Here is a 57,671-nt window from a genome sequence, read left to right as displayed (position 1 = left end):
AAAAAGGTTATGGCGATCTGATCGTTGCAAACCTGACTATCACTTCCTATCGCTCAAAACATATCGATTTTAGCATTCCAGTTTTACAAGGCGTCAGTGAGCTGCTCGTCACTCGTAGTTCCACCCCACCAATTACTGACTTGATTCAACTCAGTGGTAAAGAGATTTGGGTTCGAGCCAGCTCCAGTTACTTCGAAAGCTTACAAAAAGTGAATCAATTGCTCGATGAGCATGACTTGCAACCCGTCACAATTCGCTTTGTAGAAGAAACGCTACAAGATATTGAAATTATTGAATTGGTTAATCAAGGCCACATCGATGCCACAGTTTTGGACAGCCACAAAACTGAGCTTTGGCTGAAGGTAATGGAAAACATTGAGGTGCACGACCAAGCTCCTCTCAGAGTTGATGGCAAGATTGCTTGGGCGATGCGCAAAAATAGCCCCGATTTACAGTCGTTCGTTAACCAGTATCTAAAGAAAACCCGTTCAGGCACCTTGTTAGGTAACGTCATTTACGGCAAATATCTTGATAAAACAGGCTGGCTGAAGCGTATTCTAAACCCTGATCATATTACTCGCCTAGACTCGTTATCAGGCATCTTCGCCAACTACTCCGAACAATATGACTTTGACCCATTGATGATCTCAGCCCAAGGGTTTCAGGAGTCCGGTTTAGATCAGAGTAAGGTGTCACACAAAGGCGCAGTAGGCGTCATGCAGGTATTACCCAGCACTGCTAGGGATCCTAATGTCGCCATTCCCGACATCTATCAAGTTGATAACAATATCCATGCTGGCGTGAAATACATGCGCTTTCTCAAAGATCGCTATTTTAGTGATGATGACATCACGCCCGATAATCAGGTTTATTTTTCCTTGGCAGCATACAACGCTGGGCCTGCCAATATTCGTAAGATGCGCAGTTTGGCCAAGCAGAATGGATATGATCCCAATCGATGGTTCCGGCATGTGGAGATCATGGCGAGACGGAATATTGGCCGTGAACCGGTTCACTATGTATCCAACATCAATCGCTATTTTGTCATTTACAAGCAGCTCAATGCCCTAAAAGAGCAGCGTCAACACCAATCTAGCAGTGCAGGCACACCAGATCTCTTCGTTCCTAATATCGATCAGTAGCGCTGACCGGGAAAGTACATCAAGAAGAGGTTCGGGAAACTACAGAAGAGAATGCGAAGAGAGTCACGTTGGTAGTTGAGCAACAATTAACCAGCCATTTTTATCAGGTCGAATTAGAGCCCTAAAAAGCGGATGATTTTTAGTATGTTACCTTCTCCAATCTAGCGATATTTTTTTGGGGTACAAGCTTTTTCAACGTCAAACAAACCAAGTATTTGAGATAGATCACGTTTAATTTCAATCTAAAAACACACCAACAAAAAGGTGACTTGAGTCACATTATTTTAAGCTTAGGCGAGTAATCTGAAGTTAACCCATAAGGGATGCTACAGAGGAAAACATCTATGAAAGTAAACATCACTGGTAAAAACATCGAAACCACCTCTGCAATCCGAGCTCATATCGAGAGCAAATTTAAAAAGCTGGAAAAATGGCAAGTAGACATCATCGGATGTCAGGCAAGCTTCAGTGAGGAGCCGAATAAACAGAAGAAATTTGAAGCTGTCATTACCGTCCCCAAAGGCCAGCTTGTTGCGTCTGCAACCAACGAAGATCTGTACGTTGCTATCAATGAGGTAGAACAAAAACTGGAACGTCAGCTCAACAAACTTCGTCACAAGCCTGAAGCACGACGCGCAGAGAAACCAGAGCTTGAAGAGATAGAAAGCGAATAATTGTTAACTCATATTGATGAGTTACGGAGGATTTAAAAAATAGCGCCGAAAGGCGCTATTTTTTTGCTTGACGCTCACTAAGCGGTTGCTTATTGTGTTGGCAGCATCACAACAAAAGTAATAATTTATGACTCACAACAACCTGTTCTTTTTTGACTTCTTTTTTCTCCACTAAGCTTGGAGGCTCTCTCGTTTTCGAAAGAAAAGTCAAAAACGAACAGGAAGCCTCCCAAACGGGAGGCTTTTTTTATGAAGGAATGTAGGATGACCGAACAAAAATACTCACTCGATGAAATTCGCTTACGTTTAAATGAGCTGGATGACGAACTGTTGAAGCTCTTATCTGAACGAAGAAAGATGAGCATTGAGGTGGCTAAGAGTAAAGTTCAGACATCCAAACCGGTTCGTGACGCAAGCCGAGAACAGCAGCTGTTGGTGAAACTGATCAACGCAGGTCGTGACAAGTACGAACTTGATGCTCAGTACATTACTAAGCTGTTCCACACCATCATTGAAGACTCCGTTTTACTGCAACAATCTTACCTGCAGAATCTAGCCAACCCTGAATTGAGCCGTAAGCCGCTGGCTCGTGTGGCGTTTCTTGGCTCTAAAGGCTCATATTCCCATCTTGCTAGCCGTGAGTATTTCAGCCGTAAAAATACAGAACTGATCGAGCTCAATTGTGAGCACTTCAAAGAAGTGACACAGACGGTTGAATCTGGTCATGCCGATTATGGCGTACTGCCGATTGAAAACACCAGTTCTGGTTCCATTAATGAAGTTTACGACCTGCTGCAACATACAACGCTGTATATCGTTGGTGAAATGACCCTGCCGATTGAACATTGCCTAGTAGCAACATCGGACATTCGTTTAGAAGAGATAAAAACACTCTACTCACACCCACAGCCTCATCAACAATGCAGTGAGTTCCTGAGCCGAATGAAAGGTGTCACGTTGGAGTCTTGTGCTAGCACAGCTGATGCGATGCAGAAGGTTAAAGAAATGGGCCGCAGCGATGTTGCCGCTATTGGTAATGCTTCGAGTGGCAAGCTCTACGGCCTACAACCGATCCAAGGCAACATTGCCAACCAAACAGAGAATCACACCCGTTTCATTATAGTGGCACGTAAACCTGTCGAAGTGTCCAGTCAGATACCAGCAAAAACGACACTCATCATGTCAACCTCCCAAGACGCCGGTTCATTGGTCGCGACCTTGCTGGTACTACAAAAGTACGGAATCAACATGAACAAATTGGAGTCACGTCCAATTATGGGGAACCCTTGGGAAGAGATGTTTTATGTTGATCTCGAATCTCACCTTGAATCCGAAGAGATGCAGCAAGCCCTGAATGAGCTAACGCAGCTGACTAAACATTTAAAAGTTTTGGGTTGTTACCCAAGTGAGAATGTCAAGCCAACGACAGTGAAACTTCAGTAATTAAACAATGCAGATCAAATAAATTACTTACAAGGACTGACACTATTCATAAATGAACCTAATATTCCGCTTCTTAGTTGCATATTAGGTGTGTGTCAGTCCTTTCAACATATCACTCTGATAGGCGTTATCCATTCATGGGTCAGAAGGCCACTTCCTAGCTGATATGAGATCACTATTTCTACTTACCGTCGCACTTTCCGTGCCCAGTTTTTCTACTCACGCAAACTCTCCACTCAACGTCTACATGTGGGAAGATACGCTCTCACCGAATGTCATCGAAAGCTGGCAATCGAGCACAGGCACACCGCTGAAGCTGTCCCATTTTGATAATGATGATGAACGTAGCCTGTTGATGATGAAAGGTATTCAGCTACCTTTTGATCTCGTGGTTTTGGATAATGTTTCGGCTCAAATATATGGGCGTTTAGGATCGTTTGAAGATCTTACCCAACTGAAAAATCGTCACCATAACGACGACAAATGGCTTCAAGCCTGTGGTAAATACGCTGTTCCTTACTTTTGGGGAACAGTGGGAATAGCTTATCGAAAAGACATAGTGAAAAAGCCTCCAACCAGCTGGCAAGAATTTGTCCATCCACCGAAGGCTCTAGAGGGGCGGATTGGCATGATCAATGACAGCGTCGAAAGCTTTCTACCAGTATTTTACAGCTTGGGGATCTCTCCAACAGAAGAACAAGAATCGCTCTTCCAGCAAGCCTACCCCGAATTGCAATCTTTCAGCGATAAAGTCCTCACCTACGAATACATTCTCAGCTACATCCGTAGTAATAGAAATGCTGCAAAGCTGGCAATGGCTCTGGCTTACAGTGGTGACCAATACTCATTAAATCGCTACTACACTGGTAATCAGTGGGATTTCATCGTTCCTGAAGGTGAGTTGTTTTTGTGGGTTGACTGTTTGGCCGTCAGTAGCCATTCAACCAATAAGGAGAAGGCTAAAGCCTTCCTTGAGTACCTTATGGATCCCACTATTGCTGCAACAAATGCAACAGACATCAAAGCTGCAACGCCAAACTTAACGGCGTTAAAACAGATGCCGGATTGGTATCTAGATGATGCATCATTGTTTCCAGAACAACAGCGAGTCGAGCAAGGGCGCGTAGATAGCGAACTCTCGGCATCAAATATCAGCTTACGAGCAAAAATAATAAATCGCATTCTGAAACGTCATGAAGCTCAGTACTAGAGTTCTGTTGCTAGTTTCCCCAGTCATCCTAATCAGTGCTGCGTTTTCTAGCTACGGCATATACAACAACCAAAAAGATGCGTTAATTAAACGCGAAAACAGTTATCTCCAGTTAACGATGGAAAAGCTCGCAGGTCACTTTCGCCAATCAGTGGCACTGCTGAACAGCTATTCCCTCACCTTAACCAAGAGTGACATTATCCGTCATTACTTTGGTCAGCAGGACAACCCATATCGGGAGATGGAGCTGATCGATAACCTGCAGACAACGATAGAGAATCTGCAGGCCAACAAGCAGAACGATATTGCCGTCGCGATTCTAAATCATAATCGCGCCCCGCAGTTCTATGCAGATAATCAGTCCGATCCTTTTTCTAAACTGGACCAGAATGTGTTCCGCTTTGTGGATCGAACATACCGCCGCACGGGTAACACGTCCTACACCGGTTTCACGCAAAACCACCAAGGGCAGAGCATTTTAGTACGCTACGATGTCCTTGATACCAATACGCTGATTTCTCCGCTTAGTTACAATACCGATCAGGTATTTTTTATCGTTGTTTATCTGTCTTTGGATAAGTTTGACCAACTAAAACACATCATCGAATTTGATAATGACAGCAGCATATTTTTCGCTGACCAACCAATCATAAAATCAGGGTTAACTCAGTCGGTCGAGCTCAAGCCCAGCCTCTATGCGGTGTTGGATCCTGCGCAATATCTGCTGGCTGAAAAGCTCCATAAGATCGAACAAAGGCTGCTGTTGTTCTTTGGCGCCTCCACTGCGGCAACGATCCTGATCCTACTGTTTCTGCTCCATCGCCGCGTCATCAGTCCAATTACCCGTCTTGAACACCAACTTCAAGAAGTCGAACAACGTAAGCGCCATAACATTGAACGGCTCAGCAGCGACGATGAAATCGGCCGTTTGTCGGTTCGTTTTTATGATATGTACAAAGAGCTCAATTCAAGTTACCAGAAAACCAAAGCAATGGCGGAGAACGACCACCTGACACAACTGGCCAATCGCTACCAGTTTCAAGTCTATGTCGAGCGTACAATTGCCAACAAACTGCTCCACACCCACGCTTGGATTCTGTATATCGACTTGGACAACTTTAAGTACGTCAATGACAAATACGGGCATCATTTGGGTGATTCGTTGCTGGTGAACTTTGCCGACCATATTCGTGAAATCTGTCATCAGTATGAACTGTCTTATGGCGTGAAGTGTATCGCTTCAAGGTTATCTGGTGACGAGTTTGCCATTTTCATCGCTTCTGCACACGAGAACAGTTACCCAGATAAGGTAGCCCAAGCGGTTTTAGAGCCGATTCAAAACCCTCAGAGCTCGCCTCTAGGTAGCTTTCCTATTACCGCTAGTATCGGGGTTGCGAGCTACCCTCAAGACGGTCAGGATTTAGCAAAGCTGCTGTCTAATGCAGACACCGCGATGTATCAGGCCAAACGTGCGGGGAAAAACCAGGTTGCACGTTACTCAGAAGAGCTGGATCAGATTGTTCGTCGCCGTACTCAGATTGAGCGCGCCTTGAGAAACGGTGAATTCGATGATGAGTTTCATCTGATGTATCAGCCTTATTTTGATCGCTCGGGTAAGACCATTGTTGGCGTGGAGGCTCTATTGCGTTGGGAGTCACCCAAAATGGGCAAGGTCAATCCGGGCGAGTTTATCCCTATCTCAGAGAAAACGGGGTTATTTGGTAAGATTGATCGCTGGGTCATACTTCAGGCGTTTAAAGACTTTGTCGCCCTGCAAAACTGTTTTGATCATCCGATTCAACTGTCAATCAATCTCTCTTCTGCAGAACTGGACTCTTTGCAATTGGCGCGAGACATACAGCACGCCGCTAAGCAATATCACGTAATTCCCGGCTTGGTGGATTTTGAAATCACAGAAACTTTTGCCACAGATTCCCAGAGCTACTCTCTGCTACATGAACTGTCATTGATGGGCTTTAAGTTAGCAATTGATGATTTTGGTTCCGGCTATACATCTATCACTCAGCTTGTAGAATACCCGGTACAGAAAATTAAGCTCGACCGTGAATTTCTCACCGCTCTGATCAAAACCAATAATCAGAAAGTGGTGAAGCCACTGGTGGATTTGTGCCATTCACAGTCAATGATAGTGACCGCTGAAGGCATCGAATCGCAGGAAATGCACCAATGGCTGGCGGAGAATCAATGTGACTACATGCAAGGGTATTTCCTTTCTCCTCCTGTTTCATTGTCTGAGCTGAAATTCCTCGACTCATCCACACAAGGAAACCAGCATGTCGGTGAAGAAAGTTATTGTCGCTTCGCTTAACCCAGCCAAAATTAACGCGGTCAAAAGCGCATTTCAGGCAGCTTTTGACTCACAAACGTTCGAGTTTGTCGGTGTGAGTGTCGCTAGTGAAGTGGCCGATCAACCAATGAGCAATGAAGAAACGCACACAGGTGCGCTCAACCGAGTCCGCAACGCTAAAATGTCTCAACCCAATGGCGACTATTATGTTGGCCTCGAGGCTGGTATTGAAGGTAATGTGACCTTTGCTTGGATGGTGATTGAGTCAGAAACACATCGTGGTGAGTCTCGCTCTGCTAGCTTGATGCTACCACCGGTTGTGATTGAAAAACTGGCTAAGGCTAATGAGCTGGGTGATGTAATGGACGAAGTGTTTGGCACTGACAACATTAAACAGAAAGGTGGCGCCATTAGCCTACTGACGCAAGACCAGTTGACGCGTAGCAGTGTGTATCATCAGGCGTTGATATTGGCATTAATTCCATTTACCAATCCAGAGCACTTCCCCGCTAATCTCTAGGGTCTGTTGACCTTTTGCGGTTAAATTTTGTTCGAGATAAAAGCGTTTTAGTCGCGGCGAGAGGTTTGTCGCCTAGTGACCTAAGCAAAACACCTCTCAACAAAGAGTAAAACGCTTTTAGCCGAACCCTCTGGGCAGCGTTTGTGGTTCCTTTCTACTGCGTTATCGGCTTATCAGGTAGGGCAACTACGTTTCAAATCCTCTGCCTTGTATAAAGAACCCACAAACTGCTGCAAAAATCAGCTCAAAAGGTCAACAGACCCTAATAAAAACAAAGGTGCCGATGGCACCTTTATTTGGGTTCAAGTAAGGCTGAGATTTCAGCCTTTTCTGCTTCGCTCTTCGACTTCAGCTCATTGGAGCCGCGAGTAATGGTGGCGACACCTACCCCTAGCATCTGACTGATTTGGCGCTGAGACAATTCACCTTTAAGCAATTCGCGACATATATTGACCCTTGCGATTAAAGATTCGCGCTCATCGGGTGTGAGCAGCATGGTCAGCAACATCTCGTGTTGGTCGGATTCGCTGCTCGTTTTAATCAAATCTAAGATCTGTTGCCAGTCGGTGTACTCAGGTTGTGTTGCCATTTGCTCTCGCTGCCTAGGACGTCATAAAACTAGTATCTGGTATCAATCTCATTCTGATTGAGAAACGCCCCATCGACCCCTAACAGGTTACGGTAGTATGTTTCAAACATCAGAATGTTCTGCACATAACCACGGGTTTCCTTAAATGGAATGGCTTCAATAAATGCGTAAGCATCCAGTTTGCCTTGGGTACGTTCACGCCAGGTTTTCACTCGGTGTGGTCCAGCATTATACGCAGCAAGCGCGAAAATTCGATTATTATCGTATCGCTCGAGTAAGCCTTTCAGGTAGTGGCTGCCTATCTCTATGTTTTTGCCAACCTCATATAAGTCATTGCTACTGCGATACGACAGCTGATATTTACGCGCAGTGTACTTAGCCGTTGATGGCATAATTTGCATGATACCGCGCGCACCAACAGGAGAACGCGCTTCAACATCCAAACCACTCTCTTGTCTCGCCAATGACATCAGAGTGATTGGATCAATGCTGTGCTTTTCGCCATAGAAGTTAAACCACCAGCGATGAGCCACCGGGAAACGCAGCTCTAGGTTGTCCCACATTTTGGCTTTGATACTCGCCGTAACGGTCAAATGAGACCAGTCTTTATAGGAGGCGTACGCCGCTAGCATCTCTTTTTGCTCAGCATTAGCTCGATTGAGCAACCAACGCCATTCGCTTTTCGCTGCGGCAATTTTATCCCGTTCAATCAGCTCTTCGATGCGCACTAAGGCTGTCATAAACGGTTTGACCGCTTGCCGCTCAAAAGAGATGGTGGAAACTGGGTAATTGATCGATCGCTTGATCTCTTTCGCGGCCGCAACGCTATAGAAGTTTCGCTGACCCACCAGATTTTCAAGACGCTGGCTGCCTTTGGTGATATCCCCCAACGCGACTTCACTGCGTCCTAACCAATATTGCCAGCGCAGGCTTTGCTGCTTTTTATCTGGCAGGTGTCCTATCCAATCTTCCACACCATGCCAGTCTGCTTCTTGAATCGCTAAGCGAACCCTGCGCTCAATCAAATCATTATTACTGGACGTTTCTATCTTTTTATCGCGCCATTGCGCCAAAGACTCGGAATCGGTGTTAATCAATCGGAAGGCAATATAATCAGCCAGCTTCTGCGCCTCGTCTAAAGGCATTTTCTGCGCAGAGGTGGCTTGATCAAACGCTTGCTGCGCCATTCTAACGTCTTTTCGCGCCAGCTTTTTCAACGCAAGCCCTGTCTGAGAACGGTTGAAATCACTATCGCTGTGCTGGCGAGCAAAGTTAACGACATTTTCTGGTCGATTAAACAACGCCTTCATATCAGAGGCTTGCTTACGTGCTTTGTCAGAGTTGAGCTGCTTTTTGAGGTAGTTCATTAGCGAGCCATTACGTGCTTCAAACGCTAGCAGCATACGCTCAAGAATTTGCTGATCGGTTCTTAACCCCGCTTTGTCCCAAACCTCAAACAGCGGGTCACAAGCATCAGCAATACTCTGCCCGGAGTGCCAAAGTTTCTCTGCACCTTCAAAAGCTTGGTCCTTATGACCTGTTCGATAAAGCGCATGATAGTAGTGACATTGATACGTTTCACCGCGTGGTTCTACGGTCTGAAATTCTGCCAGCTTTTGCCATTGTTTTTGTCTGGCAAGACTGTCGATGTATGGAGCTCGAATGCGAGCTGAAAATGGTAACGTACTATAAGTATCAATAAACGCTTCTACTTCCGCCGGTGAGTGTTGCCCGATATCAACTAAAAAAGCACGGTAATCCGTATAAGGTGTTAGAGGGTAATCTTTGATTTTATTACGGATTTCTTGATATTGAGTTACCTGATTATTGTCGAGGTATTCTTGCGCCTGGTCATAAATTTTCCGTTGTTGCTGGAGATCACTTGCCATTGCTGAAGTGGCTAAGCTTGCGCTGCAAACCATCGAGACCCAGGTCAGAATCGATGAAGGAATGCGATGCAGCGACTTTGAAAACGTCAGCATCATAAATTCTCGTCCTGTTGAGAATAATTAGTGTGTTTATTAATTTATGCTTATTGTAAGCAGCCATGTAAAGCGTATAGATGTAAATAATAATAAATTCACACAACTGTGACATAAGTGGCATCGCTATAAATGAATTGTTCACTTATCCATCAATAAGGCCGATTAGTTCCTCATCATCCTCATTTCGAAGGTAACAAAGCCCCCCATCTTGGTATAAAATGCCTCTCTACGTGAATTGAAATTTTAGGAACGATCGGCAATGGCTGAATACGTATATACCATGTCGCGGGTGAGCAAAATCGTGCCACCTAAGCGTCAAATTCTGAAAGACATCTCGCTAAGCTTTTTCCCTGGTGCCAAGATCGGTGTTCTTGGTCTGAACGGTGCGGGTAAATCGACCCTACTGCGTATCATGGCGGGTATTGACACTGATATCGATGGTGAAGCTCGTCCACAACCAGGTCTGAATGTCGGTTACCTACCGCAGGAGCCTGTATTAGACGAGTCTAAGACCGTACGTGAAATCGTTGAAGAAGCGGTATCCGATGTTGCGGGTGCAATGAAGCGTCTTGACGAAGTATACGCTGCGTACGCAGAACCAGATGCTGATTTCGATGCGCTTGCAAAAGAACAAGGCGAGCTGGAAGCACTGATTCAAGCTAAAGATGGCCACAACCTAGATAACGCGCTTGAGCGTGCGGCAGATGCACTGCGTCTTCCTGAGTGGGATCAAAAGATCGAGCACCTGTCTGGTGGTGAGCGTCGCCGTGTGGCTATCTGTCGTCTGCTACTTGAGAAGCCAGATATGTTGCTTCTCGACGAGCCAACCAACCACTTGGATGCGGAATCAGTCGCTTGGCTTGAGCGATTCCTGGTTGACTATACTGGTACTGTCGTTGCTATCACGCACGACCGTTACTTCCTAGACAATGCTGCAGGTTGGATTCTAGAGCTTGACCGTGGTGAAGGTATCCCATGGCAAGGTAACTACACCTCATGGCTAGAGCAAAAAGACGCGCGTCTACAACAAGAAGCGTCTCAGGAAAAAGCTCGTCAGAAAACCATTGAGAAAGAACTGGAATGGGTTCGTCAGAATCCGAAAGGTCGTCAGGCGAAATCAAAAGCACGTATGGCACGTTTTGAAGAACTTCAAAGCGGTGATCACCAGAAACGTAATGAGACTAACGAGCTGTTCATTCCGCCAGGTGAGCGTCTAGGCGATAAGGTTATTGAAGTGAATAACCTGACTAAATCGTTCGACGGCCGTGTTCTTATTGATGATCTTTCATTCAGTATGCCAAAAGGCGCCATCGTCGGTATCATTGGTGCCAACGGTGCAGGTAAATCTACCCTCTTCAAGATGCTGAGTGGCACAGAACAGCCAGATTCGGGCTCCATTGAGATGGGTGATACGGTCAAACTGGCGTCTGTCGACCAGTTCCGTGACAGCATGGATGACAGCAAGACTGTCTTCCAGGAAATCTCTGAAGGCGCAGATATCATCAAGATCAACAACTTTGAAATTCCTGCACGTGCATACTGTTCTCGCTTTAACTTCAAAGGCTCAGACCAGCAAAAGATCATCGGTGAACTATCAGGTGGTGAACGCAACCGTGTGCACCTTGCTAAACTGCTTAAAGCGGGCGGCAACGTACTGCTACTCGATGAACCAACCAACGACCTTGATGTTGAAACGTTGCGTGCACTAGAAGAAGCACTACTGGAGTTCCCTGGTTGTGCCATGGTTATCTCGCACGACCGTTGGTTCCTAGACCGTATCGCAACGCACATCATCGACTACCGTGATGAAGGTCAGGTGAACTTCTACGAAGGTAACTATACTGAGTATATGGAGTGGCTGAAGAAGACCTTAGGTCCAGAAGCAGCGGAACCGCACCGAATCAAATACAAGCGTATTACTAAGTAATCTTGCTTGAAATTTGTGCAAAGGCCGCTAATATTAGCGGCCTTTATTGTATATTGGTTCACAATAATTATGGTTGTTACCGTGTTTTGAATCAATAATGCGAACCGACACGTATAGCAGTCACTTCTGATTTGATAGCCTTACTGGATACCATTAAGAGAGACAACTATGATCGAACGCCGTCGCTTTTCGCGCATTGTTTACCAGACACAAGCGTTGCTATCTCAAGAAAACAAAGTGGTGAAATCCTCTTTGTGTGATTTATCCCTGCATGGACTGCTGCTGACGTCAGATGACGCAGACTCGCTTGATGTCGACAGTATGGTAGATGTAGAGTTTTCGCTTCAAGACAGCGATATCACGATTGAGCTGGTCGGCAAAATTGTGGGCCTCAATAACAATGTGATCCGTCTGAGTATTGATCATATTGACATTGAAAGTATCGGACATCTGAAGCGGTTAATTGAATTGAATGTCGGTGACGATGAACTCCTACACAGAGACATTGAGCACCTGTCAGATTTAGGTGAATACACCTAACTAAGCAGTATGTCCAAAAAGATAATAATCTCTATCCCCTCTTCATCTGGGGAGCAACACTTTCACGTTTCAAGAAAAGCCCTTCTTCTGACTATTGCTGGTTCAATCAGTGCGATTGCCTTCAGCGCGACTGTCGCTTATTACAGCTGGCAGCAGCAGAATTCTTCTCAATCTCAAGTCGTTCAACTGCGCAACCAACTTGAGCAAGCCGAGCAACAATACCAACAGCAGGTCAATGAAACTCATACTTTGTCTCAAGAACTGGAAGAAAAGCGCGATCAAATCCATACCCTAGGCAAGCGAGTTTATGATGTGGAGTCAGTTCTTGGCCTTGCTGACGATACGCAGGCTGAAGAGTACGACTTGGCGAATCGTATTGACGCTGCAGCAGTGGACTCTGCCGTACGTGCCACCATGTTTCGCATGATCCCGAACGATACACCGATGGACTATCTGCGCATCTCTTCATCTTATGGTCGACGCATTAATCCAATCACGGGCAAACGTCATACCCATACGGGAATCGATCTGACCTGTAAGCGTGGCGAGGCGATCTACGCTCCAGCCGATGGCGTTGTGGAAACAGTTCGCCCAAGCTCAAAAGGCTTTGGAAATTTCCTTACTCTGAGGCACTCATTTGGTTTTATGAGCTCCTACGCCCACCTTGCAAAATTTAAAGTACGCAGTGGTCAGTTTGTGAGCAAGGGAGAATTAATTGCGACGTGTGGCAATTCAGGAAACTCGACCGGCCCTCACCTTCACTATGAGATTCGATTTCTTGGCCGAGCACTGAACCCTCAATACACTATGGATTGGACTCCAGAAAACTTTAACTATCTGTTTGAAAAAGAGAAGAAAGTGAAATGGGCACCGCTGGTTGAATTGATAGACAACACGGTCAGATTACAGGTCAACCTGACTAACCATCCTTATCAGGATGACCCGGTAAATACGGTAAAGCGTGACGAAAACCCAGCCAATACTCTCACCATACAATAAAAAAGAGCTGCCTAGGGCAGCTCTTACGGTATCTGGTTAGGAGTTATAGGTTAACCACGATGAATGGAATCATTCGCTTGCTTCAGTAGATTCTGGCTCTCATGCATAAACTGCTGAGAGTAATCACCAAACCACTCGCTTACTTTATTGAAGCTTGTCACAAACGCCTGCTTATCTTTGCCATCCAACACTTTCAGTGCTTCACCAAAGCATTGATGGAAACGTTTGATCATCTCGATGTTTTCGTCTGAAGAAAGGATAATATCGCCGTATAGGTTTGGATCCTGACCGAAAAGACGCCCAACCATCGCCAGCTCTAAGCGGTAGATTGGTGAGCTTAGCTTCAACAGCTTATCAATGTTCGGGTTTTCACGGCTCAAGTGCAGACCGTAAGCAAAAGACGTAAAGTGACGCAATGCCTGAATTAGAGTCATACCGTGATCGTGCTCTGAGGCATCAATCTGACATAAACTCGCTCCCCAAATAGAGAACTGCTTCAGTAGCCACTGGTAATGCTCTTCACCACGGCCATCACAGTACACAATAACCTGCTTAGCTAAACTCGGTACATCAGGACCAAACATTGGGTGCAATCCAACAACAGGACCTTGATGCACATTGAGCATACCTTGCAGCGGTTTAGACTTGATCGAGGTTAAGTCACACAAGATGCAATCTTTTGGCAGTTTTCCTAGCTTCTCAATCACGCCTTGGGTCAGATGAATTGGTACAGTAACTACCACTAGGCCAGCGTCCACCAGCATTTCATCCGCTTTGTCCCAGTCTTTGCTACCAAGTATTTTGACATCATAACCAGACAGCTTGAACATACGACCAAACAGACCACCCAGTTGGCCATTACCACCAACAATCACCACGGAGCGCAATTCTGGATTCAAACACTTAAAACCAGAATCTTTCTCACTCGCGTAAGACTCACGCATGGTACGGCGAAGAATGTCTTCAATCAGCTGAGGCGGTACGCCTTTCTTTTCCGCTTCTTCGCGACGTGAAGCTAACATGGCCGCTTCACGGTCTGGTGCATAAATCGGCAGACCGTGTTCGCTTTTCACTTCACCGACTTTCTCCACCAGAGACAGTCGCTGTGCCAATAAATCCAGAATTTGTTTGTCTACTGCGTCAATTTGATCACGCAATTCATTCAATTCAACGGCCATGATGTTCCTTGTTATTCTTCTCTTAACCTTTCAGACGATCTTCCAAGAATGGGACCAGTTCTGTATGTGCATGACGCAATAGTGCCTCAGTTGTATCCCAATTGATACAGGCATCGGTAATTGAAACGCCATATTGCATTTCGTTGAGAGGAATATCGGATGACTGATTACCTTCATTAATATGACTCTCAATCATCAGGCCAATAATCGATTTGTTACCTTCACGAATTTGGTGAATCACATCTTCTGCAACCAAAGGCTGGCGACGGAAATCTTTACGCGAGTTAGCATGGCTACAATCGACCATCAGAGAGGCATCCAGACCAGCTTTCGACATATCCTGCTCACACTCGGTGACTGACACTGAATCGTAGTTGGTTTGTTTACCACCACGCAGAATCACGTGACCATTTGGATTACCTTGAGTTGTCAGTAACGCAACCTGACCTTCACGGCTAATCCCCATGAAGCGGTGGCTTGAAGACGCAGCCTGCATCGCATTGATGGCTGTTGCTAAGCTACCATCAGTACCGTTCTTGAAGCCGATTGGCATAGATAGACCACTCGCCATCTCACGGTGAGTCTGAGATTCAGTCGTACGTGCGCCAATTGCTGCCCAGCTGAATGTGTCCGCGAGGTATTGAGGGCTGATCGGATCCAGCGCTTCGGTCGCCAGTGGAATCTCCATCTCTGCTAGATCAACCAGCAGTTTGCGCCCTACGTGCAGACCGTGCTCGATATCGAAAGTACCGTCTAGATGCGGGTCGTTGATCAAACCTTTCCAACCCACTGTGGTACGTGGTTTCTCGAAGTAGACGCGCATAACAATGTAAAGCTGGTCGCTGAGCTGCTCAGACAATGCTTTAAGACGCTTAGCGTATTCTTTCGCAGCGTCCAGATCGTGAATTGAACAAGGGCCACAAACCACTAGTAGTCGATGATCTTTCTTATGAATAATGTTAGCGATAGTCTGACGAGACTCCTGAATAAAGCGACGAGCGTTATCACTCAGTGGTATCTTGGCTTTCAGCTCTTCAGGTGTAATCAGAACTTGTTCTTCACTAATATTAATGTTGCTCAATTCACTTTTTTGCATAATTCAAACCTGTATATATTTTTTTACACCCAATTTAAAGCATCTCTATTGGGCTGGATTAAGCATAAAATAACAGCCTAAAAACAAATTTCAAGGTGTACATATAAAAAAACACAATGTAAATATTTATTTACACAACTGTAATTTGAGCTAGTTAGTTGAAAAACTTCGACTCATGCATGTTTTCTTCAACTTATCTTTTCTAAAATAAGCCTATAGCCCAGCATATTACTTCACTCATGGATCTCATTCTTTCCTTACTTCAGCAGATGTGTGTCTACTTAGTCCTTGCTTATATGCTAAGTAAGACCCCCATTTTCCTGCCATTGCTGAGTATCTCTAACCGCCTGACACACAAACTCAGCGTCTATGTACTGTTCTCTCTGTTTTGTGTCATGGGGACGTACTTTGGTTTGCAGATCAATGATGCGATTGCCAACACGCGTGCGATCGGAGCCGTGATGGGTGGTTTATTTGGTGGGCCTGTGGTTGGCTTCTTTGTCGGGTTAACTGGCGGTTTGCATCGTTACTCGCTTGGCGGGTTTACCGACCTTGCTTGTGCTATCTCGACCACCGCGGAAGGTTTGATTGGTGGCTTGTTACACACCTACCTGCTCAGGCGGGGCAAAGGTGCCCAACTGTTTAACCCAAGCGTGGTGTTTGCGGTCACCTTAGTGGCAGAGATCGCCCAAATGGCGATCATTTTGATCGTCGCTAAACCATTTGATCAGGCATATTCATTAGTCTCTGCGATTGCCGCCCCAATGATCATCGCAAACTCAGTCGGCGCAGCGCTATTTATGAGCATACTGCAGGATCGAAAAACTATCTTTGAAGAGTACTCCGCCACCTTCTCGCGCCGGGCATTGAATATCGCCGAACGGTCGGTTGGTATTCTCGCTTCTGGTTTCAACACGAAAAATGCGGAAAAGATTGCTCGAATCGTTTACGAAGAAACCAATGTGGGCGCCGTGTCGATCACTGACAATGAGAAGATCCTCGCGTTTGTGGGCATTGGTGACGATCACCATAAACCAGAAACGCCGATCTCTTCGCAAAGTACACTCGATGCAATCTCACGTAACGACATCATCTACCTCGATGGCAAAGACAAGCCATATCAGTGTTCAATCTCTAAAAGTTGCAAACTGGGCTCTGCGCTGATTATTCCTCTGCACTCAGGAGATAAAGTAATTGGCACCATTAAGCTGTACGAGCCGAAACGTAAGCTGTTTTCGACCATCAATATGTCGATGGCCGAAGGGATAGCACAGTTGCTTTCCAGTCAGATCCTATTTGGTGACTACCAACAGAAACGCACTTTACTCTCTCAAGCAGAGATAAAATTGCTCCATGCGCAAGTAAACCCACACTTTCTGTTTAACGCGCTAAACACCATCAGTGCCGTCATTCGTCGCGACCCTCCTAAAGCTCGTGAGTTGATTCAGCACTTGTCACATTTCTTCCGGAGTAACCTCAAACAAGATGTAGAAACGGTTACTCTTAAAGAAGAATTGGCGCACGTTAACGCTTATCTCACCGTCGAAAAAGCGCGTTTTACCGACCGATTAGAAGTGGATATTGATATTGATTCCGCATTGCTGGAGCGCAAACTGCCGACCTTTACCCTACAACCTTTAGTCGAGAACGCCATTAAGCACGGCATATCAAACCTACTGGAAGGAGGAAAGATCCGCATTTACAGCCAAAAACTTGCGCAGGGTTATCAGCTGTGTGTGGAAGACAATGCAGGCAGTTACACACCACCAGCCGACAATCATCAGGGGCTGGGGATGCAAATCGTCGATAAGCGTTTGACCAACAAGTTTGGTCAGGCGGCATCACTCAATATTGATGTGACGCCAGACCAACTGACGAGAATGAGCTTCCTCATTCCCGAAAAGAAAATGAATTAGGACACGGATATGCTTTCTGCTTTAGTCATAGATGACGAACTGTTTGCGCGTGAAGAGCTGACTGAGCTGCTTGAAGAGTCGGGCCAAATCACTGTCATAGATCAGGCCAGTAATGCGATTGAAGGTCTGAAAAAGATTAACCAGCTTAAACCCGATGTGGTCTTTCTCGATATTCAGATGCCGCAAATCACAGGCATTGAGCTACTTGGGATGCTTGATCCTGAAACCATGCCAAAAGTTGTGTTTGTCACCGCCTACGATGAGTTCGCTATTCAGGCGTTTGAAGACAATGCGTTCGATTACTTATTGAAACCGGTAGATACCTGTCGGTTGGACAAAACCATTAAACGCCTTCTTAGGTCAGTCAGCAGTAATACTCAGGAACAAGTCTCAGCGATCACCCCATCTAGCCTAGATCAGGTGCCTTGTATTGGCCTGAATCGGATTGTCATCATTCCGACTCAAGATGTGGAGTTTGCTTACAGTGATATCAGCGGCGTTCATGTCCAGACAGAAGAACAAAAAGCCACTTCACAGCTGACGCTCAAAGTGCTCGAAGAAAAAACGCCTCTGGTACGCTGTCATCGGCAGTTTCTGGTTAACATCAAAGCGATCAAAGAAATCAAATTGTTAGAGAACGGATTGGCAGAGATCATCACTGTCAGTGATCACCCGATTCCCGTCAGCCGTCGCTACCTGAAAACGTTAAAAGAAATGCTCGGCTTCCACTAAAAAGAGCCGCTATTGCGGCTCTAGTTCTCTCGTTACTTTTAACTTATCCAATAACGCGTTTCATGGCTTCGGAAGCCTGCTTCCACTCATTACTGCTACGCAGCTCAGACAAAGTGAAAGATTGTTTCTTCAATAGCTCAGTTGCTTGTGGCGTTTCCATCACAGGCAGATTGTCCAACACTTCAATCTGCGCATCACGCTTATTGCACACCAACACCATGTCGCAGCCCGATGCCAGAGACTGATGAGCACGCTCAGCTGGGCCACCCATTACAGATGCGCCTTCCATCGTCAGATCATCAGAGAAAATAATGCCATTGAAGCCCAATTGTTTTCTCAGCACATTCTTGAGCCAGAACTCAGAGCCACTGGCAGGCTGGTCGTCATAATGAGGGAACACCACATGCGCAGGCATCATCGCATCCAATAGCCCCGCCTCAATCTGAGCTTTAAAAATCGCCATATCCTGTTCGAGAATGGTATCTCGCTGATCATAAGGGGTTTCCAGATGCGAGTCCGCAATCACACCGCCGTGGCCGGGAAAGTGTTTGCCTGTCGTTGCCATACCCACCGCTTTCATGCCGCGCATGTAAGCATTGCTGTGGCGGATGATGGTATCGACATCTTCACCAAATGAGCGGCTACCAATCGCCTTACACTCATGACCTTTATCCAGTACCGGAGCAAAGCTTAGATCGATGTCATGAGCAATCAGTTCTGCCGCCATTAACCAACCGCCTTGTTCAGCCAGCTTTTCGCCATTCGCTTGCTTGGCATAGGATTCCGCCGCAGGGATAAGGGAAAAGCCTTCCTTGAAACGTTGAACTCGGCCGCCTTCCTGATCGACGCCAATAAGAATCGGACGTTTCGCAGCCTGACGAATCGACTTGTTCAGGGCCAGCAACTGCTCATTATCGTGATAGTTGCGGGCAAACAGAATGACGCCACCGACGGTTGGGTGCTCAAGAATTTCTCTGTCTTCTGCGGTCAGTTCGCAACCTTCTACATCAACCCATAAAGGTCCCATAATCATTCCTTACTGTTTTAAAACCGCAACAGCGGATTTACTTTGTTCAATTAATTGGTCAGCGCTCTCTTCCTGCTGAGTTAACGCAATGAAGAGTAAGTCTGTCATCAGCAGCTGACTGTCTCGTGCTGTAATGGAAGAGCTTCTTATCTGCTCCTCATCTGCCGCCGTCATCAGTTTGATGTCGGCGTATCTATCCAATGGTGTCGGAGCCAGCTGACTGATGATGATCACCTTAGCGCCTTTACTGCGTGCCAGTTGAGCAATGCTCAGCACCTCTCGACTTCGCCCGGAATACGACAACGCAACCAGCACATCGTTCTCACTCAGCGCTGCGGCATTGGCTATCTGAATATGTGCATCGTACTCGCAGTGCACCGCATGGCCAATTTTGGTCAGCTTGTAGCTCAAATCTTTGGCGACCAGCGAAGAAGCGCCAACGCCCGCAATCTGAATTTTTCCGGCTAAGTGCAGGTAGCCTGCCGCTTGCTGAATCGTGTCTGCATCATTGAGTGCTACAGTTCGGTCAAGTGACTGCTGTTTACTCGATAATAACTTAGCCATCACCAGAGCCATGTTATCGCTGCGTGAGATGGTGCCGTGAATCGCTTTCTTTGAACTGGGTTGATACGCCAATTCACTCTCATATAAGCGAATTTTCAAATCGGAGAAGCCACTGTAGCCGATCTTCTGACTAAATTTCACAATTGTCGATTGGCTGACACCGATGGCTTTTGCCAGCTCAGGAGAAGAGAACTGTTTTACCTGTTGAGGGTATTCGAGTAAATATCGAGCTATCTTGTTATCTGCTGGTGAAAGCTGAGGTAACAGTGCACGAATTCGAGCTAAAACTTTCATCTTCCCCTCCTCTATTTGATTTTCAGTGTACTCAGCCGCGTTAAACTGGGGAATAGTTATTCCAGTCCAAACAGAAATTTGGAATAAACTAACGCGTGAACTGAGAACAGGATCATAGAATCAAAGCGGTCATTATTCCATCAAAGAATAGACTTAGGAATGAACTATTCATATCAGCATACTGCTAAAAAACGATAAATAGATTCCCTACATGATTCAGGCTATGGAGCTGCGATGAATTCTTTATTTACCTCTCTCGACTGGGCTGTGTTCGCCTTATACTTTGCGATCATTGCCTATACTGGCTGGCATTTCAGCCGAGTCAAAATTACTTCCACTAAGGATTACTTCCTTGGTGGGAATAGTATGCCAATGTGGGTAGTGGCCGTTTCCGTTCTGGCAACATCTCAGTCAGCGGCAACATTTCTGGGCGGCCCAGATTCCAGTTACCGTGGTGACTTAACTTACCTAGCCACCAATATAGGCGGTATTCTCGGCGCTCTGTTCGTTGCTTGGATTCTGATCCCACGCTTCTACCAGAATAAAGTGTCGACTGTTTATGAATTACTCAAAGTACGTTTTGGCGAGAAAACCAAACAGCGTGCCGGGCTGATGTATCTGGTTGGACGCGTTTTTGCTTCTGGCTCACGACTGTATATGGCAGCGATTGCGGTCTCGATGATTCTGTTTACCAACATCAACCCAACCAGCGTTATCGCTTCGGTTGTTATTTTGGTCGTTGTTGGCCTTGCTTACACTTACATGGGTGGGATTCGCTCTGTAATCTGGAGTGACCTGATCCAGTTAATTGTTTACGTCGGCGCGGCGCTGGCTGTAATTATTTACCTGCTGGGTCAAATTCCAGCAGACTTTAGCCAAATCATGCACGTGTTAGAGAACCCAGGGCCAGAACAAGACTCAAAGCTTACCTTGCTCGACTTTAGCCTTGATTTCTCACCAGCAGGAACCTTTAGCTTCTGGGCTTGTATCACTGGCTTCGTGCTACTGAATATCGGTGCGTTTGGCCTCGATCAAGATATGACTCAACGCGTTTTAACCTGTAAGACCGCCAAACAAGGCTCACAGGCAATGGTTAATTCAATTATCTTTTCACTGCCGATTGTTCTGATTTTTATGACCATTGGCTTGCTATTGTATGTGTTCTACCAGCGTCCTGATCTGATGGGAGTCGAAGGGCAAGATGTCGTACAAAGCTTCAATGGCGAAAATGTCACTATCTTTATGTACTACGTGCTGAACGAAATGCCAGCAGGCTTACGTGGCCTCGTGACGGTGGGGGTTGTCGCTGCGGCGCTATCGACGCTGAACTCTGGTCTTAACTCAATGTCTTCCGTGGCCACTCAAGACTTGTACAAGCCATGGAAAGAAGCTCGTGATGGCCAGCAAGATGACGTCCACTATGTCAAAGTCGGTCGATTTGGAATGGCAATTGCGGCAGTTGCACTGGGTAGCATGGGAATCTTGTGTTTCTACTGGCAGCAATACACGGACATGCCACTGCTCGCGTTCGCACTCAGTGTGATGGTATTTGCCTACACGGGTCTCCTTGGTGTCTATTTCACCGCTCTGTTTACGGACCGAGGCAGTGAGCGTTCGGTTGCGATGGCACTGGTCGCTGGCTTCCTGACCACACTGTTGCTGCAGGCTTACGTTTGGGACAACACGCTCGGGCTCATCAATCCAGATTGGGCAGGGCTGAGCTTAGCGTTCCCTTATCAGCTTTGTATCGGTACCTTAGTTTCATTTGGTGTCTGCTTGTGTGGTAAAACACAGCCACAAGAGCAGTTGCAAACGGCTCGACTATGATTACGCATTTACTTGCAATCGACGGAGGCGGAACCAAAACCGCCTTACGTCTGACAGCTTTAGACTCGCTAGCGACTAACCCGGCTTTCATCTTGACTGTGGGCCCGTCTTCTCTAACTCAACAAAAAGAGCAAGCGCATCATCAAATACGGGAGGCAATTGAAACTTGCCTAGCACAAGTAAAACTGACGCCTCAGCAGGTATTCATTGTCATTGGCGTTGCCGGCGCTGGCAACGTCAATGCAAGACAAGCACTTGAGCAGTCGCTACTCAAATACCCTAACCGCTTAGTTACAACCGATGCTCATATTTCTTTATTGGGTGTCAATCAAGGTCAAGCCGTGAACTGCCTCGCCATTGGTACAGGCAGTGTCGCTACCCGGCTAGAGACCGATGGCTCAACTCACATGTATGGCGGTTGGGGCTTTCCAATTGGCGATCAAGGTGGTGGCGCTTGGCTAGGGCAACAGGCCGTACAGGCATTAATTGAAGCCATTGAACAGCAAACTACTAGCCCGTTGACCGACTATCTATCTCAGCATCTGGGAAGCCAGCGCGGTGATATTTTGCAATGGCTGACCACAGCGAATGCTTCACGCTTTGCGCAATTGGTCCCTGCCCTTTTGGACCACGCGCATCAAGGCTGCCCAGTAAGCCATGTGATTCTTAGACGTGGGCAGAATCATATTGATGAGCTTGTGACAAAGTGCTGTGAAAATAATGAGTTAGATATCGCTTTTTTAGGAAGTTTGGGCGCATACTATCAGCAACATATCAGTGATGAATGGCGCTCACGCCTAATCACTTCAATAGGAGATGCGCTTGATGGTGCAACTCTGTTAGCCAGACAACAGGTGGAAATTCGTAATGGATAAAGAGCTTTATATTGGCATCATGTCTGGCACCAGTCTGGATGGTATTGATGTCGCACTGGTAGAAGTAAGTGACGGACACATCCAGTTAATCGACCATGCCGATTACCCAATACCTTTGGCGGTCAAAGAGCAAGTGCTCGATATCTGTCTCGGCCAACAAACCAATTTAAAACAGGTAGGCACGCTGGATCACCAACTAGGCCATTTGTATGCCGATGCAGTGTTAGCTTTACTTGAAAAAACAGGTCACAGTAAAGAGCAAATTACCGCGATCGGTAACCACGGTCAGACGGTTTTCCACCAGCCAACAGGTGACGCGCCGTTTACGACTCAGATCGGTGATGCCAATATCATTGCAACACGAACCGGCATTACAACAATTGCCGATTTCAGGCGTAAAGACATGGCTCTGGGTGGGCAAGGCGCACCACTGGTTCCAGCCTTCCATCAGTCGCTGTTTCAATCAAATACATCGAGCATAGTAGTGCTCAATATTGGCGGGATTGCCAACATCTCTGTGCTTCGCCCTGATCACCCTGTCATCGGTTACGATACCGGGCCGGGCAATATGTTGATGGACGCTTGGTGTCACCAGCACCAAGGCCAGCCTTACGACAAAGACGCATTATTCGCACAACAAGGCCATGTAGATACAACACTGCTCAACACCCTACTTCAAGAACCGTATCTTGCGCAAAAAGCACCCAAGAGCACGGGGCGAGAGCTGTTTAATTTACCTTGGTTAGAGGCTATTCTGAGCAACCATAACTGCTCCGCTGAAGATGTTCAGCGAACATTGTGCGAATACACCGCGCGAACCATTAGCTCCGAGGTAGAAAAGTTCTCGTTGGGTGAGACGCCACAACTATTGATTTGTGGCGGTGGCGCCTGTAATCCACTGTTGATGAATCGACTGAAAGCACTACTACCTGCTTGGTCTGTTGACTCTACAGACTCACAAGGTGTCGACAGTCAGAATATGGAAGCGATGGCATTTGCTTGGCTTGCCTATCGCCGCATTCACAACCTGCCAAGCAATTTGCCAGAAGTCACCGGAGCGAGCCATCCTGCTTCTCTTGGTGTGATGTACTTTGCCGATTAAATAAGGACGATTATGACCAACGATGCACTAATCGCAGCGCTTTCCCATTTGGTTTCTGAAGGTCGTAACCCAGAAACGATGGATATTGACCTGCTGCCTTCTCTGGAAATCGTTAAAAGAATTAACCAGCAAGATAAACTCGTTCCACTCGCGGTAGAAAAAGTGCTGCCTGAAATTGCTCAGGCGGTGGACAAAATCACCCAAGCATTCAAATCGGGTGGCCGATTAGTATATATGGGCGCTGGTACCAGCGGACGTTTGGGGATCCTTGATGCCTCGGAGTGTCCTCCTACGTTTGGCGTCTCCGATCAAATGGTCATCGGCCTGATTGCAGGCGGCCCGGATGCTATCCTCAAAGCCAAAGAAGGCGCGGAAGATTCGCCAGAGCTTGGCGTTGATGATTTGAAGTCGATTGAGTTCAGCGACAAAGACGTTGTAGTAGGAATTGCCGCTAGCGGTCGAACGCCTTACGTTATTGGTGCGCTGGAATACGCCAACGACCTTGGGGCGACTACAGTGGCTCTATCATGTAACCCGGATTCCATCATTGCAGAAGTCGCACAAATCGCGATTAGCCCAGTAGTAGGCCCTGAAGCGTTAACAGGTTCAACACGATTAAAGTCGGGAACGGCGCAGAAGCTGGTTCTCAACATGCTGACTACAGCCAGTATGATTCGACTGGGCAAAAGCTATCAAAACTTGATGGTTGATGTGAAAGCGACCAACAAGAAGCTGGTCGCACGTGCCGCTCGTATCGTCATGCAGGCGACTGAGTGTGATAAGCAGCAAGCAGTCACGGTATTAGAGCAAACGGAATATGACGTAAAGCTTGCCATCTTAATGATCCTGACCGGAATGGATATCGACAGTGCCAGAAACCAGCTCCAACATCAGGAAGGCTTCCTGAGACGAGCAGTAGAAAATCACAATCATTAACGTAAAAAGGCTTGGTAAATACCAAGCCTTTTTATTTAGTAATACTCGTTAGCGTGTTCATCCCAACCACGCTTCCATTCCATTCGAAACTTCTGCGCATCTGCCGTGCCTTCACACACGCCCTCATAATATTGCCCCGTTAAACCAATCTGATAGGCAACATTCGGGTTGCAGTATTCTTTAATTCCGCTCAGGTAACCCTGATCATAGTCGCCCTGTTTAACACTGCCCAAACTGGCCAACTCTTTATACGGACGCTGAGCTTGACCACGTACGCCGTCTTGGTACCCAATCTCATACCAATCTCCTTCCTTGGCCAGCTGTTCAGTACTGGCAGCGCAAGCCATCAAGGTCGATACCAACATCAGAAAAATGAGTTTTCTCATTGTTTTTCCTTGTTTTTATAGAAACTCTATTAATGAAACCACTAAATCCTCAACATTGCCACTCGCAAAGAGGAAAAACCGCTTAATGGTGCCAAATACCACTCAATTGGGTATACGACCACTCAATTGAGATCCGAATGTGGATTGCTTCGGGTCAGCGTAATATCCAGACTGAACTTATTAAATTATCACTAAGGAACGAGTGCTATGTTGTGGTTTTTAACCTGTGTTGCAGCCTTGATAGGTGGATACTTCATTTATGGGGCATTTGTTGAGAAAGTTTTCGGCATCAATGAAAAACGCCAAACTCCAGCCCACACACAAGCTGATGGCGTCGACTATGTTCCAATGTCGACTAAGAAAGTCTATCTGGTTCAGCTTCTGAACATCGCTGGTGTTGGCCCTATCTTCGGTCCTATCATGGGCGCGCTTTACGGCCCAGCGGCCATGCTATGGATTGTCATTGGCTGTATTTTCGCTGGTGCCGTGCACGACTACTTCTCCGGCATGCTGTCGGTACGTAACGGTGGCGCTTCTGTGCCAACAATCACAGGCCGCTATCTAGGCAATGGTGCAAAACACTTTATGAATATCTTTGCCATTGTCCTATTGCTTCTGGTCGGTGTGGTATTCGTTTCTGCACCTGCAGGAATGATCACTAACCTGATCAACGACCAGACTAGCTTGTCTGTCAGCATGACGACCATGGTCATTGCTATTTTTGCTTACTACATCATCGCCACTATCGTTCCTGTCGACAAAATCATCGGTCGCTTTTACCCACTGTTTGGCGCTCTATTGATCTTTATGTCGGTTGGCTTGATGACAGCAGTGGCACTATCTAGCGAGCACACCGTAATGGGCGATTTCCAAGTAACGGATATGTTCACTAACCTCAACCCGAACGACATGCCACTGTGGCCAGCGCTATTTATCACCATCGCATGTGGTGCTATCTCTGGTTTCCACGCTACTCAGTCACCTTTGATGGCTCGTTGTATGGAGAATGAGAAAAATGGTCGATTCGTTTTCTACGGTGCCATGATTGGTGAAGGTGTGATTGCGCTTATCTGGTGTGCGATTGCTCTATCTTTCTTCGGTAACCTTGATGCGCTTTCTGAAGCTGTGAAAAACGGCGGCCCAGGTAACGTAGTATACAGTTCTTCATTTGGCCTGCTTGGTGTATTTGGTGGTGTGATTGCCTTCTTAGGTGTCGTGATTCTACCAATTACATCCGGTGATACTGCGTTCCGCTCTAGCCGTTTGATCTTGGCTGAATACTTCAACATGGAACAGAAAACGCTACGTAACCGCCTACTGATGGCTGTCCCTCTTTTCGTGATTGGTGGCATCCTAACTCAGGTAGACTTCGGTGTTATCTGGCGTTACTTCGGCTTCGCTAACCAGACAACAGCAGTTATGATGCTGTGGACGGCTTCAGCTTACCTACTTCGTCACAACAAGCTGCACTGGATCACTACGATTCCAGCAATCTTTATGACGACTGTCGTGGTGACCTTTATCCTAAACAACAGCACGCTAGGGTTTGGTCTACCAATGAACGTTTCTACCATCGCTGGTATCTTGTTCTCACTTGCGACAACGGCCTACGTCATCAAAAAGTCTAAAGGCAAAGGGGAAACTGACCTAGCGGATGAAGACAAGCCAAAAGTAGCGACTGAAACCGCTTAAGTCTATAGATTGGCATATTGATTAAGGCTCCTTAGGGAGCCTTTTCTTTTGTCTGAAACTGCTAAACAAGCGTCGATGAGCAAAATGCTCACGATAGCGAAAAATCAGATTAAAGCCAGTTTTCTGCATTTAAATCAGATGTAAAAAAGGCGACTTAGTGTCGCCTTGTTATCCTTTCAAGTCTCTAGTCGACCTGTTTAATCTGTAGCTCTTTTGGTACTTCAAAGAACATGTTTTCTTCACGGCCGAGTACTTCTTCTACCGAACGTGTGCCAACAAGCTCTTTGATGCGTTCCAGAATCTGATTAACCAACTCTTCTGGCGCTGACGCCCCCGCCGTTACACCTACTTTCACTTTATCGTTAAACCATTCGGGCTCGATATCTTCCGGGCAGTCTGTCAGATACCCTGGAGTACCCAGCTTTTCAGCCAGCTCTTTCAGACGAGTCGAGTTAGATGAGTTTTTAGAACCGACAACAATCACTACATCAACGTCTGTTGCCATTTCTCGTACTGCATCCTGACGATTCTGTGTGGCGTAACAGATATCGTCTTTGCGTGGCCCCTGAATCTCTGGGAAGACGCGACGCAGCTCAGTTATAACATCAGCGGTTTCATCTACAGACAATGTCGTCTGACTTACGTAATGCAGATTACTCTGGTCTTTGACTTTTGCTTTGAGAGCGGCCACATCCGCTGGCGTCTCAACTAAGTACATACCACCTTGTTCACTGGCATACTGGCCCATTGTACCTTCGACTTCTGGGTGTCCAGCATGACCGATCAAGACCACTTCCATATGACGACGGCTTGCACGAGCCACTTCCATATGAACTTTGGTTACCAGTGGGCAAGTCGCATCAAAGACGGTCAGATCACGCTCTTTCGCTTCTTTACGAACAGCCTGAGACACACCATGAGCAGAGAAAATCACAATATTGTCATCTGGCACTTCATGAAGCTCTTCCACAAAGATAGCGCCTCTTTGCTTAAGACCTTCGACCACAAATCGATTGTGCACAACTTCATGACGAACATAAATCGGCGGTTGATACATTTCTAATGCACGCTCAACAATGCTGATCGCGCGATCAACACCTGCACAAAAGCCACGTGGGTTGGCTAAAAGAATTTTCATTTCATTGCTCATAGTGATTATTTTATCGCTTCAGGCCGCTATTCTACTGACAAAATTTCAACTTCAAAAGTCACATCTTGCCCTGCTAGCGGGTGGTTGAAATCAACCGTCACTGAGTCACCCGCAATTTCGGTAATGATTCCAGGGATTTCCATACCATCAGGGCCAGAGAAAGCCATGATTGTGCCCACTTCAACTTCTGCATCACCAACAAATCTTGCACGATCCATATGATGTACATTGTCTGGGTTCGGCGCACCAAAGGCATCTTCCGCTTTCAGCTCAATCGCCTTTTGCTCACCCACTTCAAGTCCTAGCAAGCATTGCTCAAAGTTTTCACTTAGGCTGCCATCACCGATAACGAGCTTGGCAGGCTTACCCATGTTGTGCGTGCTATCCGCAACCGAGCCATCTTTAAGTTTGATTGTAAAATGCAGCGTTACTGCGGATTCCTGGACAATAGTGGTCACAATACTGTTTCCTTGTTATTGGAGATATTGGCTTCTATTCAATAGAGGCTTCGTTATAGTAAAAAGCGCTCTCTGAATCAACAGACAGCGCTTAGGGTTATTCGAACATTATCAGCTTACGCTTTTTTTTCAGCGTCTTTTTTACGAAATCCATCAAGGATAATCATTGCAGCACCAATACAAATCGTACTGTCTGCCAAATTAAACGCTGGCCAGTGGTAGTCACCCCAGAAAAAGTCTAGGTAATCGACAACATAACCGTGTACCACACGATCAAACACGTTACCCACCGCACCACCGATGATCATGGCATAAGCTACATTATTCCATTTCTCTTTTGCTGGCAGTTTACTCATCCAGTAAGTCAGCATAGCGGTTACCGCAAAAGCGATACCCGTAAACAACCAACGTTGCCAGCCAGCCTGATCGCTAAGGAAGCTAAATGCAGCACCGTAGTTATGTACGTAAAGCAGATTAAAGAAAGGCAGTACCTCAATACGATTCGCCCAGCCATAACCCATGTTATCCATCACAAACAGCTTAATACCGATATCTGCTAGAAAGATAACCAATGCTAGCCACAACCAGCGCACGCCTGATTGCTTCAAAGTGAGTGCTTGTTCGCTCATACAATTCCTAAAAGTAGCCCCAGTCAGTACTGGGGCTATATTATCTCAATAAAGTTCAACTTCTAGTTGCTATAAATTACGCGAAGCGACGTGTTTCACCTTCACCATCAACGTTAGACACACAACGACCACAAATCTTCTCATGACCTTCGATTGTGCCTACGTCTGGAGTGTGGTGCCAACAACGGTCACACTTCTCGTTTTCCGTTGCTTTCACTTCAACAAACAGACCTTCAACATCAGTTGCTTGTGCAGCCTCTGACTTCTCGCTTAGAGGTTTCACAACCGCCGCTGATGTCAGTAACGCAAAACGCAGTTCATCTTCAAGCTTGTTTAGTTTCGCCGCTAGTGCATCATCAGCATAAAGGGTCACTTCTGCTTGCAGAGAACCACCAATGGTCTTCTCTTTACGAGCATCTTCTAGCAGTTTGTTCACACCGCCACGAACCGCTTGGATTTCAGCCCAGAATTCGTTGTTAAGCTCTTCACCTTTAACTAGACCAAACAGACCTTCGTACCACTCGCCTGTGAATACAAACTTATCGCGTTCGCCCGGCATCTCGTTCCAGATCTCGTCTGCAGTGAACGACATGATTGGCGCCATCCAACGAACAAGCGCTTCTACGATGTAGTAAAGCGCAGTCTGACAGCTACGTTGAGCGTGGCCGCCAAGTTTCGCTGTGTACTGACGATCTTTAATTACGTCTAGGTAGAATGAGCCCATTTCGATAGAACAGAACTGCATTAAACGCTGTGTTACTGCGTGAGTGTTGTACTCACCGTACGCTTTCACGATCTCTTCTTGAGCAGCCAGTGCACGACCTACAGCCCAACGGTCTAGCGCCACCATTTCTTCAGCAGGAACAAGGTCCGTGGCTGGGTTAAAGCCGCTTAGGTTGGCAAGGAAGAAACGCGCAGTGTTACGGATACGACGATACGCATCTGCAGAGCGTTTTAGGATTTCATCAGAAACCGCCACTTCACCCGTGTAGTCCGTTGAAGCAACCCATAGACGCAGAATGTCAGCACCTAGCTTGTTAGTTACATCTTTTGGCGCAACCACGTTACCGATAGATTTCGACATCTTACGGCCTTGACCGTCAACCACGAAACCATGAGTAAGCACTTGCTTGTATGGCGCTTCGTCTTTCATCGCGATAGATGAAATGAGCGAAGACTGGAACCAACCACGGTGTTGGTCAGAGCCTTCTAAATATAGGTCTGCCGACGCGCCGTTGTACTCTTCACGAGCATCAACCACTGAGTAGTGAGTCACACCTGAATCGAACCATACGTCTAGCGTATCCAGTACTTTCTCGTACTTATCCGCTTCTTCACCTAGTAGGTCAGAGATCTCTAGATCCCACCAAGCTTGGATGCCTTTTTCTTCAACCAGCAGAGCGACTTTCTCTACTAATTCGATCGTATTTGGATGAAGCTCTGCCGTTTCTTTATGAACGAATAGAGCGATTGGTACACCCCAAGTACGTTGACGAGAGATACACCACTCTGGGCGACCTTCAATCATACCTTCGATGCGGCTTTGGCCCCACTCTGGCATCCACTCAACACCTTTGATTGACTCTAGTGCTTTTGCACGTAGGCCAGCTTGGTCCATAGAGACGAACCATTGTGGCGTTGCACGGAAGATGATTGGCGTTTTGTGTCTCCAACAATGCGGGTAGCTGTGCTCGTAAGCGTGGTGATGTAGAAGCGCGCCTTTCTCTTTTAGCGTCTCAACAACTGCATCGTTCGCTTTGAACACGTGTTGACCAGCAAACAGCTCAGTATCCGGCAGGTAAACGCCGTTTGAACCTACTGGGTTAGCGACTTCTAGGTTGTACTTGTTACCGACTGCAAAGTCTTCTTGGCCGTGGCCAGGTGCTGTGTGAACCACACCAGTACCAGAATCCGTTGTTACGTGATCGCCAAGGATCGCAGGAACGGTGAAATCGTAGAACGGGTGGTTAAACTGAGATAGTTCAAGATCGCTACCTTTGGCAAAACCAAGGTTATGGAAGTGCTCGATACCCGCACGATCCATCACGTCTTTCGCTAGCTCAGAAGCAACGATGATTCGCTCTTTAGAATCGCCTTCGACTTGAATCAATACGTACTCTAGATCATCACGTAGACAGACTGCGCGGTTTGCTGGCAGTGTCCATGGTGTAGTTGTCCAGATAACGATCGAGATCTCGCCTTCACCTTCGTGACCTTCGTTCAATGAGAACTTAGAGAGAAGCGCAGCTTCATCTGCCGCTTTAAAGCGTACGTCGATAGATGGAGATACTTTGTCTTTGTACTCTACTTCCGCTTCTGCAAGAGCAGAACCACAGTCAGTACACCAGTGAACTGGCTTGAAGCCTTTTAGTAGGTGGCCGTTATCTGCGATTTTACCTAGCGCACGGATGATGTTCGCTTCTGTTGCGAAATCCATAGTGCGGTATGGCTTATCCCACTCACCCATGATACCTAGGCGTTTGAAGCTCTCTTTTTGACCTTCTACCTGACCCGCAGCATAGTCACGACATTTCTGACGGAACTCAGCCGCTGTCACTTTTTGACCTGGCTTACCAACCTTTTTCTCTACCATTAATTCAATAGGTAGACCGTGGCAGTCCCAGCCAGGAATGTAAGGAGCGTCAAAACCTGAAAGTGTTTTGGATTTAATAATAATGTCTTTAAGAATCTTGTTTAGTGCGTGACCAATATGAATGTCACCGTTGGCGTATGGAGGGCCATCGTGTAGAACGAAAGATTTTTTGCCTTTCTTCGCTTTACGGATTTCGCCGTAAAGGTCTTCTTTATACCAACGCTTAAGCATTTCTGGCTCGCGGTTCGCCAGATTGCCGCGCATCGGAAACCCTGTTTCAGGAAGGTTCAGGGTATCTTTATACTCACTCATCGATTCTTAATTCCGTTGTGTTGGGCGAATGTTAGACATTATGCCAAGCGGTGGACTAGACCGTTTAGCGATTACGCTGACGCAGCCACACCCTTGCTGCTTCAGCATCCAATTCAATTTGTTGTTTCAATGCTTCAAATGAGTCAAATTTATGCTCATCGCGAAGCTTATGTAAAAGTACAATTTCTAGCTGCTTGCCATATAAATTGGCTTGAAAGTCAAATAAATGCACTTCTAGTTGCTGGCGAACCCCGTTCACGGTTGGTCGGTTGCCAATATTTGCTACGCCCCCAATTGGTTTGCCTCCAAGGCCTAAGGCCTCAACGACATAAACGCCCGATACAGGTGACACGCAACGCTTCAGTGGGATATTCGCGGTTGGAAAACCAATGGTTCTTCCTAACTTGCGACCGTGTGATACTCGACCACTGATGCTGTAATCTCGACCCAGCATTTCTGCTGCTGAGTTCAACTCATCGCTTGCCAATGCTTCGCGTATCGCAGTACTGCTGACACGCAATTGCTCAAGACAGAAACTTTGTGTGCTCACCACTTCAAAACCATGTTTTTCACCGGCTTCTTTGAGCATCTTGAAGTTGCCTTTTCGGCCTTTGCCAAAGCAGAAATCATCACCAACGACGAGAAACTTAACACCCAATCGCTTCACCAACAAGTCGCTAATAAACTCGTCCGGAGTCTGATTAGCAAAGCGCTTGTTGAAATTCACACAAAGTAAGCGTTGTATGTTCAATTTGCTCAGTTGAACAAATTTGTCTCTCAGCCGAGTTAATCGTGCTGGTGCTTTCTCTTTTGCAAACAATTCCAAAGGTTGAGGTTCAAAAGTCATGACCGTAGCAGGTAAACCTAATTTGGCTGCCTGTTCAGATACTTGACGCAGTACTGCTTGGTGACCCAAATGCACACCGTCGAAGTTTCCTATCGTCAGGACACACCCAGAATGGTGTGCTTTGATATTGTGAATACCTCGGATCAATTCCATTGGAAGCTTCTAATTCCTGTCTCTTTTATTATTAGCAAAGCGTGAAACTGACGGATTATATACTAATCCTACTTATTCTGTCGCTGCTTTTAAATCTTTTAAACGCACACCCATTATGAGGAGCGATACCAGGTAAACACCCGCACCTAATCCAATCAAAATGGTCAGTGACATCACTCGCTCAAACAGGCTCCACGTCAGCCACACTGACATGTCTTCTAATTGCCAGAGAATCGCTGCAACCATCAGCCCTCCAGCCAAAGCCAGCTTAGCAACAAAAGCGACCGTGCGGCTCGTCAGCTTGTAAACACCTGCCACGTGTAAGCCTCTATACAATAGAGACATGTTAACAAACGCAGACAATGCCGTTGCGATTGCCAAACCAACATAGCCATAGAACCAAGCAAAAATGGCGTTAAAGACCATATTGGTCACCATAGCAATGATGCCATATTTGACCGGTGTTTTAGTGTCTTGGCGAGAGTAATACCCCGGCGCTAGCACTTTGATCAGCATAAAGTTGAGCAAGCCAGAGGCATAGGCCACCAGAGACATCGAAGCAAACTGAACATCCTGAGGGCTGAACTCACCACGCATAAACAGCACCATCAGCATAGGTTTCGCTAATACCATCAAACCTAGCATCGCTGGAATACCAAGCAGTGTCACCATGCGGACTCCCCAATCCATCGTATGTGAGAAACCGTCACTGTGGGAATCGACATGCTTGCGTGATAGTGCCGGCAAAATGACCGTTGCGATGGCAATGCCAAACAATCCAAGCGGGAATTCTAACAGGCGATCAGAATAGTAGAGCCAGCTGATAGAGCCTGTCTGAAGGAAACTGGCAATAAAGGTATCAAACAGCAAATTGATCTGACTGACCGATACACCAAATAAAGCAGGGATCATTAGAGTGCGGATTTTCACTACTCCAGGATCACGCCATCCCCATTGAGGCTTAACCATGACGCCTGCTTTAATAAGGAAAGGGATCTGGAACAAAAACTGAACCAAGCCACCAAGGAATACCCCAATAGCAAGACCGATTTCAGGCTGCGCCATATTCGGCGAAATAAACCACGCCGAGAGGATGATCATGACATTGAGAAACACTGGCGTAAAAGACGATACCGCAAACTTACCCATGGTATTAAGAATCGCACCAGATAACGCGACAAAAGTAATGAACCATAAATAAGGAAAGGTGATCTTGAGGATGAAGCTCGCTAACTCAAACTTTTCAGCCGATGGCCCGCCGTTCATCCAGTCCAGGAACCAGCCAAAGCCAAATAGTGCCGTGACCACACCAGAGCCTAAAACTCCCAGCACTGTAACGATAGAGACAAGTACACCTAAAGTACCCGCAGCTCTGGCAATCAACTGACGGGTTTTATCCATATCACCTGCGGCATGGTACTCCGTCAATACTGGTACAAATGCCTGAGAAAACGCCCCTTCAGCAAACAGGCGACGTAAGAAATTCGGAATTTTATTGGCAAAGAAGAAGACGTCAGCGCTGGCGCCCGCCCCCATCAAATTCGCCACTACTACATCGCGCACTAAACCAAGCACACGAGAAATCAAAGTCATAGCACTAACAATCATGCCTGACTTGAGCAGACGTTTACTCACAGCTACCTCGGGAATCCTGCAATACTTTCAATAAGGCTCCACTCTATGACAGGAATGTCGGGGCTAGAGCAGATTAGTATTAGCAATGAAAAAAAAATACTGATAGAATCCCCGCCATCTTAACCGTGAAGACCTATCTAATCCAAAATTTGTTTGGCTCCGATTGGTTTTTACACAAATCATTTGACATTTAAGCGCAAATGAGGGATATTCCTCGCCCTTAAATTGTCACCGAACTTAAGTTTTTGGGAGTTAGACCCTTGGCAAATAGTAAATCTGCTAAGAAGCGCGCTATCCAAGCTGAGAAACGTCGCCAGCACAACGCTAGCCGTCGTTCTATGATGCGCACTTACATGAAGAAAACTGTTGCTGCTATTGAAGCAGGCGACAAAGAAGCTGCAACTGCTGCATTCGCTGTAGTTACACCTATCCTAGACCGTATGGCAACAAAAGGCCTTATTCACAAGAATAAAGCAGCTCGTCATAAGTCTCGTTTCGCTGCTGCAATCAAAGCTCTTTAATAGAACTCTGATTCCCCAGTGAAGAAAAAACCGGCTAGCGCCGGTTTTTTTATATCTCAAATTCAGTACTGAGCCGCCCAGCTCTCATGTCACACCTAATCCATAGCTTCGCTGCAGTATAAACTGTGCAATAGATGGATCATCGACTTCACTTCTTCACTACTCAATGTATAAAACACAGTTTGTGCTTCTTTACGTGTATTCACTAAGCCATCACGGCGCAGCCAGGCTAAATGTTGCGACAACGCAGACTGACTCAGCTCAAGCTTGCTACACAATTCCCCAACTGACAATTCTTGGTTATGCAATAAGCATAAAATCTGCAAGCGCCTCTCATTCGCCATCGCTTTCAGTAGTACCACCGCTTTGGCAGAATTCTTTTCCATTTCTTGTAAATTCATCGGCTAGTACCCCTTGAAACAACAAAACATCAACAAATCTCAGCCTGCAATTTATAAATTGATACATTTATAGCTGATACTAATCTATTTACATCCAGTAATCTATTTGTAGAAATGAAAAAGAACCTCACTGGAAGAGATTCGTGAAGTCTGCATCACAGACATTCTTCACCGCTGGGTGTTGAATCATTCGCTCAGCAAAAATAACGTAATATTCCTCTTTGAGTTCATCGATGTGTCCAATCAACTGCAAAGGTAAATCACTTTCTACCTCTGATACATATAAAGAAGGTGCAAGAAAGATGACATCATGATGGTAACGAGCGAATGACTTCATTAATGCAACGTCATCAAACTCTCCCAGAATATTCGGCTGAAGACCTTGTCGATCAAACCATTGTAAGACCTTACGTCCCATTGCCGTGCGGCTACCCGGTATCAACAGCTTTCTTTGCTCCAATACTGCCGGGAAACGCGCCTGATCCACAGTGCTACTAGAAAAAAAGCTCATATTGCACTCCCCCAGTTTTTTACTGTACAAACCAGGGCTTTGACTAGAGTCGACCGGGCAATCAGACAAAATCATATCCAATTTGTGTTGAGCAAGCTGCTCAAGCAGCATTTCATGCGTTGATTCAAAACAACGCAGATGAATGCTGTTATCGGGTGGCACTGTAGTCATTAAAATCTTACTGACCAATCGTTTAGATAAGGCATCCGCCACCCCCACATCAAACAGAATATTAGAGCGTTGGCTATAGTTGACGATATCCAGCATCTCGTAACTCAGACCGAACATACGATCAGCGTATTTAAACACTAGCTGTCCCAGCTCCGTGGGCTCAATACTTCTGCCATTTCTTTTGGTCAGTTTGCCATCCATGCGCTCTTCTAGAGCTTTAATTTGCCCTGTTACCGTTTGAGGAGTAAGGAACAAAGCATCGGCCGCCTTGGTCACTGAACCCTGTTTACATACCATCCAAAAGTAATAGAGATGGTTGTAATTTAAGTGCGACATGAAAAATCTCTCTGTATTACATATGGCTATGGTTATAGCAGAACCTTCAGATGACAACAATAACTCGAAAAAACCTTTCTTTTATTTAAAAGTAGATAGTTTTACCGAAAACACAAAAAAGTTATATGACAGCCTTGTGTCAGAATCGCTAGCTAAAAATTGCGATTTTGTGAAATAAGCCCTCTTTAAACACAAATCTTAAGACTTCAAAAACAAACAAAAATTTCATTATTTATCAAAACCTTAAAGTGCATGTAAATTTAAAAATACATGCACTAAACCCGTGTCCAGATAAATAATTTTCTATTACACACAACTGTAATATTAATGAAATATTTCCCATCTAGTATCGCCCACAGTTTCAACAACCGACCAATACAAACTTAATACGGTCCACGGAGAAAAATTATGAACCAAGCTACTACTACAGCGGCGCCTATATCGAGCACTACTCGCTGGTTACGCTGGGCTAACTTGGCATTCATGTTATATCTACTGCTTCTAGCAGTATCTATGGTAGGCAGTGGCTTTAAATGGGCAACAGGCGATCAAGCTAAAGTCTTGTTCGAATTCGCATCTCACCCAGTAGCAGGCCTGATGATCGGTCTTGTCGCAACAGCTCTTATTCAATCTTCTAGCACAGTGACATCGATTATCGTTGGTCTAGTGGCTGGCGGCCTTCCAGTAGAAACCGCAATCCCAATGATTATGGGTGCAAACATTGGTACTACAGTAACCAACACATTAGTTTCCCTTGGTCACATTCGTGATAAAGAAGAGTTCAAACGTGCTTTTGCAAGTGCAACAATTCACGACTTCTTTAACCTTCTGGCCGTTGCTATTTTCCTACCATTGGAAATGATGTTTGGCATTCTGGAGAAAATTTCTCACTGGTTAGTGTCACCATTCCTAGCGACTGGCGACATGAGTATGAAAGGCCTGAACTTCATCAAGCCAATCACTAAGCCTGTTGTAAGCGCAGTGAAAGAGCCTCTTGCTACATTTGGTGATACTGTTGGTGGCGTACTACTTATCGTTATTGGTATCGCAACCATCTTCGTTGCTATCACTGTGATGGGTAAACTGATGAAGAGCCTAATGGTTGGCCGTGCTCGTGAAATTCTAAAGAGCGCTATTGGTCGTGGCCCGATTCACGGTATTTTCTCTGGCTCTGTGGTTACTGTACTGGTTCAGTCTTCATCAACAACAACCAGCCTAATGGTTCCACTGGTTGGCTCAGGTGTATTGAAAGTTCGTGACGTATACCCATTCACTCTAGGTGCCAACATCGGTACATGTATTACCGCACTATTGGCGGCAACAGCAGCATCAGGTGAGTTCGCAGTATTCGCTCTACAAATTGCTTTGGTACACCTAGCGTTCAACATCCTAGCCACAGTCTTTATCTTTGGTATTCCGTTCCTACGTGAACTACCAGTTAAAGCCGCTGACATCATCTCTGATATGGCAGTGAAGAACAAGGCTGTAGTGGCTGGTTACCTTATTGCGGTATTCCTTGTACTGCCAGGTAGCATCCTAGCACTGACTGCTTAATTCAAAGCACCATCGCTTATTCAAAGCCCGCAACCTAGGTTGCGGGCTTTTTTGTTTGTCTACGCTTAGCTGATGAAGAAGGGAACGGGGTTTCATCCTGCGGATGAGCTAAAGAGCTAAGTTGTGGTTAAGTGAACAATACTAGTTTTCAACGAGGCGACGCTCGATCCCACTTTCCAGTAACAAAACGCTCCATAAGGTGCCGCCCGTTCTTTCTCGCTTAAAAAAGCCGCCCTGCGATAGGCGGCTCTTTAACAACTCGTGCTGATTACACTGAGAATGGGTATTGGATCGGATCATGGTACTCGTAGCCCTCAACCCAGAAATCATCCAGCGTGACCCAAGTTTCCAAATCTTCTAGAGACTTGATATCCGGGTTGATATGGAACCTAGGTGATGCCAAAGGCTCTCGCTTCAACTGAACGTCACGCATCAACTCAAGCTGATCTTCATAGATGTGAGCATTCACTATCTTGTGGTAAGCCAGCCCCGGTTTTTTACCTGTAATCTGAGCCATAATAGCCAAGAACACGTACACCTGAACCATGTTGAAATTCAGGCCAAGAGGCACATCACATGAGCGCTGAGTACTATTGAGGTAAAGCGTATCACCTAACAACGAGAAGTGATGGCTATACATGCAAGGGCGTAAACACCCCATATGGAACTCACCTGGGTTGTAGAAGTTGAGGATTTCGCCGCGGTCATCAACCCCACGCGTTAAATCATCAACAATCTTACGTAGCTGGTCGATATGACCACCGTCAGGCTTAGCCCAAGCACGCCCCTGAACACCATAAACGCGGCCCATGTCATCCTCACCTTTTCGATAAGGGTTATTGAGCCAAGCTTGGTTTAGGTTTGCATTAGCGTCCCAAGTTTTGGTACCGAGCTTGCGAAAATCTTCCGCACTGTCGTAACCACGAATATAACCGAGTAGCTCAGCCACCGCGGCTTTCCAAAAGCTTTTACGCGTTGTCACTAATGGGAACTGGTTGTGGCCAACATCATAAGTCAGATCAGCGTTGATAACCGTCAGGCAGCGTTTGCCTGTACGTTCGTTTTCAATCCACTCACCTTGCTCAACAATTCGCTGACAGAGATCTAAATACTGTTTCACACCCGTTCCTTACTTCGTTTGTTGTGGAATTTCATCTTTATAATGACCACGCTTGTAAGCCCATACCATCATCAGGATACCAACGATAACCATAGGTAGAGATAGGATCTGTCCCATAGAGATAAATCCACCGAACAAACCAAGATGGGCATCAGGCTCACGAACGTATTCAACAAGGAAACGGAATGTACCATATCCTGCTAAAAATAGCCCTGAGACCGCACCGAGAGGGCGTGGCTTTTTGATGAACCAATTAAGGATGAAGAACAACACAATGCCTTCAAGAAGCATTTCATACAACTGAGATGGGTGGCGAGGTAAAGGGCCGCCATTAGGGAAGACAATCGCCCATGGCACATCCGTCACTCGGCCCCATAATTCGCTGTTCATGAAGTTACCTAAGCGCCCCATTCCGAGGCCAAAAGGTACTAATGGCGCGATAAAGTCAGCAACACCGAAGAAAGTACGACCATTCTTCTTGGCATACCAGAACATTGCCGTGATGACCCCAAGCAGTCCACCGTGGAATGACATGCCTCCGGTCCACACTTTGAACAGGTACAGAGGGTCTTGGAGGAACAAATCAAAGTTGTAGAAAATAACGTAACCGACTCGTCCGCCGATCACCACCCCAAGGAAACCAGCAAACAGCAGATCGGAGACTTGCTCTCTCGTCCATCCACTGTCTGGCTTATCTGCTCGTCGATTGGCTAGCCATAAAGCAAACGCAAAACCGACCAGATACATCAGCCCATACCAGCGAATTGACAGTGGACCGATCGAAACCAGAACAGGATCGATATTAGGAAATTCAAGGTATCCCTGAGACATAGAATAATTACTCTTTTGGTATTCAGATAATTAGATGAGAGTCCGTTACAGCAACATAGTTCCGGCAACAAAGACTAAAAAGACCGCAAAGATTTTTTTCAATGTTGCCGTCGGTAAGGATGTCGCCAATTTAGCGCCGATGCGAGTCGTCAACATGGATGTCGAAGCAATGGCAATCAGTGCTGGCACATAAACATATCCCAAACTGTAAGCTGGTAATGATTGTGCCTGATAACCATGCAAGATGAAACCTATCATACCTGAGATGGCGATAAAGCAACCGCACACAGAAGAAGAGCCGACCGCTTTACGCATTTCAATACCGTGTCGATTAAGAAATGGCACAGACAACGACCCGCCCCCGATACCTGCTAAGCTCGACACCATCCCAATCCCAGTGCCAATCGCTACAGTGGCACTGTTGCCAGGCATGATTTTCTGGCTCTTGCGCTTTATCGAAAACAGCATTTGCACCGCTAAGCACAGCACTATCACGCCAAACACTTTCGGTAGGTACTGGGAAGGAATCCACTCCGCAACATTCGCGCCGAGAAAACCGCCCACGACCACGCCGGGCATCAGCCATTTCACCACATACATATCCACATTACCGAGTTTGAAGTGATTAAATGCCGAAGAACCTGAAGTGACAATAATGGAAGCCAGAGAGGTCGCCAAAGCGATTTGCATACTAATCGCGGGATCAATCCCAGCCATAGGAAGCAAGAAGAGCAACGCTGGCACCACAATCAAACCACCACCGATGCCAAGCAGTCCTGCCATCACTCCAACAATACCACCAAGAAGGAGCAGCAAGACTAAAAATTCAATATTCACGTTTTTCCTTATCGTTTACCAGCACGGATAAAGCCTGCAAAGCCTTTCTCCTCAAAGAAAGTTTGCATCATAGTATAAATGTCATTGCCATAAGGCTGCATCAGAGCTTTGTCAGCAAGTTCGCGTAATTCCGTACTATCGATATGACGCAGTAAGTACTTCACCTTAGCAACATTCGACGTGTTCATACTCAAGCTACGGTAACCCAGCCCCACCATGAGAAGCGCGCCGATAGGGTCACCCGCTAATTCACCACAAATACACACCGGCAGTTGAAGTTGCTGACAAGTCTGTTGGATATGATTCAGTGCCATGATCACAGCAGGATGCATCGACTCATACACATCCGAGACTCGCGCATTGTTGCGATCCACGGCAAGTAAGTATTGCGTCAGATCGTTCGTACCAATAGAAACAAAATCCACTTTTTCCGCAATCAGCGGCAACAGATAAATCATTGATGGTACTTCGATCATCACACCAATAGCTGGCATTTTAACTCGTTCATCCAATTCAGCGACTTCTTGATGAGCACGCTCTATCAAATCAATCGCATCATCCAATTCTTGAGCCCCTGATACCATTGGCAACAAGATGCTCAAATTATCGTGCTCCGCACTGGCTCGCATCATGGCGCGAATTTGCATCAGGAAGATATCTGGATGATCAAGCGTAAAACGAATGCCACGCCAACCAAGGAAAGGGTTATCTTCTTCAATTGGCAGGTAAGGTAGCGCTTTATCTCCACCAACATCTAGCGTACGCATGACCACGCGCTTGTCGGGGTATGTATTCAGGACTGACTGATACTGAAGAGTTTGTTCGTCTTCAGAAGGAAAACGATGTTGAAGCAAAAAAGAAATTTCGGTTCGATATAGGCCGACCCCATCGACCCCTTGGTTCACGGCAATGTTCGCATCTGCGCTCAAACCAGCGTTGAGCATGACTTCAATACGCACATCATCGCTGGTGCATGCCGGTTCAAGAATTCGCTGGTTGACCATGGTCGCCAGCTCGCTCTCTTCATGAGCCAGCTCGCGATACTCTTTGAGTAGCTGCTTACCTGGAGAGACAAAAATCTTACCGCTGTAACCATCGACGATGCCACGCTTGCCATTAATCGGCTTAGGATTAAGTGTCACCCCCATCACTGCAGGAATACCCAGCGCACGAGATAGAATTGCCGCGTGAGAGTTTGCCGCCCCTTCGAGGGAGACTACCGCAAGGAGCTTTTCCTTAGGAATCGAAGCCAGCAAGGTTGCTGTTAACTCGCGTACAACCAATATAACGGGCTTTTCAATAGAAGGCTGATCTTTCTCGGTATTGTGGAGGAAGAAAAGTAAACGTTGACCTAGCTCTTTTATGTCCTGTGCACGCTCTCTGAGATACACATCTGACATACGAGCAAAACGGTTAGAGTAGCTCTCAACCACTTGCCTCAACGCCCAATCAGCGCGATCCCCCTTTTGAATCTGCGTTTTGAGGTCCTTTCGCAACATTGGATCATTCAACAAGTGCGTAAACAGATCGAATATCGCTAAGGTATCTTTGTTAATTTCGCTATCGAGCTTTTTACGCATACGACGAAAATCACTCAACGCATCTTCAATCGCCAGCAGTAACCACTCTTGCTCACGGTCAATGTCCAAGGTCGAAGCCGGATACACATCCGCTAAATCTGGTTGTGTGTCATCCCACCAAAACTCGCCGATAGCCACACCGGAGGATGCGGGAATACCTTTGATGGTATGAAGTTTCTTCTCGAGACGCCAATGCCCCTGAGTTTGAGCATGAGCAATGATCACCGCTAGCTGAGCAGCTAATGTGACCAGAAAAGACTCTTCCATCTCATCAAACTGGCGCGGTTGCTTTTGTTGGACCACCAGTACACCAAGCACCTGCTTGCGATAGATGATCGGGGTGCCCAAAAAGCTTTGGTAGACCTCTTCGCCAAGTTGAGAGAAGTATTTGAAATTAGGATGCCGAGAAGCTTCAGCAAGATTGAGAGGTTCAGCGCTGCGTTTGACCAAGCCGACCAAACCTTCGCTGAAGTTGATGTGGATTTTATTGCCTTTGAAACGCAAGCCTTGAGTCGCCATCAACTCAAGGCGCTGCATCTCTTCGTTAGCGAGATAGACAGTGCAACACTCTGTATTCATCGCGCTGCAAGTTTGCTTAACTAAAACCTTCAATGCCTGATGCACATCTTCGATTTTAGATACCTGTTCAACTATGTCCCTTAGTTGAGAAAGCATGCCTATCCTCTTCTGTGTTTACGCTTACCCTTAGCTCTGCGCTCTTTAAACGGCATCGCTACAGAGGCGAATTCTTTCATTGCTCGACGGTATACATCGCGCTTAAAAGACACCACTTGCCTGACTGGATACCAATAACTTACCCAACGCCAACCATCAAATTCAGGGGAATTTCCTCGCTGCATATTAATTCGTGATTCATCACAATCCAGACGAAGAAGGAACCATTTCTGTTTTTGTCCGATACAGACAGGTTTTGAATCCCAGCGCACTAATCGCTTTGGTAGTTTGTACCTTAACCAATGACGGCTAGTTGCCACAATTTTTACGTCTTTTTTAGTAAGACCAACCTCTTCATATAGCTCGCGAAACATTGCCTGTTCAGGTGTTTCGCCGTCATCAATTCCCCCTTGAGGAAATTGCCAAGAATGTTGCCCGTATCGTTTAGCCCAGAAGACCTGACCATGGTTGTTACAGATTACAATTCCCACATTTAAGCGGTAACCATCGCCATCTATCACTGGCCAACCTCTAATAAATTCTTAATTACAGTGATTTTTCCACATATCCCCAGATGTAGCAAACTTACTAGTGTGACTGATACGTAAAATATGGCGTAACTTAGTCTTTATGGATAACTTTTAACCCGAAACACGGTTATTCACATAAAGGTGAGACATAGTCCACATTTATTCACCTTTTCTGTGCATAACCATGTGAAGAATCTTAGAGAAAGTGATCATTCTTTATCCATGATCACATCAGGTTTAATACAAGTTTTCAAACATCAAAAATAAAATACATATAAATCATAAAGATAAATAAAAACAATCAAAGTAATCACCAAGATACCGATCGATAAAACAACACTCACTCAGATCGGTCAAAGATCCACCACCGAGACTTTTATCCACACCACCAACTCAGCAAGGCAACTTATGACCAAAAACTCAAGCAAATTATTGCCCCTAAAACACTGTTAATTCATACACTCCTGATAAAAACCCCTCCAATCTCAACAACACCTGTGGATAACCCCTTAACTGATGATCTTTTAGACACTAAGATCAACTTTCAATCAGCCACATTTGGATCGATTTCCGTTACAATAACGGCCACGTTTGACCACCCCGATGATCCACATGAAGCCCGAACCTAAATCAGAAACCGAACTGCTCGATCGAGCGAGAGATATTGCTGGCGTGAGTTTTAAGGAACTGGCGGATGAGGCGAACCTAACAGTTCCACCAGATCTCAGAAGAGATAAAGGCTGGGTGGGTCAACTATTGGAATGGCATCTGGGCGCAATTGCGGGAAGCAAACCCCAACAAGATTTTGAACAGCTCGGGATCGAGCTGAAAACGATCCCGATCAGCTATACGGGCAAACCTTTGGAAACCACCTTTGTCTGTGTCGCACCATTGATGGGAGTACAAGGACTGACTTGGGAAACCAGTCACGTACGTAACAAGCTATCACGAGTGCTTTGGGTTCCTGTCGAAGGGGAGCGAGAGATCCCACTTGCTGAGCGCCGGGTAGGGTCACCTTTAATATGGTCACCAAGTGAAAGCGAAGAGTTACAGCTCAAAACGGATTGGGAAGAATTAATGGAACTGATCGTACTGGGACATGTAGAACAAATTACCGCTCGACATGGTGAAGTCCTGCAACTGCGACCAAAAGCCGCGAATAGCAGAGTATTGACCGAAGCGTATGGATCGAGCGGCAAGCCTATAATGACTTTGCCGCGAGGGTTCTATCTTCGAACTCAATTTACGGCTCAGATCCTTGAACAAAACTTTGTTTGATCTAATGCGTGGTCAATGACAGTTCAACATCATGATAAAGCGGGCCATCTCCAGCACCACATTCATCATAAGCGTTATGTAACCTTAGATAAGCCCTTTCAACTCCCAAACGTAATAGCTCTTCTTTGACAGAGTCGAGAGACTCAAAGTGAATCGGCTCATCATCTTGTTTAATCGGTTCCAGTTTATGCTTGTATTCCACTGCAAGAAGGTAATGTGAGAGATCCGAACAACCAATAACAAACACCTTAGGTGGCTGATAACTGTCTTTGTGATGTCCATGAATCCATTTATCTAATTGGCTTTTTTGCATAGCTCACCTCCACTTTTAAATTCTAGTTAACTATACAAATTTTGCGAAATTGTTATCGATTACCGTTTCTTCTAATGTGACGATGCCCTATATTGGGATAACAAAGAGAAATTGAGTAAGGAAGTTCAATGCAATACAACAAGTTACCTCATTCCACTCTTGAAATTAGTAAAATCTGTCTGGGCACCATGACCTTTGGTGAACAAAACACGGAACAAGACGCTTTCAGTCAGCTGGATTATGCACTCGAACGTGGTGTGAACTTCATCGATACCGCCGAAATGTACCCCGTCCCCCCTAAAGCGAATACCCAAGGTTCCACTGAGCAATATATTGGCAACTGGCTGAAAAAATCAGGTAAGAGAGAGAAAGTCGTACTGGCGACGAAGATTGCAGGGCCAAGAAACGTCCCTTACATTCGAGATAACATGAGTCTGGATCGGCGTAATATTCATCAGGCGATTGATGACAGTTTACAACGTCTGCAAACCGACTATGTCGACCTTTATCAGCTACATTGGCCACAGCGCCGGACCAATTGCTTTGGTCAACTCAACTACCCCTACCCTGATGAGCATGAAGAAGTCACTCTGATTGAAACGCTCGAAAGCATGGCAGACCTGATAAAAGCGGGCAAAGTGCGCTACATCGGCGTCTCCAATGAAACACCTTGGGGAGTAATGACGCTACTGCGCCTGGCAGAGAAACATGAACTGCCGCGTATTGTTTCAATTCAGAACCCGTATAACCTACTCAATCGTAGTTTTGAAATCGGTTTGTCTGAAATCAGTCACTATGAAGGTGTTCAGTTGCTTGCCTATTCACCATTGGCATTTGGTTGCCTGAGTGGTAAATACCTAAACAATGCTCGACCAGATGGCGCTCGCTGTTCCCTATTCGAACGCTTTGTCCGTTACTTTACACCGCAAGGTATCCAAGCGACTGAAGCCTACGTCAATTTAGCTCGAGAACACGGGCTTGATCCGGCAGAAATGGCATTGGCGTTTGTCAATCAGCGCCCTTTCGTTGGCTCCAACATCATAGGAGCAACGAATCTAGAGCAGCTTAAATCGAACATTGACAGTCTTGATGTCGTATTAAATGAAGAGTTGCTTCAAGGACTTCAGGCAATTGGCACGACTTATTCCAATCCTTGTCCTTAGTGAAAAACCAGCTACTGTATCAGTAGCTGGTGATAAGGTTCGGGCCAGTGAAGCAAACTGGCCCTTTTTATTACGTAGGTATTCGCGCACTGAGTACTCGACGAAGATGACGAATACGACGTTCGGCTTTGACGCTATCTGGTTCAGTTTGACCTACAGGACGACCATCTTGTTCTAAACCAATATCGCGTAGCAGATGGGCATTTTCCCATGGAATCTGAAACGCGCTGCGGCGAACCCGACGTTTCCATTCACGCTCTTCGCGACGTAGATCAGCTTTTACTAGTAGCGTAGCAAGTTTTAGATATACAGAATGACTCATGATAGTTCTCCAGTTGGATGATAGACAGCTGGGAAAAGATCAACGAATAGACTGATAAAATGAGGACATTTTTAATTCGCTGCTTTCCCGCAGCCAATTAAAAATAAATGGATACGGACTAATTACATTACTTGGGTAGATCGGCGATCAAATGAAGCGGGCTTATTTTGTTTAGCCGCCATGATCGATACTTGATCGCAAGACGCAGTAATCAATGAATTGACGTTGAAATGTTTCATTGTGCGCCTCCTAGCAATGTATTAATCCAAATAGAAAAGTGTTTCGATATGTGAGCTTGTGCTCACGGTTAAATTCTATGCATAGACGGTGATATTTCAACCACTTTGTTGCATAAAATTAAAATACAATTTTTTAACCTAAAAATAACCACATCAAACTCATGAATATAAGATATTCCACTAGGTGATATAAGCTTCAACAATTAATGCTCTATGAAAATAAAAAAGCCACACTGCTGAGAGTGTGGCTTTATGTAAATAAAACAGCTAATTACACTGTCGTATCACTGATTAAGTTATGTTTGTTAAGTAATCGGTACATAGTGGCACGCGATACACCCAACTCTTTCGCTGCCATTGACACCTGACCAGAATGAGATTCAAGCACCAATAGAAGTGCGTCACGTTCACTACGCTCACGGATACTCTTCAAGCTGCGTTTGCCATCGCTACGTTTAGGCAAATCGAGGTGTTCCTCATCCAACATCACTGTCTCAGACATCAGAACAATACGCTTGATCTGATTCATCAACTCACGGACATTGCCCGGCCAGTGATAACGCGTCAGAGCACGTGTAGCTTCTTCTGTGTAACTGCGAGCCTGAGCGTTGTATTCCTTAGAATATTCCTGAAGGAAATGACGCGCGAGTATCGCGATATCCCCCGCACGCTCTTTTAAACTTGGCACGTTTATACGCAAGACATTGATGTAGTGATAAAGCTCTTCATTAAAATCACCATCAATCAGGGCTTTTTCGATATCCGCCGAGTTGGCTGCCAGAATACGCACATCGATTTCCTGACGACCATTCACTGTCTCAATAGTACCTTCCTGAAGGAATCGCAGTAAATTCAACTGCTGAGACTTGGGAAGAGTAAGAATATCGTTAAGCAGTATGGTGCCGCCATCCGCCTTTTCTAGAATCGAAGGCTCAGAGGCATCGTCGCGGTTAATACCAAATAAATCGCTCTCAAGGCGCCTTTCCGACATAGCTCGACAATTGACGGAAATGAACTCTTTCTGCGCACGAGAAGAGGTTTTATGCACGGCGCGAGCCACGGTTTCTTTACCGGTACCACTCTCACCATAAATCAGAATGCTGACGTCAGTTGGACCGATACGTTTGATCTGATCGCGCAGACGCTTCATTGGGATCGACTCTCCGATCAGCCCCATGTCATTATTACTGCCATAGTGTGGCCAGACTTTTTTCTCTAACTTGAGCATACCAAGTTGGTGGCCAATAGTGCTGAGAAGCTGAGCATCCGGGATTGGCGCAGTGAAAAAGTCGATACAAAAGTTAACGATAAACTGGCAAATGGTATCTGAACTTAATTGCGATTCACGGATAAATGCGAGCCAACGGACTTGCTTATGGTTACTCACCAAATTCGCAATACCATTGAGACTGAACTCGTCATGACTAAGGTCGACGATGCCAATGCAAGGCCCTGTTTCGCTGAACAAAGCGTCCGCTTTGCGTAAATCTGCACACTGAGTACAACGCCATCCTACTTGCTCTAACACCGACAGCCAGGGCTCATACGTACCACCGACAACGATAAGTGAACCAGGAATGGAGTCCATTCGGAACTGACTAGCCATGAAATGTATCCCTATTGATTCAAATTTTAATGCTGTGCCTCCAGAGGCACCAAAACTTAGCCGTTACATTATAGAGACTCGACAAGATAATCTGTCTCATTACTAAGACTAGCCAGTGAATTATATAAATACCAAACAACAATGCGATCAACATTCGGCACGAGTATGCATCTCTCGACACAAAACGAGACATAGTGCTAAAGCTCTACTGCAACAATTTCAGACATTGCACCTATGCCAGATAAGAAAAATCCGGTACAAGCCTTACCTATACCGGATTCCATTTAAAGTAATGTTTACATGTTATGCCAAAGCTTGCTCTGGTGGTTGTACGTTATAACGTCGAATGTCTTTTAATAGCATCATCGCCACAACAATACTCAACGCGATGTTTGACAGCGGGTAAGCAATCCAAATGCCCGGCACACCCATCAGCTTAGGCATTATGAACAAGAAAGGTAGCTGAATCAGCATATTACCTATGGTGACAAACATGGCTTTGCTGCCTTTATTGATCGCCTGATAGTAGGCTCCGGCAACCACAAGGAATCCATCCAACGCAAGTGCAAACATGTGTAATCGAATACCAAGAATCGTATTATCGACCAATTGAGTATCCGTTGAGTTAAATACAGAGACAAATTCGCGTGGGAAGATATTCAGCAAAAGAACAAACGCCATACCGATGACCACCGAGCTGACCATCGCCACTTTGAGTAATTTGCGAATATTGGCCTGATGACGTGCGCCATGATTATAACTTACCAGCGGTTGCATACCGTTAGCGATACCCTCAGCAGTCAAGTAATACACTGTGACGATATAGCCCAAAATAGCATAAGCACCAATCAAGAGCTGATCGCCGTATTGAGCAAACAAGCTATTGTGCAACGCCACCATCATCGAACCATAGGCGTACATAAAAAAGCTGGATGTACCGATGGAAAATATCTGAGGCACTAGCGCTAACTTAAGTTTAAGCTCATGAATTCGTAGGCGAAGTTTGGCTCTTTGTGAGAAGAAGTACCCCACTCCCAATAAGGTCACAACCATCTGAGCAATTCCAGTCGCAATCGCCGCACCAGTCAGCTCCCAACCTAGCCAAGCAATAAATAGGTAGTCGAGCACAATGTTGATTAGCGCTCCTACAACCATCAACATAGTCGCCAAATTTGGGCTGTCATCATTGCGTAGCAAAAATGGCATGGCAATCGAGCCAAGGGTGAATACGCTGGCACCTATCAGGATATGCAGATACTGTAATCCCAACTCAAACACACGTCCTTCAGCCCCTTGCCAACGCAAGAAATCATCAGCGAAGAAAAACAGTAACCCAGACACCACAGGAGTTAACGCCAGTAAGAGCACCAAACCTGTCGCCAGAGTTTGTTTCGCGCCTAGTGCGTCTTTTTCACCTTGACGAATCGACACCATCGCCCCGGTACCCACGCCCACCAGCATACCAATTCCTAGAATTGAGCCAATCACAGGCCAAGCAACATTGATTCCTGCGAGCCCATCAGCGCCAACATAGCGACCAATAAATACACCATCGACCACCTGATAAAAGCCATTGACCAGCATGGCAGCGACGGTTGGAATTGTGTATTTCCAAAACTGTTTATATATGGAAGTTTGCATTTCTCTCACCATAAGTTAGCCAGGCTAACTAAATAGTTAAATTGAAAATTGTTGAATCCGTTAGCCTTTTAGTGACTTTTCCAACAGAGATACAAGCTGCCCTGCTTCTTGTTCCGTCAGTTTGTTGCTCATTGCTTGCGCAATATGCTGATAAACTAACTGTTCTTTCGATAAATCCTTTAACACCTGCTCACTCAGTATGACTCGCTTTGAACGTGCATCCTGCAGACAAGAGATACGTGAAACCAATCCTTTCTTTTGCAACCGCGCGACCATATTCGACGCGGACGGTTTGGTTACTTTCATCTCATTGGCTAGGTCAGTGATGCGAATTCCCTCAGGAAATTCTTCGATAACCCTCAAGTAGTCATACTCGTTAAAACTCAATAGAGATAAAGGGTCTTCTTTAGCATGCACTCGCCACGCTTTGGCACAAAAACGTTCCAATTCAATCAGACAATTTTCCAGAGCCATAAAATCTCAGTCTAATTAGTTAGCAAGGCTAACTATTTTAGTGTCAGTAGAAATAGATGGCAATAAAAAACCGCTGCGAGGCAGCGGCTTTATCATTCAATATTGGTTCAGTTGGAGGCTTGTTGTTGATCCTGAGCCTTTTTGGCTAACTGTTCTTCTTTGACCTCATTGTAAATTCGGGTCAATTCCAAGAACGAATAACGATGCTCAACGTACTCATACACATTAAACGAAATAGCGAGTTTGTAGAGGGAGATCGCGCTCGCGTAGTCACCTTGGCTCTGGTAACGCTTGCCTAGGTAGAAATAGGCTTCTGTTAGACGTTGCGCTAACAAGGTATTGTCGCGTGTACCGACTAAGATCGCTTTGAAGGCTTCATCTTCCGAGATTTCACCTAAAGTGATTGCCACTAGCACCCAGCCCCACTGTTCGTCACGTTGCTCATAACGGGACATTAGCTCTGCAGCGGCTGCCTGAGGATCTTTTTCCGATTTAACAATATATAACCAAAGCGCTCGGAAAGGGTCTGCCGTATCTTCTTGGTAATGCTCTGTCATATCTTCTAATGCAAGATCGATACGACCACCGTAATACAATGCGATCGCACGATTACGGGCAGCATAGGAGTTTGCAGGGTCAAGTTCCAAAGTAGAGTCAAACGCATCATAGGCAGCGTCATACTCTCCGACCTGAGTGAAGTAAACGCCCAGTAAGTTAAACAGATCTGGCTGCGTAGGGTTAAGCGACAGTGACTGATTGTAGTCTAATCTGGCCAAGTCACGCAGGCCTACACTGTCGTAGTAGTTGCCACGCTCATAAAGCATTTTAGCTCGGACTTCTTTAGGAAGATCCTGACGTTGAAGTAACTGACTCAAACGAGCGATCTGCACTTCTTGCTGAACGCTTGCTTGCAACGGCACAGCCATTGGTGGGTAAAGCCACTCAGCACTGTTATTTGATGTAGTGGCACAACCTGCCGTCACCAATAACGCTAAACTAAGTGTTGCGGTTTGAAACCATTTCACAAATAAGTACTCCTGTTGCTGAGCCCGCTGCTCAGTATCGGCCGCATTAAAAAAGGGAGCGTAGTGCTCCCTTTATAACATGCTTTTAGCAAAATAGGCTAATTCACCAAACCAGCCCACTTAGCGATATCGCATTATGCGTCTGTTGCTGGTTTCTCTTCAGCAGATGCTTCTTCAGTCTTTTCAACTGCTTCTTTCATGCTTAGACGAACACGGCCTTGACGGTCGATTTCAAGAACTTTAACTTGAACTTCTTGACCTTCAGCTAGGTAGTCAGACACTTTCTCAACGCGCTTGTCAGCGATTTGAGATATGTGTACTAGACCATCTTTGCCAGGAAGGATTGTTACGAATGCACCGAAGTCAGCTAGACGAGCAACTTTACCTGTGTAGATGCGGCCAACTTCAACTTCTGCAGTAATCTCTTCAATACGACGGATTGCTTCTTTCGCAGCTGTACCTTCAGTTGCAGCAATCTTGATTGTACCGTCGTCTTCGATTTCGATAGTTGTACCTGTCTCTTCAGTTAGAGCACGGATAACTGCACCACCTTTACCGATAACGTCTTTGATCTTCTCTGCGCTGATCTTCATTGTGTGAATACGCGGAGCGAACTCAGAGATATCTTCACGAGCACCAGAGATAGCTTCATCCATTACAGATAGGATGTGCTTACGTGCACCTTGCGCTTGGTTAAGAGCAATTTGCATGATCTCTTTAGTGATACCTTCGATCTTGATATCCATCTGAAGTGCAGTAATACCAGTGTTAGTACCTGCTACTTTAAAGTCCATGTCACCTAGGTGGTCTTCGTCACCAAGGATGTCAGAAAGAACAACGAAATCGTCGCCTTCTTTAACAAGACCCATTGCGATACCCGCAACAGAAGACTTGATTGGAACACCGGCATCCATAAGCGCTAGAGACGTACCACATACAGAAGCCATTGAAGAAGAACCGTTAGATTCTGTGATTTCTGATACTACACGTACTGTGTATGGGAATTCGTCTACAGATGGCATTACTGCAGCAATACCGCGCTTAGCTAGTTTACCGTGGCCGATTTCACGACGCTTAGGAGAACCTACAAAACCAGTCTCACCTACACAGTATGGAGGGAAGTTGTAGTGTAGTAGGAAGTGATCTTTACGCTCACCAGTTAGCTCGTCGATGATCTGAGCATCGCGCTGCGTACCTAGAGTCGCAGTTACAAGCGCCTGAGTTTCACCACGAGTGAATAGTGATGAACCATGAGTACGTGGAAGAACACCAGTACGTACGTCTAGCGCACGAACCATATCTTTTTCACGACCGTCGATACGTGGGTTACCAGCGATGATGCTGCGACGTACCACTGTCTTCTCTAGATCGTGGAAGATAGTGTGGATTTCTTTTGTGTTTGCTTCTGGATCTTCAGCAAGAAGAACTTCGTTTACTTCACCAGCAATCTCGTGGATGCGGTCGTAACGAGCCATCTTCTCAGTGATTTGGTAAGCTTCAACTAGCTTAGCTTCAGCAAGTTCAGCGATCTTGTTTACAAGCGTTGTGTTCTCTTCTGGAGCAACCCAATCCCAAGCAGGAGTAGCAACTTCAGCTTTGAATTCGTTGATCGCATTGATCACAACTTGCTGTTGATCGTGACCGTAAACAACAGCAGATAGCATCTCTTCTTCAGTTAGGTTGTCAGCTTCTGACTCAACCATAAGAACAGCGCCTTCAGTACCCGCAACAACTAGGTCTAGCTTAGACGTTTCTAGTTCAGTGTTGCTTGGGTTAAGAACAAGTTGACCGTCGATGTGACCAACACGTGCTGCACCGATAGGACCATTGAACGGGATACCAGAAATAGCCAGTGCCGCTGATGTACCGATCATAGTTACGATGTCAGGTTGAACGTCTGGGTTTACAGATACAACTGTCGCGATAACTTGAACTTCGTTTTTGAATGCATCCGGGAAAAGTGGACGGATTGGGCGGTCGATTAGACGAGCCGTTAGCGTTTCACCTTCAGAAGGGCGACCTTCACGTTTGAAGAAACCACCAGGGATTTTACCCGCAGCGTAAGTACGCTCTTGGTAGTTAACCGTTAGAGGGAAGAAGTCTTGACCTTCTACCGCTTCTTTTTTACCTACAACAGATACGAATACCGCAGTATCGTCCATTGTCACCATAACTGCTGCTGTAGCTTGACGTGCAATAACGCCAGTTTCTAGAGTAACCGTGTGGTTACCGTACTGGAACGTTTTAACAACTGGTTTTTCGAACATTGTTATTCCTTGTTTCTGAGGCATCCAAATGGGGCTCAGATAGTGTTAATTGACACTCAAGGCACTACAAATCGCGACTAGTAAAAACGCACTGTTGCTATCCGAAACTTAAGGAGAGGCAATGTCATTTTTAATAGTCGCGACCTTTTGGTCGACGAGGTTGACTGTAATGCAATGAGTTTTTGCTTTTAATACTCAAACAACATGAGTATGGGCGTGCGTATTATAACGGGATAAAACAGATTTGGCTAAATTTAGGCAACAAAAAAGGGGCAAAAAGCCCCTTTTCTGACAAACTGCTCTATGCAGTCGCTAATTAGCGACGTAGGCCTAGACGCTTGATTAGGTCGTGGTAACGATCTAGATCTTTACCTTTTAGGTAATCTAGAAGTTTACGACGACGAGAAACCATACGTAGAAGACCACGACGGCTGTGGTGATCGCCTTTATGCGCTTTGAAGTGACCTTGTAGGTGGTTGATAGAAGCTGTAAGTAGAGCTACTTGTACTTCTGGTGAACCAGTGTCGCCTTCGCCACGTGCGTAATCTGCAACGATTGCTGCTTTAGTTTCTGCATTCAGAGACATAATTCTCTCCTAATAAGAGTAGGTTAAACGTTGTGCCAGCCAATCTCTGATTCAGCCGACACGAGGAGCGCGAATTATAGGGGATGCTCGTTGCTTAAGCAATAGGTATTTGCGCACTTCGCACGAGAGGCGGAGACGAAGTCCATTCCGTTATTGCCCTTTTCTGTTACACTTAGCGGATTAAAAGCTACCTATCTGAAATAACAGGATTCCTTATGAAAATCGGCATCATCGGTGCAATGGAGCAAGAAGTCTCTATTCTTAAGCAAGCTATTGAAAACTGCAAAGAAGTATCAAAAGCGGGTTGCACTTTCTTCTCTGGTCAACTGAACGGTGTAGACGTAGTCCTACTTCAATCTGGTATCGGTAAAGTGGCAGCAGCAGTAGGCACCACAGTATTGCTTGATGAATACCAACCAGATGTTGTCATCAATACAGGTTCCGCAGGTGGCTTTGATTCTACATTGAATTTAGGTGATGTGGTTATTTCCACAGAAGTTCGTCACCACGATGCGGATGTAACGGCATTTGGCTATGAAATTGGTCAAATGGCAGGGCAACCTGCAGCTTTCACTGCGGATGCGAAGCTGATGGACGTAGCGGAAAAAGCACTGTCACAAATGGAAGACAAGCACGCTGTACGAGGTCTGATTTGTACTGGTGATACGTTTGTCTGCACCGCTGAGCGTCAAGCGTTTATCCGCCAACATTTTCCATCGGTGATTGCCGTTGAAATGGAAGCTTCTGCAATTGCTCAAGCCTGTCACCAATTTAAAGTACCGTTTGTTGTTGTGCGTGCTATTTCAGACGTAGCTGACAAAGAGTCACCAATGAGTTTCGAAGAGTTCTTGCCTCTTGCAGCGAAGAGCTCTTCTGAAATGGTCTTCAAAATGGTTGAGTTGCTTAAAGCATAATCAATAGCGAGTGGCTGATACTCATGGAAGAACTTTTTAATCAGTTATACTCAAACGGAGCGCTCCTAGTGTTATGGGGCGCTTTGTTGTTTCATCTTATCCTCCCTTTTCCCCGTGAAGCACACCCTGCAATTTTATGGCACAAATTTGCTGAGCAACTGGCCGACAAGGTCAATACCAATTCCAGTTATTCACAAAGCATGATCTCAGGCACTCTGGCTTGGTTGCTGATGATCGTCCCTATGCTCGCTGTTTTAATCGCGTTAAAGCCGTTGGTGTGGCAAGCCCAGCTGTTTGAGCTTGCGTTGTTATTACTCGCTATAGACTGGCGCAATACCGATAAATTCACCGCCCATTTTGTCGAAGCACTGGCCAGAGAAGATAAAGAGCACGCTAAAATGCTACTCAAGCCCATGGTGAATCGCTCCACCGAGTCGTTGTCTCTTCTCGGCTTAGGCAAAGCGGGCACAGAAACCCTCATCATGTCATACGGTCGCAATGTGGTCGCAGTGCTATTTTGGTACGCCATTACAGGCGGGATTGGCGCCTTCATTTATCGTATGACGGTAGAACTAGCTCGAGCCTGGTCACCCTCACGCGAGAAGTTTTCACCTTTTGGCCTCCCTGTCATTCGAGCTGTCGCCGTTTTGGATTACATCCCATTACGCTTATTCGCCGTTATGATTGCATTGGGAAACAGAACCAGCGAAGTGTGGGCTCTGCTTAAGCAACAAGCAGCGACTTGGCCGCTACCGGGCCCATCATGGTTGATCATCGCCGTCGGTGCGAAACAAGAGCTTTCTCTCGGTGGACCTGCTATTTATGACGGCAAAAAATCGGTTCGCAGCAAGCTGGGAGGCCGAATTGCGCCGTCTGCCATACATATAGCTCAAGTACAGCGCCTGCTGGCATGGCGAATGTTCGCCTGGATCATGGTACAAAGCGCTATCATGGGCCTCATTTATCAAGGAATCTAAATGCAGATACGGCTGCTTACCTTCATTACATTACTGGTTTCCGCGCTGGTTAACGCAGCTCCCGTGGAACGCGTTATTAGCTTGGCCCCTCACGCGACCGAAATGGCATTTGCTGCGGGGTTGGGTGACAAACTGATCGCAGTCAGTGAACACAGCGATTACCCTGAACAGGCAACAAAGCTTGAAAAAGTCTCCAACTACCAAGGTATAAAGCTCGAACGTATTATTGCGCTCCAGCCTGATCTTGTGATCGCTTGGCCTGCCGGTAACCCTGCTAGAGAATTGGAAAAGCTGAAGCAATTTGGTATCAACATTTACTACTCGACCACCAGCTCACTGGATGACATTGCCAACAACATCGAACAATTAAGTCAATATTCGCAAGATCCTTCTGTCGGACTCAGTGCAGCGAAACAATACAGAAATCAGCTTGCGAAATTTAAGCAGCGCTATCAAACGGACATCCCAGTAAGGTATTTCTATCAGCTTAGCGAACAGCCGATAATTACCGTTGCAAAAGGGAATTGGCCAAGCGAAGTATTTTCGTTTTGTGGTGGTGAGAATGTGTTTGAACAAAGTGCCGCACCCTACCCACAAGTTGGCACTGAACAAGTGGTATTAAGTAACCCAGAAGTCATCTTTACCTCAGAGCATGCCATCGCAAAAGGGAACCCTTGGCTGGACTGGAAAAAACAGTTGTCTGCGGTTGAAAACGGATACGTCTGGTCACTGAATTCAGACTGGCTCAACCGACCGACCCCCAGAACGCTGAATGCAATCGAAGAAGTTTGTGAGCACTTCGAAACCGTCAGGCAAAATCGCTAACACTGCTTAGCTCTGATACCATACAATCCGCCGTCGTTTTTATTCCTCAGGATCACTGAGCATTTGTAAGAGATATTAATCCCGTGGATTCCATGCTGCTATACAGTGTCGATTTATTCGGCACCGCCATTTTCGCTGTCTCAGGAGTGCTGCTTGCCGGCCGACTCAAAATGGACCCTTTTGGTGTTGCCGTACTTGGCAGCGTAACCGCTATTGGAGGCGGTACAATTCGTGA

At 46.0% G+C, this 57,671-nt stretch carries 52 protein-coding genes and 1 other annotated feature (2 of these 53 running past the window's edge); of the genes, 24 read left to right on the top strand and 28 right to left on the bottom strand.

What is annotated here, in order from left to right; genetic code table 11:
• The 6 genes from FIU99_RS02965 to yjjX form a co-directional block, all read left to right on the top strand.
• Positions 1-1,142, top strand: partial view of a lytic transglycosylase F gene (locus FIU99_RS02965; protein ID WP_099609247.1) — the 3' portion only. The gene continues 301 nt to the left of window position 1, outside the view; the window shows 1,142 of its 1,443 coding nt (coding positions 302-1,443); the start codon falls outside the window, past its left edge; it ends in the stop codon at positions 1,140-1,142.
• Positions 1,143-1,486: 344 nt separating this feature from the next.
• On the top strand, positions 1,487-1,816 hold the full coding sequence (gene raiA / locus FIU99_RS02960; RefSeq protein WP_006957664.1) for a ribosome-associated translation inhibitor RaiA: 330 nt from the start codon (positions 1,487-1,489) through the stop codon (positions 1,814-1,816).
• A 129-nt stretch (positions 1,817-1,945) separates the two neighbouring features.
• Positions 1,946-2,067, top strand: a sequence feature (Phe leader region).
• A gap of 13 nt (positions 2,068-2,080) precedes the next feature.
• The gene (gene pheA / locus FIU99_RS02955) at positions 2,081-3,259 is read left to right on the top strand and encodes a prephenate dehydratase (protein WP_006957666.1); all 1,179 of its coding nucleotides are present in this window, start codon (positions 2,081-2,083) and stop codon (positions 3,257-3,259) included.
• 166 nt (positions 3,260-3,425) lie between these two features.
• The gene (locus FIU99_RS02950) at positions 3,426-4,469 is read left to right on the top strand and encodes a spermidine/putrescine ABC transporter substrate-binding protein (protein WP_006957668.1); all 1,044 of its coding nucleotides are present in this window, start codon (positions 3,426-3,428) and stop codon (positions 4,467-4,469) included.
• Positions 4,453-6,798, top strand: a complete 2,346-nt coding sequence (locus FIU99_RS02945) for a bifunctional diguanylate cyclase/phosphodiesterase (RefSeq protein ID WP_152471999.1) — start codon at positions 4,453-4,455, stop codon at positions 6,796-6,798. Before FIU99_RS02950 ends, FIU99_RS02945 begins: the two co-directional genes overlap by 17 nt.
• Entirely contained in the window at positions 6,764-7,297 is a 534-nt protein-coding gene (gene yjjX, locus FIU99_RS02940) for an inosine/xanthosine triphosphatase (RefSeq protein WP_006957672.1), read from the top strand. The genes FIU99_RS02945 and yjjX overlap by 35 nt, the downstream gene beginning before the upstream one ends.
• 292 nt (positions 7,298-7,589) lie before the next feature.
• On the opposite strand, the gene trpR is transcribed toward yjjX, so the two are convergent.
• Together trpR and sltY are read right to left on the bottom strand one after the other, a co-directional pair.
• Entirely contained in the window at positions 7,590-7,886 is a 297-nt protein-coding gene (trpR, locus tag FIU99_RS02930) for a trp operon repressor (RefSeq protein ID WP_006957674.1), read from the bottom strand.
• Positions 7,887-7,915: 29 nt separating this feature from the next.
• On the bottom strand, positions 7,916-9,871 hold the full coding sequence (gene sltY, locus FIU99_RS02925; protein WP_099609241.1) for a murein transglycosylase: 1,956 nt from the start codon (positions 9,869-9,871) through the stop codon (positions 7,916-7,918).
• Between the two features lie 259 nt (positions 9,872-10,130).
• On the opposite strand from sltY, the gene ettA reads away from it, so the two are divergent.
• From ettA to FIU99_RS02910, 3 genes are all read left to right on the top strand, one after another.
• A complete protein-coding gene (gene ettA, locus FIU99_RS02920) occupies positions 10,131-11,798 on the top strand; it encodes an energy-dependent translational throttle protein EttA (RefSeq protein ID WP_038164731.1) in 1,668 nt (555 codons plus the stop codon).
• Between the two features lie 168 nt (positions 11,799-11,966).
• Entirely contained in the window at positions 11,967-12,338 is a 372-nt protein-coding gene (locus FIU99_RS02915; protein WP_006957680.1) for a PilZ domain-containing protein, read from the top strand.
• 9 nt (positions 12,339-12,347) lie between these two features.
• On the top strand, positions 12,348-13,337 hold the full coding sequence (locus tag FIU99_RS02910) for a M23 family metallopeptidase (RefSeq protein WP_152471998.1): 990 nt from the start codon (positions 12,348-12,350) through the stop codon (positions 13,335-13,337).
• 50 nt (positions 13,338-13,387) lie between these two features.
• On the opposite strand, the gene tyrA is transcribed toward FIU99_RS02910, so the two are convergent.
• A complete protein-coding gene (gene tyrA, locus FIU99_RS02905) occupies positions 13,388-14,515 on the bottom strand; it encodes a bifunctional chorismate mutase/prephenate dehydrogenase (protein ID WP_019276854.1) in 1,128 nt (375 codons plus the stop codon).
• Positions 14,516-14,537: 22 nt separating this feature from the next.
• Positions 14,538-15,611, bottom strand: a complete 1,074-nt coding sequence (locus FIU99_RS02900; RefSeq protein ID WP_152471997.1) for a 3-deoxy-7-phosphoheptulonate synthase — start codon at positions 15,609-15,611, stop codon at positions 14,538-14,540.
• A 239-nt stretch (positions 15,612-15,850) separates the two neighbouring features.
• Between FIU99_RS02900 and FIU99_RS02895 the strand changes: the two genes are divergently transcribed.
• Entirely contained in the window at positions 15,851-17,527 is a 1,677-nt protein-coding gene (locus FIU99_RS02895) for a sensor histidine kinase (protein WP_006957687.1), read from the top strand.
• A gap of 9 nt (positions 17,528-17,536) precedes the next feature.
• Positions 17,537-18,259 carry a two-component system response regulator BtsR gene (btsR, locus tag FIU99_RS02890; RefSeq protein WP_006957689.1) on the top strand — a complete coding sequence of 241 codons (723 nt, stop codon included), beginning with the start codon at positions 17,537-17,539 and terminating at the stop codon, positions 18,257-18,259.
• Positions 18,260-18,302: 43 nt separating this feature from the next.
• On the opposite strand, the gene nagZ is transcribed toward btsR, so the two are convergent.
• A complete protein-coding gene (nagZ, locus tag FIU99_RS02885) occupies positions 18,303-19,286 on the bottom strand; it encodes a beta-N-acetylhexosaminidase (RefSeq protein WP_006957691.1) in 984 nt (327 codons plus the stop codon).
• Positions 19,287-19,295: 9 nt separating this feature from the next.
• Positions 19,296-20,144: a MurR/RpiR family transcriptional regulator gene (locus tag FIU99_RS02880; RefSeq protein WP_152471996.1), complete on the bottom strand. Its 849-nt coding sequence runs from the start codon at positions 20,142-20,144 to the stop codon at positions 19,296-19,298.
• Positions 20,145-20,378: 234 nt separating this feature from the next.
• Between FIU99_RS02880 and FIU99_RS02875 the strand changes: the two genes are divergently transcribed.
• The 4 genes from FIU99_RS02875 to murQ are packed head-to-tail and all read left to right on the top strand — an operon-like array spanning position 20,379 to position 24,884.
• On the top strand, positions 20,379-21,971 hold the full coding sequence (locus FIU99_RS02875) for a sodium:solute symporter (RefSeq protein ID WP_152471995.1): 1,593 nt from the start codon (positions 20,379-20,381) through the stop codon (positions 21,969-21,971).
• A complete protein-coding gene (locus FIU99_RS02870) occupies positions 21,968-22,846 on the top strand; it encodes a BadF/BadG/BcrA/BcrD ATPase family protein (RefSeq protein ID WP_152471994.1) in 879 nt (292 codons plus the stop codon). The genes FIU99_RS02875 and FIU99_RS02870 overlap by 4 nt, the downstream gene beginning before the upstream one ends.
• Entirely contained in the window at positions 22,839-23,948 is a 1,110-nt protein-coding gene (locus FIU99_RS02865) for an anhydro-N-acetylmuramic acid kinase (RefSeq protein ID WP_152471993.1), read from the top strand. Before FIU99_RS02870 ends, FIU99_RS02865 begins: the two co-directional genes overlap by 8 nt.
• A 12-nt stretch (positions 23,949-23,960) precedes the next feature.
• Positions 23,961-24,884, top strand: coding sequence for an N-acetylmuramic acid 6-phosphate etherase (gene murQ, locus FIU99_RS02860; RefSeq protein ID WP_152471992.1), 924 nt, complete (start codon positions 23,961-23,963; stop codon positions 24,882-24,884).
• 35 nt (positions 24,885-24,919) lie between these two features.
• On the opposite strand, the gene FIU99_RS02855 is transcribed toward murQ, so the two are convergent.
• Entirely contained in the window at positions 24,920-25,270 is a 351-nt protein-coding gene (locus FIU99_RS02855) for a DUF2799 domain-containing protein (RefSeq protein WP_082313424.1), read from the bottom strand.
• 207 nt (positions 25,271-25,477) lie between these two features.
• On the opposite strand from FIU99_RS02855, the gene FIU99_RS02850 reads away from it, so the two are divergent.
• Positions 25,478-26,962, top strand: coding sequence for a carbon starvation protein A (locus tag FIU99_RS02850; protein ID WP_021456367.1), 1,485 nt, complete (start codon positions 25,478-25,480; stop codon positions 26,960-26,962).
• Positions 26,963-27,146: 184 nt separating this feature from the next.
• Here the strand turns inward: FIU99_RS02850 and ispH are convergent, their stop codons facing one another.
• The 6 genes from ispH to murJ form a co-directional block, all read right to left on the bottom strand.
• Positions 27,147-28,112, bottom strand: coding sequence for a 4-hydroxy-3-methylbut-2-enyl diphosphate reductase (ispH, locus tag FIU99_RS02845; protein WP_006957707.1), 966 nt, complete (start codon positions 28,110-28,112; stop codon positions 27,147-27,149).
• 26 nt (positions 28,113-28,138) lie between these two features.
• Positions 28,139-28,570, bottom strand: coding sequence for an FKBP-type peptidyl-prolyl cis-trans isomerase (gene fkpB, locus FIU99_RS02840; RefSeq protein WP_006957709.1), 432 nt, complete (start codon positions 28,568-28,570; stop codon positions 28,139-28,141).
• Between the two features lie 116 nt (positions 28,571-28,686).
• Positions 28,687-29,199, bottom strand: coding sequence for a signal peptidase II (gene lspA / locus FIU99_RS02835; protein WP_006957711.1), 513 nt, complete (start codon positions 29,197-29,199; stop codon positions 28,687-28,689).
• Positions 29,200-29,275: 76 nt separating this feature from the next.
• Positions 29,276-32,104 carry an isoleucine--tRNA ligase gene (ileS, locus tag FIU99_RS02830; protein ID WP_006957712.1) on the bottom strand — a complete coding sequence of 943 codons (2,829 nt, stop codon included), beginning with the start codon at positions 32,102-32,104 and terminating at the stop codon, positions 29,276-29,278.
• A gap of 64 nt (positions 32,105-32,168) precedes the next feature.
• Positions 32,169-33,104 (bottom strand): bifunctional riboflavin kinase/FAD synthetase, encoded by a 936-nt coding sequence (ribF, locus tag FIU99_RS02825; protein ID WP_006957714.1) that lies wholly within the window; start codon positions 33,102-33,104, stop codon positions 32,169-32,171.
• 72 nt (positions 33,105-33,176) lie between these two features.
• Positions 33,177-34,739: a murein biosynthesis integral membrane protein MurJ gene (gene murJ, locus FIU99_RS02820; RefSeq protein ID WP_006957715.1), complete on the bottom strand. Its 1,563-nt coding sequence runs from the start codon at positions 34,737-34,739 to the stop codon at positions 33,177-33,179.
• 260 nt (positions 34,740-34,999) lie between these two features.
• Here murJ and rpsT point away from each other — a divergent pair, with 260 nt between their 5' ends.
• Positions 35,000-35,260: a 30S ribosomal protein S20 gene (rpsT, locus tag FIU99_RS02815; RefSeq protein WP_006957718.1), complete on the top strand. Its 261-nt coding sequence runs from the start codon at positions 35,000-35,002 to the stop codon at positions 35,258-35,260.
• Between the two features lie 95 nt (positions 35,261-35,355).
• On the opposite strand, the gene FIU99_RS02810 is transcribed toward rpsT, so the two are convergent.
• On the bottom strand, positions 35,356-35,661 hold the full coding sequence (locus FIU99_RS02810) for a metalloregulator ArsR/SmtB family transcription factor (protein WP_006957719.1): 306 nt from the start codon (positions 35,659-35,661) through the stop codon (positions 35,356-35,358).
• Positions 35,662-35,788: 127 nt separating this feature from the next.
• On the bottom strand, positions 35,789-36,679 hold the full coding sequence (gene nhaR / locus FIU99_RS02805; protein ID WP_019275515.1) for a transcriptional activator NhaR: 891 nt from the start codon (positions 36,677-36,679) through the stop codon (positions 35,789-35,791).
• 405 nt (positions 36,680-37,084) lie between these two features.
• Here nhaR and FIU99_RS02800 point away from each other — a divergent pair, with 405 nt between their 5' ends.
• Complete coding sequence (locus FIU99_RS02800; RefSeq protein ID WP_327196145.1) at positions 37,085-38,233, top strand: Na/Pi symporter; 1,149 nt, start codon at positions 37,085-37,087, stop codon at positions 38,231-38,233.
• Positions 38,234-38,501: 268 nt separating this feature from the next.
• Here the strand turns inward: FIU99_RS02800 and FIU99_RS02795 are convergent, their stop codons facing one another.
• From FIU99_RS02795 to rppH, 5 genes are all read right to left on the bottom strand, one after another.
• On the bottom strand, positions 38,502-39,353 hold the full coding sequence (locus tag FIU99_RS02795; RefSeq protein WP_006957726.1) for a thymidylate synthase: 852 nt from the start codon (positions 39,351-39,353) through the stop codon (positions 38,502-38,504).
• A gap of 9 nt (positions 39,354-39,362) precedes the next feature.
• Positions 39,363-40,184 carry a prolipoprotein diacylglyceryl transferase gene (lgt, locus tag FIU99_RS02790; protein WP_006957728.1) on the bottom strand — a complete coding sequence of 274 codons (822 nt, stop codon included), beginning with the start codon at positions 40,182-40,184 and terminating at the stop codon, positions 39,363-39,365.
• 45 nt (positions 40,185-40,229) lie between these two features.
• Positions 40,230-40,967, bottom strand: coding sequence for a sulfite exporter TauE/SafE family protein (locus FIU99_RS02785; RefSeq protein WP_236612150.1), 738 nt, complete (start codon positions 40,965-40,967; stop codon positions 40,230-40,232).
• 62 nt (positions 40,968-41,029) lie between these two features.
• Positions 41,030-43,276: a phosphoenolpyruvate--protein phosphotransferase gene (gene ptsP / locus FIU99_RS02780; protein ID WP_006957732.1), complete on the bottom strand. Its 2,247-nt coding sequence runs from the start codon at positions 43,274-43,276 to the stop codon at positions 41,030-41,032.
• A 2-nt stretch (positions 43,277-43,278) separates the two neighbouring features.
• Positions 43,279-43,797: an RNA pyrophosphohydrolase gene (gene rppH / locus FIU99_RS02775; RefSeq protein ID WP_006957734.1), complete on the bottom strand. Its 519-nt coding sequence runs from the start codon at positions 43,795-43,797 to the stop codon at positions 43,279-43,281.
• Positions 43,798-44,418: 621 nt separating this feature from the next.
• On the opposite strand from rppH, the gene mutH reads away from it, so the two are divergent.
• Positions 44,419-45,084 (top strand): DNA mismatch repair endonuclease MutH, encoded by a 666-nt coding sequence (gene mutH, locus FIU99_RS02770; protein WP_006957736.1) that lies wholly within the window; start codon positions 44,419-44,421, stop codon positions 45,082-45,084.
• Position 45,085: 1 nt separating this feature from the next.
• Here mutH and FIU99_RS02765 read toward each other — a convergent pair whose 3' ends face one another.
• Positions 45,086-45,397: a DUF6482 family protein gene (locus tag FIU99_RS02765; protein ID WP_006957738.1), complete on the bottom strand. Its 312-nt coding sequence runs from the start codon at positions 45,395-45,397 to the stop codon at positions 45,086-45,088.
• A gap of 128 nt (positions 45,398-45,525) precedes the next feature.
• Between FIU99_RS02765 and FIU99_RS02760 the strand changes: the two genes are divergently transcribed.
• Positions 45,526-46,560, top strand: coding sequence for an NADP(H)-dependent aldo-keto reductase (locus FIU99_RS02760; RefSeq protein WP_006957740.1), 1,035 nt, complete (start codon positions 45,526-45,528; stop codon positions 46,558-46,560).
• 70 nt (positions 46,561-46,630) lie between these two features.
• Here FIU99_RS02760 and FIU99_RS02755 read toward each other — a convergent pair whose 3' ends face one another.
• The 7 genes from FIU99_RS02755 to rpsO form a co-directional block, all read right to left on the bottom strand.
• Positions 46,631-46,882: a hypothetical protein gene (locus FIU99_RS02755; protein WP_006957743.1), complete on the bottom strand. Its 252-nt coding sequence runs from the start codon at positions 46,880-46,882 to the stop codon at positions 46,631-46,633.
• Positions 46,883-47,392: 510 nt separating this feature from the next.
• Positions 47,393-48,727 carry a cyclic-di-GMP-binding transcriptional regulator VpsR gene (gene vpsR, locus FIU99_RS02750; RefSeq protein WP_006957747.1) on the bottom strand — a complete coding sequence of 445 codons (1,335 nt, stop codon included), beginning with the start codon at positions 48,725-48,727 and terminating at the stop codon, positions 47,393-47,395.
• A gap of 303 nt (positions 48,728-49,030) precedes the next feature.
• On the bottom strand, positions 49,031-50,368 hold the full coding sequence (locus tag FIU99_RS02745) for an MATE family efflux transporter (RefSeq protein WP_006957749.1): 1,338 nt from the start codon (positions 50,366-50,368) through the stop codon (positions 49,031-49,033).
• A gap of 60 nt (positions 50,369-50,428) precedes the next feature.
• Positions 50,429-50,842 carry a MarR family winged helix-turn-helix transcriptional regulator gene (locus tag FIU99_RS02740; RefSeq protein ID WP_006957751.1) on the bottom strand — a complete coding sequence of 138 codons (414 nt, stop codon included), beginning with the start codon at positions 50,840-50,842 and terminating at the stop codon, positions 50,429-50,431.
• Positions 50,843-50,949: 107 nt separating this feature from the next.
• Positions 50,950-51,867, bottom strand: a complete 918-nt coding sequence (nlpI, locus tag FIU99_RS02735; protein ID WP_006957753.1) for a lipoprotein NlpI — start codon at positions 51,865-51,867, stop codon at positions 50,950-50,952.
• A 134-nt stretch (positions 51,868-52,001) separates the two neighbouring features.
• Positions 52,002-54,134: a polyribonucleotide nucleotidyltransferase gene (gene pnp / locus FIU99_RS02730; RefSeq protein ID WP_006957755.1), complete on the bottom strand. Its 2,133-nt coding sequence runs from the start codon at positions 54,132-54,134 to the stop codon at positions 52,002-52,004.
• A 316-nt stretch (positions 54,135-54,450) separates the two neighbouring features.
• The gene (gene rpsO, locus FIU99_RS02725; protein WP_006957756.1) at positions 54,451-54,720 is read right to left on the bottom strand and encodes a 30S ribosomal protein S15; all 270 of its coding nucleotides are present in this window, start codon (positions 54,718-54,720) and stop codon (positions 54,451-54,453) included.
• A 215-nt stretch (positions 54,721-54,935) separates the two neighbouring features.
• Between rpsO and mtnN the strand changes: the two genes are divergently transcribed.
• The 4 genes from mtnN to FIU99_RS02705 all read left to right on the top strand — a co-directional run.
• Positions 54,936-55,634 (top strand): 5'-methylthioadenosine/S-adenosylhomocysteine nucleosidase, encoded by a 699-nt coding sequence (gene mtnN, locus FIU99_RS02720; protein WP_006957758.1) that lies wholly within the window; start codon positions 54,936-54,938, stop codon positions 55,632-55,634.
• Between the two features lie 23 nt (positions 55,635-55,657).
• Positions 55,658-56,611 carry a cobalamin biosynthesis family protein gene (locus FIU99_RS02715; protein WP_039951231.1) on the top strand — a complete coding sequence of 318 codons (954 nt, stop codon included), beginning with the start codon at positions 55,658-55,660 and terminating at the stop codon, positions 56,609-56,611.
• Complete coding sequence (gene btuF / locus FIU99_RS02710) at positions 56,612-57,436, top strand: vitamin B12 ABC transporter substrate-binding protein BtuF (RefSeq protein ID WP_006957761.1); 825 nt, start codon at positions 56,612-56,614, stop codon at positions 57,434-57,436.
• An 83-nt stretch (positions 57,437-57,519) separates the two neighbouring features.
• Positions 57,520-57,671, top strand: partial view of a TRIC cation channel family protein gene (locus FIU99_RS02705; RefSeq protein WP_029236075.1) — the 5' portion only. It continues 469 nt past the right edge of the window; 152 of the gene's 621 nt are visible here — the first part of the coding sequence; the start codon lies at positions 57,520-57,522; its stop codon lies off the right edge, out of view.

It is taken from the genome of Vibrio sp. THAF64, from assembly GCF_009363455.1.
Taxonomy (GTDB): domain Bacteria; phylum Pseudomonadota; class Gammaproteobacteria; order Enterobacterales; family Vibrionaceae; genus Vibrio; species Vibrio coralliilyticus.
Note: the sequence above shows the minus strand (reverse complement) of the source record. Positions and strands in the feature narration are given on the sequence as shown.

What these genes read in the sequence shown, in the direction of transcription:
- FIU99_RS02760 (WP_006957740.1), top strand. Translation starts at nt 45,526, where the DNA reads ATGCAATACAACAAGTTACCTCATTCCACTCTTGAAATTAGTAAAATC.
- FIU99_RS02785 (WP_236612150.1), bottom strand. Translation starts at nt 40,967, where the DNA reads ATGGCAGGACTGCTTGGCATCGGTGGTGGTTTGATTGTGGTGCCAGCG.
- raiA (WP_006957664.1), top strand. Translation starts at nt 1,487, where the DNA reads ATGAAAGTAAACATCACTGGTAAAAACATCGAAACCACCTCTGCAATC.
- ispH (WP_006957707.1), bottom strand. Translation starts at nt 28,112, where the DNA reads ATGAGCAATGAAATGAAAATTCTTTTAGCCAACCCACGTGGCTTTTGT.
- FIU99_RS02900 (WP_152471997.1), bottom strand. Translation starts at nt 15,611, where the DNA reads ATGCAAAAAAGTGAATTGAGCAACATTAATATTAGTGAAGAACAAGTT.
- FIU99_RS02810 (WP_006957719.1), bottom strand. Translation starts at nt 35,661, where the DNA reads ATGAATTTACAAGAAATGGAAAAGAATTCTGCCAAAGCGGTGGTACTA.
- mtnN (WP_006957758.1), top strand. Translation starts at nt 54,936, where the DNA reads ATGAAAATCGGCATCATCGGTGCAATGGAGCAAGAAGTCTCTATTCTT.
- FIU99_RS02870 (WP_152471994.1), top strand. Translation starts at nt 21,968, where the DNA reads ATGATTACGCATTTACTTGCAATCGACGGAGGCGGAACCAAAACCGCC.
- yjjX (WP_006957672.1), top strand. Translation starts at nt 6,764, where the DNA reads ATGTCGGTGAAGAAAGTTATTGTCGCTTCGCTTAACCCAGCCAAAATT.
- mutH (WP_006957736.1), top strand. Translation starts at nt 44,419, where the DNA reads ATGAAGCCCGAACCTAAATCAGAAACCGAACTGCTCGATCGAGCGAGA.
- pheA (WP_006957666.1), top strand. Translation starts at nt 2,081, where the DNA reads ATGACCGAACAAAAATACTCACTCGATGAAATTCGCTTACGTTTAAAT.
- ettA (WP_038164731.1), top strand. Translation starts at nt 10,131, where the DNA reads ATGGCTGAATACGTATATACCATGTCGCGGGTGAGCAAAATCGTGCCA.
- murQ (WP_152471992.1), top strand. Translation starts at nt 23,961, where the DNA reads ATGACCAACGATGCACTAATCGCAGCGCTTTCCCATTTGGTTTCTGAA.
- FIU99_RS02875 (WP_152471995.1), top strand. Translation starts at nt 20,379, where the DNA reads ATGAATTCTTTATTTACCTCTCTCGACTGGGCTGTGTTCGCCTTATAC.
- FIU99_RS02950 (WP_006957668.1), top strand. Translation starts at nt 3,426, where the DNA reads ATGAGATCACTATTTCTACTTACCGTCGCACTTTCCGTGCCCAGTTTT.
- rpsO (WP_006957756.1), bottom strand. Translation starts at nt 54,720, where the DNA reads ATGTCTCTGAATGCAGAAACTAAAGCAGCAATCGTTGCAGATTACGCA.
- ptsP (WP_006957732.1), bottom strand. Translation starts at nt 43,276, where the DNA reads ATGCTTTCTCAACTAAGGGACATAGTTGAACAGGTATCTAAAATCGAA.
- FIU99_RS02910 (WP_152471998.1), top strand. Translation starts at nt 12,348, where the DNA reads ATGTCCAAAAAGATAATAATCTCTATCCCCTCTTCATCTGGGGAGCAA.
- FIU99_RS02850 (WP_021456367.1), top strand. Translation starts at nt 25,478, where the DNA reads ATGTTGTGGTTTTTAACCTGTGTTGCAGCCTTGATAGGTGGATACTTC.
- FIU99_RS02765 (WP_006957738.1), bottom strand. Translation starts at nt 45,397, where the DNA reads ATGCAAAAAAGCCAATTAGATAAATGGATTCATGGACATCACAAAGAC.
- tyrA (WP_019276854.1), bottom strand. Translation starts at nt 14,515, where the DNA reads ATGGCCGTTGAATTGAATGAATTGCGTGATCAAATTGACGCAGTAGAC.
- sltY (WP_099609241.1), bottom strand. Translation starts at nt 9,871, where the DNA reads ATGATGCTGACGTTTTCAAAGTCGCTGCATCGCATTCCTTCATCGATT.
- FIU99_RS02880 (WP_152471996.1), bottom strand. Translation starts at nt 20,144, where the DNA reads ATGAAAGTTTTAGCTCGAATTCGTGCACTGTTACCTCAGCTTTCACCA.
- btuF (WP_006957761.1), top strand. Translation starts at nt 56,612, where the DNA reads ATGCAGATACGGCTGCTTACCTTCATTACATTACTGGTTTCCGCGCTG.
- ileS (WP_006957712.1), bottom strand. Translation starts at nt 32,104, where the DNA reads ATGAGTGAGTATAAAGATACCCTGAACCTTCCTGAAACAGGGTTTCCG.
- lspA (WP_006957711.1), bottom strand. Translation starts at nt 29,199, where the DNA reads ATGAGCGAACAAGCACTCACTTTGAAGCAATCAGGCGTGCGCTGGTTG.
- lgt (WP_006957728.1), bottom strand. Translation starts at nt 40,184, where the DNA reads ATGTCTCAGGGATACCTTGAATTTCCTAATATCGATCCTGTTCTGGTT.
- FIU99_RS02755 (WP_006957743.1), bottom strand. Translation starts at nt 46,882, where the DNA reads ATGAGTCATTCTGTATATCTAAAACTTGCTACGCTACTAGTAAAAGCT.
- ribF (WP_006957714.1), bottom strand. Translation starts at nt 33,104, where the DNA reads ATGGAATTGATCCGAGGTATTCACAATATCAAAGCACACCATTCTGGG.
- FIU99_RS02945 (WP_152471999.1), top strand. Translation starts at nt 4,453, where the DNA reads ATGAAGCTCAGTACTAGAGTTCTGTTGCTAGTTTCCCCAGTCATCCTA.
- FIU99_RS02715 (WP_039951231.1), top strand. Translation starts at nt 55,658, where the DNA reads ATGGAAGAACTTTTTAATCAGTTATACTCAAACGGAGCGCTCCTAGTG.
- nagZ (WP_006957691.1), bottom strand. Translation starts at nt 19,286, where the DNA reads ATGGGACCTTTATGGGTTGATGTAGAAGGTTGCGAACTGACCGCAGAA.
- vpsR (WP_006957747.1), bottom strand. Translation starts at nt 48,727, where the DNA reads ATGGCTAGTCAGTTCCGAATGGACTCCATTCCTGGTTCACTTATCGTT.
- FIU99_RS02895 (WP_006957687.1), top strand. Translation starts at nt 15,851, where the DNA reads ATGGATCTCATTCTTTCCTTACTTCAGCAGATGTGTGTCTACTTAGTC.
- FIU99_RS02745 (WP_006957749.1), bottom strand. Translation starts at nt 50,368, where the DNA reads ATGCAAACTTCCATATATAAACAGTTTTGGAAATACACAATTCCAACC.
- FIU99_RS02865 (WP_152471993.1), top strand. Translation starts at nt 22,839, where the DNA reads ATGGATAAAGAGCTTTATATTGGCATCATGTCTGGCACCAGTCTGGAT.
- FIU99_RS02740 (WP_006957751.1), bottom strand. Translation starts at nt 50,842, where the DNA reads ATGGCTCTGGAAAATTGTCTGATTGAATTGGAACGTTTTTGTGCCAAA.
- FIU99_RS02915 (WP_006957680.1), top strand. Translation starts at nt 11,967, where the DNA reads ATGATCGAACGCCGTCGCTTTTCGCGCATTGTTTACCAGACACAAGCG.
- nhaR (WP_019275515.1), bottom strand. Translation starts at nt 36,679, where the DNA reads ATGTCGCACTTAAATTACAACCATCTCTATTACTTTTGGATGGTATGT.
- pnp (WP_006957755.1), bottom strand. Translation starts at nt 54,134, where the DNA reads ATGTTCGAAAAACCAGTTGTTAAAACGTTCCAGTACGGTAACCACACG.
- btsR (WP_006957689.1), top strand. Translation starts at nt 17,537, where the DNA reads ATGCTTTCTGCTTTAGTCATAGATGACGAACTGTTTGCGCGTGAAGAG.
- FIU99_RS02855 (WP_082313424.1), bottom strand. Translation starts at nt 25,270, where the DNA reads ATGAGAAAACTCATTTTTCTGATGTTGGTATCGACCTTGATGGCTTGC.
- trpR (WP_006957674.1), bottom strand. Translation starts at nt 7,886, where the DNA reads ATGGCAACACAACCTGAGTACACCGACTGGCAACAGATCTTAGATTTG.